Raw genomic sequence first — 57,671 nt, forward strand, 5'->3', positions numbered from 1 at the left:
GTCAACTTCTATACCATTATGGAATACCCGATGACCTCCTGCGGCTGCTTTGAGTGTATCCTCTCCATGGTGCCCGAGTGCAACGGCTTCATGGTAGTTAACCGTGAACACGGCGGCATGACCCCGTCCGGCATGACCTTCTCCACCCTGGCCGGCACCATCGGCGGCGGCGCCCAGATGCCCGGCTTCATGGGTATCGGTAAATCATATCTGGCCTCGCCCAAGTTCGTACCCGCCGACGGCGGCCTGGGCAGACTGGTATGGATGCCCAAGGCGCTGAAAGAAGAGCTGCGCGCTTCACTGGAAGAGGCTGCTGAAAACGCCGGCCTGGGCAAAGACTTCGTCGATAAGATTGCTGACGAAACTGTCGGTACCAGCGGCGAGGAAATTATGTCCTTCCTGGAAGAGAAGGGACATCCCGCTTTGACTATGGATCCGTTAATGTAGTTTTTTAAAATCAAAAATTAAATCTTGGCATACATTAGCCTCCCCCTGGTTGGTACTCCCCAAAACCCCGACCAGGGAAATTTTTTGTTTAAAACTTGCTTAGCCTGCTGACAGGATTTGCAAAATTTAAATCGAATTTTGAAATTAATTATATTGAAAGGAGTAATACCGATGAAAGTCCTAATTGTTGCCTGTGGTAATTATTCATCACAGGGTTATGGCTGTCCCGGGGAATGGAAGTGCTTAACAGCAGCCGCCAAAAAAGACGGAGAATTTGCTCAATACGAGGATAATGTACAGGTAATTGGTTTTTTAGAATGCGAATGCAACGGGCGCCAGCTTATTCCTAACATTGGCTGCGTGAAAAAGAATTCGGATTTCGACGCCATTCACTTCTCCACCTGTATGGCCAAACCTTGGCCAAACTGCCCTTATATGGATATAGACGAATTAGCCGGTAAAGTTGAGGAAAAATTCGGCGTAAAAGTAATTAAAGGAACCCATAATTACGGTTAAAATTCAAATCAACCAACTTTTATCTTCATATGCCTCAAAAAAGCAGAGCTATAAGCTCTGCTTTTTCTTCTTGATCAATGCGCACGGAGGGAACCACCGGAGCGCCAGATACAAATAACTTAAAAACTTTTTTCAAAATAGAATAGAACAACATAAAAACGATATGATAAAGACTTTATACAGTGGGTAAGCTATCGGCGAGGTGATACGTATGAATTATTTAACCACGTCATTATGGTTTATACTGGCGTCAGCATTGCAAGCTATAACGATTTGGCTGGCCCTGAGGGCAGGACTGACTACCTTCAACCCGAGCTTTAATTATACCGGCCTGTTTGGCTTTTTAGTTATCGGCCAAATCGCCGGATACCTGCTGATTAGCTTTTTCGGTGGCAGGGCTCAGATATCCGGAATCACCTACGGAGCAATCTACGGCTTTTTTCTCTGGGTAGTAATCGCCCTCTTGCTGGCCCCGGCTTTAAATCTGTTTACTTCCCCCCTGCAAATTGGGCTGAACGCAATCATAGTAACTTTATTATCATTCCTAATATATGGGGCCGTAGCCGGCTACGCCTCCGAACACACTGTTAAGCATTTAAGAGATTAAACATTGATGAGGGTGGAATAATTTCCACCTTGATTGGCACAACGCTTTCTAATTTATTGATTAATCGGCAGGAAATATATAAGACAATAGAGAATATGTTCGCAAATAGAAGATAGACAGAAAACTAAGCCAGGAAAGAGGAGATTTTTTAATGCCCAATATTATGATTGTAACTTGCGCTAAAATTCGCGATATTCATTGCATAGCCTGTTTGAAATGCTTTAAAGCCGCTAATTTAAAAGAAGGGCAATTTGCAAATTATGACAAAGTCAATATCGTAGGTATGAGTTCTTGCGGAGATTGCCCGGGACTCGTAATGCCCAAAGTAGGGCTTGTAATGGAAATGGCTGATTACCTGGAGTGTGATGTGGATGTCATCCATTTTGGTACCTGTATGGTAAAAGCAGTCAAAACAGCAGCCTGCCCGATTGACCTGGAAAAAGTCAAGGAAATGCTAACCAATAAGTATGGAGTGCCTGTGGTTATAGGAACTCACGACTATTAAACCCTATATGAGCTATTAACCAGTTTCACTTATTGATTTGACACTAAACCTAACCCCGCATGGATATGTCAATTTAGCATGCTAAAACAAATAAAACAGACCCCATAAGCGCCGGCGCCGGCGCTTATGGGGTCTGTTTTATTTTATGTTTAATCGAAATAACTATTCAGCATCTATAACTTCTTAGAACTCAGGAGTCAGCATGAGAGAACCGGGCTCGCGGTATTCTGACTCCTGAATTCTGAACAGTAACTAATTGATATTATTTATCACATCAATGGCATATTCAACATCTTCTCTGCTTACATCACGATGAGTTACCAACCTGATCAACGTGGGCCCGAAAGTTATGGCCAACACGCCCCGCTGCTCCAGCACAGACACAAATTCCTCGGAGGTCATGCCCGTCCCGGATACGTCCGCCACGATGATGTTGGTTTGCACCTTATTCAAATCCACCTGCACCCCCGGTATACCGGCCAGGCTTTGGGCCAACATTTTAGCGTGAACATGATCCTCAGCCAGCCTGTTTACCGAGCCAAGTGCTACCAGACCGGCCGCTGCGAGAATACCTGCCTGCCGCATGCCGCCGCCAAGGGCTTTGCGGTATTTGCGCGCCCTGTCGATAAAATCACGGCTCCCGGCCAACATAGAGCCTACCGGCGCACCCAATCCCTTGGACAAACAAAACATTATTGAATCGCACCAGCGGGAAAACTCACCGGGCTGTCGGCCAAGAGCTACGGCGGCGTTGAAAATCCTGGCGCCATCCACGTGGACAGACAGCCTGTATTGTTTGGCCAGCTCGTATATTTCCTGCATTTGTTCCGGCGCCATAATTGTGCCGCTACCCCGGTTATGCGTGTTTTCCAGGCAGATTAAAGAAGTTTCGGGATAATGTATATTGTCCCTGTCTCTAACGGCCGCCTTGATCAGTTTAGGGGCATCCGGTCCATGCAAACCGGTAACCGGTCGCAGCTGGACCGCCGATAAAATGGCGGGGGCTCCCACCTCGTAATAAAAAATATGTGCTTGATCGTCAACGATAACTTCATTGCCTCTGGCGGTATGAGATAAAACAGCCACCTGATTGCCCATAGTGCCGGAAGCGACAAAAAGGGCCGCCTCTTTGCCAATCATAGCTGCTGCTGTTGCTTCCAGCCGTTTAACAGTCGGATCTTCACCAAGTACGTCATCACCTACTTCAGCATGGGCCATTGCCTCTCGCATTTCCATCGTTGGTTTGGTCACCGTATCACTTCTTAAGTCAACAGTCTTCATTTTTACCTCCACTTTAGCCAAGTAATCTGGTGTTATCTTCTGCGAAAACCACTGAAAATCCTTTCCTGAGCGATTTGCGCTATGACCTTTAATATTTCCTTAAAATAGTTGAAGGTTATCGGCCACTGAATGTACAATATAATAAATAAAAGATACAACTAACGGGGAGGGGTAATTGTATGGACCTGCATCACGCGGAACCGGTCCAGGAGGAGTTCAAAATGGATTACTCCGAGTGGAGTTACATCAATATTATTCCGGCAATTCTTTTTTTCGGTTTTATCGCAGGCGTAATAACTATATTTGTTTAGAACAATTAAAACTTAATTAAACACGAAAAAAGGCCTTGGAGGCCTTTTTTCTTTTTGGAGTCAGGCTTGACTTAACCCTTATCTGAAATAATCGATCTTATGATATGCTCCGAAGACCACTCTTTACCTGATATTAAGGTCAGCGGCGCAGTCTTGGGAAAAATCTTTTTATTTATCTCGGCCACACCCATACCTTTCTCTTTTAATAGGAAAACCTCACCTACTAAATTTTCAAGGTATTCCGTTTTCTTTTTAATCATTTCCCTGCCGTTATCAACCACTCCGGCATGGGCGCAATAAACAGCTCGGAAATCATAGTTTAAAATTTTTTTAAGAGAATCCATAATGCGGTAGATATTCTCACATTTCATAACAATTTTTGTTTTCGGAGTTACAAAAAGATCACCGGTAAAAAAAACACCCTCCCCGGGATCGTAGATGGCAATATGATCAAAGGAATGCCCCGGCACTTCTATAATCTGAAAAGTCCTTGTCAACCCCTCAATCTCACTTCCAACCGGCCTTGGTGAAAACTTTGACCTTGATCCCCAAAAAATACGCCGGTAAAAAGGAATTTTAGCGTTTACTCGGCATAAGGAAATTGCTGAAGGATGGCTGTATATCTCTACGCCGTTTTTTTCCAAAAACGGCGCGTTACCGCTATGATCCTCGTGAAAATGCGTTAGTACGACCCGTTCCGGGCGGTGGGAATTAAAAAAATTTAAATAATCTTTTCTAAATTTACTTGGCCCGGTGTCAACGGCCAAACCATCAACCAGATATACAAATGTCTTTAAAGTTGTGCCCAAAAGGCTGATAGTGCATCCGGCACACAATACCCCGTTGTGCTTATTTAATTTCAAGCCACTCAATGGAAAAATCCCCCATTCAATTACACCTGCCCGCCGCAGCTTGTATCCGGCGTTCCGTAAATCCGCCGGATCACCTTGTCAAAGCTGTCTATTTTTCATGCTCTGCCGGCACCGTTAGTGGCATGGATATCTATAGCGAATAATAAAGCTATAAAAAATATTCGATTAAATTTTGATATAACCTTTATTTGGTACCTTTTGATTTTATATCTTTTTTTTAATACAGTGCAGGAAAAAAGGTATATATCATAGAAAATAGGAATATTCCTATTTAAGGAGATGAGATTAATTGAACGCCAGCCATGAAATTTTTCAGATTTTAAAAGACAGCGGCTACAAATTAACCCGTCAGCGCCGAGTTATTATTGATGCTCTGGCAAAACACAACCGGCCGGTTACCGCTCAGGAAATTTATCTTCAGGTAAGAAAGAATTTACCTTCAATCAGCCAGGATACACTGTATAGAAATTTGGAGGTACTAGCTTTCGTCAGGGTGGTTAACAGGATCAGGGTTCGCGGAGGCGACCGGTTTGAGCTGGCGGAACAGCATCACCATCATTTTATTTGCTTAAAGTGCGGCGAGGTCAAATGTTTAAAGGGCTGCCCCATCGGGCCACAGCAGTTGTCCGAGGCCAACAAAAACAACCTGGAAGTTCTTTATCACAATTTCGAGCTGTCTGGCTACTGCGAAAAGTGCAGACACAGAAAGGAAGGATAATATTGAAAAAGAAGCTGGCAACATTAATTTTAGTGTTATTAACGATTTTTGTTTTCTCAGGTTGTTCCAACAACGGAAGCAAATCAACTGAAGATACTTCCAAAGTCCGGGTGGTGGCTACCATTTTCCCTGTTGCGGATATAATTAACAATATCGGTGGAGATAAGGTTGAAGTATCCACACTCCTGCCGGCGGGAAGCAGTCCTCATACCTTTGAGGCAACGCCTGAGCAATTAAAACAAATTTCCGGCACCCAGCTGTTTGTTAAAGTAGGCGCAGACTTGGATACATTTGCCGACAAATTGGCGGAAGCCGGCAAACCGGAATTGATGACATTAACATTGGCAGATAAGGTAGATTTATTGGCGGAAAGCCCACTGGAGGAAATTGAGGATAAAGCGGGAACCGGCGCAGATACCCATAGTCATCACCATCATGATATGAACCCCCATTTTTGGCTTAACCCGGTCCTGGTAAAAGATTGCCTGGCTCCTGAAATTGCCGACGCTTTAGCCATCTTGTCACCGGAAGACAAGGATTATTTCCAGGCCAACCTGACAGAATACTGCAATAAAATTGATCAGTTAGATCAGGAAATAGACCAAAAAACTTCTGTTCTAAAAAACAGGTCGTTTATCGCATTTCATTCCTCATGGTGTTACTTTGCCGACAGGTATAATCTGGAGGATATAACCGTGGAGGAATTCCCGGGTAAAGAGCCTTCTGCCAAATGGATTGCCGGTATCATTGATTTGGCCAAGTCTAAACAGGCCAAGGCAGTTCTAATTGAGCCTCAGTTTAGCCCCAAGGCGGCCCAGGTTTTGGCCGACGAAATAGGGATTCCGGTAATCAAGGTAGACCCTTTGGGAGCCGAAAATATTACCGGTTTCAACAGCTACCTGAGCATAATGCGCTCTAATACAGATAATTTGGTAAAAGCTCTGCAGTAGTAATTTAGGTATTCAGGGGTCAGAATTCGACAATACTTCAAAACATAACTTATTCTTTTGACTCCTGACTTCTAAGTAAATCGAGGTGTTACATATGCCAACAGACCCCGTAGTTGAATTTGAACACGTAGATGCTTTTTTACAAAACCGGTGTGTACTGGAAGATATTACTTTTACTATTAAAGAAGGAGACTTTATAGGGGTAATAGGACCAAACGGCGCCGGCAAAACAACGTTGTTACGCCTCATTCTCGGGCTCTTGCAGCCAACCCGGGGGCAGATTAAATTATTTGGCGCTGACCCTGCCGCACTAAAAAGACCCAACCGCAAAGTCGGTTATTTACCGCAAAAATCCGGTTTTGACCGGCGCTTTCCATTATCGGTAAAAGATGTTGTGTTATTGGGCTTTTTCGGGGAAACGGGCCTTTTTAAAAGCCCTGGTCAGCTGGAAAAAAGCCGGGCGGAAGAGGTCATGCAAAGATTAGGCATTGCTGAACATAAAGATCGTCCGGTGGGAGAAGTTTCGGGCGGGCAGCAGCAGCTTGCTTTCCTCGCCGCGGCCCTGGTATCCAAACCTAAATTATTAATCTTAGACGAACCAACAAATGGCCTGGACCCCGCTGCCCAAAACAGATTCTACGGTCTGGTCAGAGAAATGCAGGCATACCTTTCTTTAACGGTAATTACCGTTTCCCATGACCTGGCAACAATATCCGCCAATGCCGACAATATCATCTGCATCAACCGGACCATGCACATGCACGGCAGTTCCGCTGAAGTAATGAAGCACCTGTCAGGAAACCACTTATATCGTTGCGAATTTGACCTTTTATCCGGATCGTCCAATGGTTGGAGGGAACAGTCCTAATGAATATGCTTGCCTATGATTTTATGCAGCGCGCAATTATTGCCGGAATCTTGGTTGGAGTTATCTGTTCATTTGTTGCTTTTTTCGTTGTTTTGAAAAGACTGTCCTTTGCTGGCGTGGGTATTTCACATTCGGCCCTAGGGGGAGTTGCCCTGGGGGTATTTTTAGGGTTTAACCCGATTCTGGCGGGAGGCATTTTCGCTACCATTGTTGCATGGCTGATAGGTTTTGTAAGCCGGCGGGGTGAAATCGAAGAGGATGTCACCATTGGCATCTTCTTTTCGGCCGCCATGGCTTTCGGCATAACCGTTATGGGAATGGCCAGCGGCTATTATGCCGATCTTTTCAGTTTTTTGTTCGGCAACATTCTGGCTGTAAGCAATCAGGATTTAGTGGTTCTGGCCTCAGTGGGCGGGATAGTGCTGCTGTCCCTCGGCTTATGTTTCAAAGGGCTTTTATTTATCTGCTTTGACGAGGAACTGGCACAGGTTAACGGAGTCCCGGTTAAGGCACTTTATTACCTGTTGCTCACTTGCATTGCCGTCACAGTAGTTATAGCGGTAAAGGTAGTAGGGATTATACTGGCATCAGCATTACTGGTAATTCCAGCAGCAATGGCACAGGAATTGACTAGAAATTTCAGATGGATGCTGGCGCTTTCTATTATAGCCGGATTGATCTCTTCGCTGGGAGGGCTATGCCTGTCATATTACTACGACCTCCCTTCCGGTTCGACTATTGTGCTGACGGCCAGTTTACTTTTCCTTTTGGCCTTTGCCTTATCACCTCGCAGAATGCACCTGCATAAAATCAGCAGATTATTGAAAAGAAAAGAATTAAAAAGCCAAAGCACAGGAACAGGAGGAGGGACAAGGGAACAGGTTCGTTGTCCCTGACCCGGGATATCAAACCTGTCCGCCCCCGTTCCTCTCGAAGATAGAGTCTAAACTGGGGTGCATTTATTTGAACCCTGGTAGCGCCGTCCTTTTCCATGGTAAATAATGTCTTAGCTCGGCATTGCGTCATTACGTTAGCGCTCCCCCCTTACTAACAAGTAAATACCATTATGGTGTTTTAGCCAAGCTAAAACACCCGTGTTGGCATATAGTACTGACACCAAAAACCCGGCTAAATGCCGGGTTAATTAGTCCTCTGGAGCGTCATACATGTTTTCTAAGTCCGCCGTTTTAACTTCACGCATTTCTTTAGCATCCAGCGTCCTTAGTTCGCCAGATTTTACCGACCGTAGTTTTTCCGCTGTAGTAGTGCGAAAATAGTCAGCCTTAACCATAGCCCTATCCCCTTTAAATTTATTTATAATTATTTTTCTTTGTTGTTGCTTAATTTATTCTACCAATAAAACTAATCTATGATGCGACTTCTTATAGGTGTGCACCTTCTTATTGCCGCTACATGAATATTTCGCCACGTTTATTTTTTTGGGAGTATTTTTTAAATTCTTTTTTGAAAAGAATTATTTATTTTGCAATAGGTATAAAAGAGGTTATCCATAAATCAATAAGAGCAAGCCTAATGTATTTAACACATTGGGCTTGCTCTTGTACGCTATTGCGAATTTAATCACCACTTGCTATGGTTTTAAACCATATATCCATAGAAGCATCTTCAGAAGCATCATCCGATGAGGTATCCGAATACAGTTCTATCATGAAGGGCTCAGTTTTTATTTTATTTTTTAAAAGCCATGTATCGTACATATACTTAACCGCTTTATCAAGAGCATCTGTCGTCAGAAGATGAAAATCCTCCGCTTCAAAAGTACAAACCACATAGCTTCCATTAGGCATTTCAAAATATTCAAATTCATTTTGAGTATTACTGCCGTTTGTCTCTGCACCAACAAAATATCGAAGATAACCTTCTCTTTCACTTGGCCTACCGACACCTATTTCATTTCCATCTTGCTTTATATTGTCAATGTCACTTTTTCTGATGTGAAAGTTATGCCATAATTCCGCCAGGAAGTCTATACTTGGGTTATCAGGAAACTTAGCATCAATAGATAACCCAGCAAAATGGCGAGTTGAAAGTAACTTTCGGCGATTTACTTCTAAAACAATTCCATTCGCTACAAGTGGAACGTTTTCATCTACCAAGCGATACCGCATAGATAAGTCAGGCTTGATAAAATGTGTTAAAGGTCTTGGCTGTTTGCGGTAAGCATTGGGTGTCAAACCATATGCGTCCTTAAAAGATCGTGTAAAGGTTTCAGGATTTTCAAATCCCAACGCCAAGCTCACGTCAATTATACGGTCACCCCCACTGGCTAATAATGAAGCTGCATTTGCCAATCTACGTAGTTTGACATATTCCATTACAGGCTTTCCAACTAACCGCCGAAATAATCTTTGATAATAAAAGGGTGATAAACATGCCATCTGTGATAGCTTTTGAATTTGAATATCACTTGACAGGTTTTTTTCAATATAGTCTAAAGTTTGTTGTACCGGTTCCCACGATTCCATAGTATGTACACCTCCTACTTCCCCTATCATAACAGGATATTCAAAAAATTTTCTTGATTTACAATGCCTAATTTGTATGCCTTCAGGTTACCATATAACAGCTCTTTAACCCGTCCGTCTGCGCCGACGCTCCGTAACGTAAAAATGGCCTCTGATAAAGGCCATAGAGCAGAACAGAACGATAGCTATGTTCTGCGGCTGTGACAAATTTTCCGTGCTTGACGGGCCACTTGGAAATGAAGTGGAGAACATCATCAAAGCAATCGATCCCGATAACAATAAGGTGTATTAAAATAAAAAATCCGGGCAAACAGGAAAGCCCGGATAATCTGCCCGAAAAGGCAGCCATTCGTTAGAAAAGCAGATTTCCCTCGCCTTCTTCGTAAAGATATTTGCGGGACACATCCGTTATTCTAGCCGCATTTTCCACCGCCCGGGCTACAGCCGGGCAGACATCTTCGTTGAATATAGACGGGATAATATACTCCGCCGACATCTGATCGGGTTTTACAATCCCTGCCAAGGCTTGCGCTGCGGCAAGACACATATTATCGTTGATCATCCGGGCATGACAATCGAGCGCACCTCGAAAGACCCCGGGGAAAGCCAAGGCATTATTTATCTGGTTGGGGTAATCCGACCTTCCGGTGGCAATTACCCCACATAGGTCATGAACTTCCTCCGGTTCAACCTCCGGGTCGGGGTTGGCCAGGGCAAATACAATTGGATTTGACGCCATCCGCATAATATCAGCACGGTTTAATAAGTTGGCACTCGAGACCCCGATAAAAACATCGGCGCTGGAGACAGCTTCTTTTAAGCTGCTCTTTTGAAGGCTCCGGTTGGTATGCTCCGCCAACCACCTCTTGGATGCTTCTTGGGGCAGATTATCTCTTGAAATAGTACCTCTCCTGTCGCACACGATGATATCCTGCGCACCGGCATCCATTAAAATTTTGGTGATCGCAACACCGGCCGCCCCCGCTCCGCTGATTACTATTTTAACACTTTCCAACTGTTTTCCAACAACCTTTAGGGAGTTTATCAACCCCGCCAGCGTTACAATGGCAGTACCATGCTGATCATCGTGAAAAACCGGTATGTCCAGCCTGCTTGTTAATTGTTTTTCAATCTCAAAACAGCCCGGGGCGGCTATATCTTCAAGGTTTATGGCTCCAAAAGTGGGTGAACAGGCCAGAACGAAATCGATAATCTTTTCAGGTTCATGAACGTTCACGCATAAAGGGATTGCATCTATTCCTGCAAATTTTTTAAATAATACAGCTTTACCCTCCATTACCGGAAGGGCGGCTTCCGGACCAACATTGCCCAGGCCAAGGACAGCCGAGCCATCGGTTATCACTGCCACTGTATTACCTTTCATGGTCAGGCGGTAGGCTTTTTCAGCATCTCCGGCTATGGCCGTGGAAACCCTGGCCACTCCCGGCGTATAAATAAGTGATAAATCTTCCCGGCTCAGTATTTCCCTTTTAGCCCTGATCTCCATCTTTCCGCCAAGATGCCTTTGAAACACCCGGTCAATAACATGTAATACCTGGACACCCGGCAGCCTGTCAAGGGCTTCGACTACCCCGATAAGGCCGGCACGATTATTAACGGAAACCATTAGTTCTCTGACCAGGTAATTTGCAGATGCCGAAACCAGGTCTATCGCCCCCAGATTACCACCCTCCCGGGCAATAACCTCAAGCACCCCGGCAAGCGTACCAGGCTGGTTTGCGAGTTGTAACCTAATGGTTATATTTAGTGACATAACCAATGTAACCGCCTCCTAAAAAACGCGCGTTTAATCAATTCCCTTAGCGCGCGCGTTTTAATACTTTATTCCTTAGCCCTTGCCATATACATGGCAAGGTATACTATCCTAAAGTGTAATACAATTTACAAGGTTAAAATATTATCTCTCCAAGCCGGATAGCCCATTCTAATGCGGTACCATATAAATTTTCATGTAATTAGCTCTTTTTCATCCGCCTAACTGCCGCAATGTGTCTGCAGGCAAAACCGGGATTAACCCGCGAGCGGAATCGAAAAGTGCAGCATTCACAGGTATTTTCAGTTGCTTTTAATTCCCAGCGGCAGTCATAGTCGGTTACCAGTGCCTCATTTTCATTTATAAAATACACTACCAGTTCATCAACAAAATATGGCTCGCCAATTTTAACTGTCATTTTAACCATCCTTTTTAAAATCATTATTTCATAGATAATATTCAACATAATCAACCGACATCCTGTTGACCATAGATGTTAAGCATTTATAATTATTATAAGGGTATGCTATATAAGCATCGTTTGCCAGGGGGGGATATTACATGCTGCAATCTCCGAAATTGCTAAACCCTGCCCAGGTTTGTAATGCTCTGGACATTACACCAGGCAACGTCAAAAGGTTAACCATGGGAGGATACCTGGAAGTAAAGGGACAGTTACAGTTTAAAAATGGGTTAATGAATCTTTTTAACAGTGAACAGGTTGAGATCTTGATTCCTAAGATGCCTAGAATTAAACAATCCTGGGAGAGATCTGACAATAACCGCTATGGAGCCAACCGCCTTGCCAGTACAAGACAGCAAGAGCATAAATCTTTCCAATATATGATGAAGCTGAAAGAAAATTACTTTAATGAAATTGAACACTTTCCGACAACCGAAAAAGAACTGCTGGAAGCCTGTTTTTACCTTTATCACCTTAACCATTATGCCAAAGCTGGAAATCCCTATTTATATGATCTAAAGGAACTGGTGCTGCGTTCTTTTGTCCGCAGCCACCTTAATAAGAATAACCTGCTAAAGGTACATTTTATTGAGGGGGACAATAAAATGCTGCTCTGTCCCAACTGCAAGGCCAAAGCGGAGGACCGGAACCTTAGCTATGTTGAGTATCTGGAGAAAACGGGGGGCTGTCCGGCCTGCGCCAGGGAGTATAAATACTATAGCCTATACGAATTTATTATTGCTTACCGTGATTATCTTTTTTGTTTTCACACTCCTTATAAAACAGCTAAAAGGTGGTTTGACCGCACCCACCTGCCCCCTCATAAAAACAGCCCCCGGCGTGAAGGGGCGTATGCCTTTGGCAGAGCCATATATAATGCGGAGGCACGGGCTGTTGAGCTGCTTGAGGTTGTGCAAAAATTGCAGGACTTCCTTGCCGCATATGGCATTAAACCGTTAATTGAAACTAAAAGGTTGAACGCAGCAAGGGTCTAATCTGTGATTAGACCCTTGGCCTTTTCATAGCTGATCGGGCCGGATTCTGCGTAGATAACCTGACCCTGCGGGTTTAAAATGATAGTTGTGGGGATCCCGCGGATGCCATATACCATGGCCACATCGGCCCGGGTATCCAGATAAACCGGGATGGAATAACCATGTTTCCTTAGATATGCTGTAACATCATCTACAGACTTTTCCTGTGCGGCTATATTAATAAAAATGAATTTAACATTTTTGTTGGCATACTCAAGATACAGTTTATTTAACTCGGGCATCTCTTCCTGACAGGGAGGGCACCAGGTGTTCCAAAAATTAATAAAAATATATTGGTCCTTAATCTCTGATAATGCCACCGGCTCACTGTCTTTACTGATTAAGAAAAAGTCAGGGGGCACCTTGTCCGGCTGGACTGTCTTTTGCTCCCCGGGTGCGGTTAACGAGACTTCACCCGCAAGCTTGCCCTCCCCAACCTCTGGTTCCGACTCCGGTCCCGGCTTAGCCAGCCACATGCCGACAGCCACGATAACTACTACCACGAAGGCCGTAAGAATTTTAGGTTTCATGCTGCCATTCTCCTATCCTGAAAAATTTTTCACGTTACTTGTATCTGGCGCTCCGGCGGTTGTCCCCTGATCGCCGGTGCCGCGTTAGCGGCATTATTAATTAGTAAAACAATAACATCAGCTTATCCCATTGACCGGTTATCAACAATATGCCCATTGCTATTAAAAGCCCGCCGCTGATTGCGTTAATGAAAGGCAAAATCCGCGTTAAATTAGACAGCCCTTTGTGAATATAGCCAATACCCAGCGCCGCTGCCATAAATGGAATTGCCAGACCAAGAGAATAAAAGGTCAACAGCAAAATTCCCCGACCCAATGTCTGAGTGCTGCCTGCCAGCAGCAGTATCGAAGCCAAAACCGGCCCAACGCAAGGAGTCCAACCGGCGGCAAAAGACATTCCAAAAGCAAAAGCCCCGGTCCAGCCCGTAAGCCCTTGTCCCAAACGCCATCCGGATTGGCGGTAAAACAGTTTTACAGGTATTATTTCACTTATATGAAGACCAAAAACTATTAGTATTACACCAGCAACGCGAGATAAAATCAACTGATTTTTAACCAGCCATTGTCCTATACCGCTGGCTGCCGCTCCCATTGCTATAAACAAAATGCTAAACCCCAAAATAAAACCTACACTATTTCGAACCGCGGCATTACGGGACAGGGTTTCAGTATTACCGGCGCCGGAACCGGTTATAAATGAAAGATAGCCCGGCAAAAGAGGTAAAACACATGGCGAAAGAAAAGACAGCAGACCGAATAAAAAAGCTGCACCCGCATTGATAACAAATGAATTATCCATCTTATCACGACCCCGATATTTTTTTAAATTATTATAATTTAAAATTAATTATATGTTTGAAATTTTACCTCATTTTGTGTTAGAATTTTTTTAACATTTTTTACTTTTTCAATGAATGACCATTCACTCAACTATCAAAGGAGGTTTTACATGGATTACATTGAACATTTTTGGCACAATTATTATCCTGAAGGAGTACCCAAACAAGTTGCTATCCCCGGCGTACCTTTATATCACTTTCTTGAACAAGCCAGCGCCAAACACCCTTCCAGCCTGGCGACCATCTTTATGGGCAATAAACTTACATTTGCCCAGCTTAAGGATAAAGTTGACCGTTTTGCCGCAGGGCTGCACAGCCTGGGTATAAAAAAAGGTGACCGCGTTGCCATCATGCTGCCGAACTGTCCTCAAACAATAATTTCATATTACGCTGTAATCAGGCTGGGCGCTATCGCTGTGATGACAAATCCCCTTTACATGGAAAGAGAATTATCGCATCAGCTTAAGGATTCCGGCGCGGAAACAATTATTTTTCTTGACGCGTTATCTGCCAAGGTTTTGAATGTGCTGCCCCAAACCCCGGTAAAAAATATGATTGTTACCGGAATCCAGGATTTCTTACCCCTACCCCTTAATTTGCTTTATCCCATGAAAGCAAAAAAGCAGGGCATGAGCCTGGAAGTTCCTCAAAACCAAGGAATTATCAAATTCAAAGAGCTGCTGCAAAAAAACGCCCCTTTCACCCAAACTGTTGCCATAAACCCCGCAACGGATCTGGCACTGCTCCAATACACCGGGGGCACAACCGGACTGTCCAAGGGCGCCATGTTAACTCATGAAAACCTGGTGGCCAACGTTGTGCAGGTCCGGTCCTGGCTGCCTGACTGCCAGGAAGGTGGAGAAAGAATATTTGGAGCACTTCCATTCTTTCATGTTTTTGGGATGACGGTAATAATGAATTTTGCTGTCTTGACTTGTTCCACAATGATACTGGTTCCCCGCTTTGAAATTGACACCGTGCTCAAGCAAATCAGCAAATATAAGCCAACCTTGTTTCCCGGCGCTCCAACCATGTATGTCGCTGTTATATCCCACCCCGATATTAAAAAATACGACATTTCCTCCATCAAGGCCTGCATCAGCGGGGCAGCTCCACTGCCGGTTGAAGTACAGGATAAATTTGAAAGCCTTACCGGCGGGAAGCTAGTTGAAGGTTACGGTCTGACTGAGAGCTCTCCGGTTACACATAGCAACCCTATATACGGGGAGAGAGTCTTTGGCTCTATCGGCCAGCCGCTGCCAAACACCAATGTTAAAATAATGGATCTGGAAACGGGCACAACAGAAGTACCGCTGGGTGAAGTGGGTGAGCTTTGCATCCAGGGCCCGCAGGTAATGAAAGGCTACTGGAATATGCCTGACGAAACAAATCAAACGCTGCGTAATGGCTGGCTATTTACAGGCGACATGGCGCGCATGGATGAAAAAGGCTTCACCTACATAGTTGATCGCAAAAAAGATATGGTTATAGCCGGCGGCTACAATATTTACCCCAGGGAAGTTGAAGAAGTACTATATGAGCACCCCAAAGTTAAGGAAGCTGTAGTAGCCGGCGTCCCTGACCCATACCGGGGTGAAACCCTCAAAGCTTATATAGTTCTTAAACAAGACCAGCAGGCAACAGAGGATGAACTAATTCAATTCTGCAATAAAAACCTGGCCAAATACAAAGTACCCAAGAAAATAGAATTCCGGCCGGAATTGCCCAAAACTATGGTAGGCAAAATATTGCGCCGGATTCTGGTGGAGGAAGAGAAGGCCAAGATGAGCAAGAATTAACAATGTTGATTGTTCAAATGCCTAGCGTGATAAACCGCAAAACAGATAAAAGAAGCGGCCTACACAGCCGCTTTTTGCTTGCTAATAAAGAAGACTATACTAACACACCCCGGCAACAACCATGTTCTTTCCTTCCGATTTAGCTTTATACAAAGCATTGTCGGCAGATCTTACCAGGTCACCCAGTACCGCATAACTTCCAACAGTGGCGACACCAATAGATACCGTAACCTTTCTTTTAAAATTATCGCAATTCTCTATCGCCCGGCAAATTTTATTGCCTGTTTCAACACCCTCATCAATCATAGCCCCGGGCATGATCACCGCCATCTCCTCGCCTCCATAGCGGCAGCATACGCCTTTATCCCCGACTACGGATTTAACCAACAGGGAGATGTTTTTTAGAACTATATCCCCTTCCGGGTGACCAAAAGTATCATTGTAACTTTTAAAGTCATCCACATCCAGCATCAGCAGCGTAAGTTTTTGGATCGTGCCCCTGATATTATAAAGCTCTCTCTCAATTCTTTCATAAAAATATCTGTGATTATACAGGCCGGTTAAAGCGTCTGTAATAGAAAGGCTTACCAGTTTACTGTTCAAGATTACGTTTTCTAAAGTTAAACCAATTTGCATCGCATAAAGCTCCATAATCATCAGCAAAGTGTCTTCATCAGGAATATCACTCTTGCCATAGGCGCATAAAACACCATATGGATTGCCATTGCTCTCATAAAGCGTACACACCTGCAAATCAGTTGTGACGCAATCATAACAACCCTCCGGGCAAAACCCCTCTGTGTGCATATCTTTAACCAGCAGCACTCTGTCCTTTAAGGCCGTATTAAAAGCCCTAACAACAGAATCGCATAAGACAGGTACATTATTGATGTCCTTATTCTTAACGATTAAAGTTTTATAATTATGATCTTCCAACTTAAACAAACCGCACTTGGGAATACCAGTTATTTGCTCAAATCCATTGACAATACTGTTGTAAATTGTATCAAGGTTTTGTTCACCGGCAATTTGAGCAGTAATCCAGTTTAAATTTGTCAACTTTTCGTTGATTTTTTCCAGTAGATTAATTCGCTCGTCAATCGAATGCTTGCCTGACAAAACGCTCCCCCATTTAAGTAAAATACTAAATGTAAATTTCTTCTTTTTCCTCTTAAAACCTGCCGTTAAAAAATTTTTTGTCATTATATTAAAAATTTAACATTTGGCGATGAAAAATTACCATTGCCTGCCCCAGGGAAATCCCACCGTCACCCGGCGGTACTTTGCTATGTATAAAAACATTGAATTCCTCATCTTTCAATACCCGGGTCGCAGCGGTTAACAGGTAATTGTTATGCCAGCAGCCCCCGCTGAGAACAACCCGGTTGTTGCTGTTTTTTGTCCTTACCTTTAACGCACAATCTAAAATCATTTTGACCAATGTATCATGAAATTTTTTCACAATTACTGTTTTAGAAACTTTTTCTAAGTAATCATTTACCATCGCCCTGACCAGCGGTGTTATACCAATCACATCGTCCGTTATCTCATAAGCATAGGGTTCAAGTTGATTAAAAGCCTTGGGGGCCAGTTCCCCTATTTCTATGGCCGCCTGCCCTTCATAAGAATTTTCCAAGCATATGTTTAAAATAGCCGACGCGGCGTCAAAAAGGCGGCCGCAGCTTGATGCCAGCGGTGAATTGATTTTGCGGTCAACCATCTTTTGAATGATTTCCAGTTGATCAGATTTTCCCGGAAATAGCGTTGCCGCCATTTCGAAGCCTTCCTGTCCCAGCAGGCTGATCAAGTATGCTGAGGCGGCTAACCAGGGGCTGCGCACGGCTTTATCACCCCCCGGCAGTGGCAGGTATTCCAGGTGAAACTCCCTGGAAAAATCAACATACCCACCGGTAATCATCTCAAATCCCCAAATATGGCCGTCAGTGCCATAACCGGTACCATCCAGAATTATGCCTATTACATCTCCGTCCAATCCGTTTTCCGCCATGCACGAAGCCATATGCGCATGATGATGCTGAATACCGGTCGCACCGGGGAATAAGCTACGCGCTATGGCGGAGCTATAAAAACCGGGGTGCAGATCATAACCGGCAAGGGCGGGCCTGGCTCCGATCAATTCACAAAATTTGTGCAGGCTCTGCTTATAGTGATCCAAGCCTTCAACAGTATCAATTGAACCAAAGTGCTGGCTCACATACGCCTTGCCTTTCCTCAATAAGCAAAAGGTGTTTTTCATGTCGCCGCCGGTACCGATATAATCTATTACGTCCGCATTTAGAGCTTCACTGCTTAGTTCAATGGGCTGCGGCACATAACCCCTGGCCCGCCTGAAAAACTGAACGTCACCACAGGTAAAACGCACTACGGAATCATCACAGCGGTGCACTATATCCCGGTTATGGAGCAGGAAAAAATCAGCAATGCCTTTTAATTCGTTCATCGCCCGTTCATTATCGGCTACCAGAGGCAAACCGGTCAAATTGCCGCTGGTCATCACCAGCACATTAAGATCTTGCTTAAATAATAGCAGGTGCAGCGGAGTATAGGGCAGCATCACCCCAAGGCTGTTTAAAGACGGGGCCAGTTCGTCGGGCAGGCGGAAAGGATTCTTTTTGGCCAGTACAACTATGGGGGCAGACGGGGAATTTAACAGCGACTCTTCTTCCGGGGAGACAATACAGTATTCGCGGACAATATCCAGGTCCCGGCACATTACCGCCAGTGGTTTGGCCGGGCGTCCCTTGCGCAACCGCAGGATACGGATTGGTAGCGGGTCCATGCCGTTGCAGGCCAGGTGAAAGCCACCCAGGCTTTTAATTGCTATGATCTGCCCTCCGGACAGCAGGCGGCGGGCATTGGCAATCCAATCACCCTCGATTCTCCTGCCCGCACGGTCTACCAGCCAAACCTTGGGACCGCACTCCGGACAGGCCACCGGCTGGGCGTGAAACCTCCTGTCGCCGGGATCTTCATATTCTCCGGTACAATGGCCGCACATGGCGAACTCAGCCATGGAGGTCCAGGGGCGATCATAAGGAAGCTTTTTTAAAATAGTGAACCTGGGGCCGCAGTTAGTGCAGTTGGTGAAAGGATATTGATAATGCCGGTCTGCCGGATCGAAAATTTCGCTGCGACACTGGCGGCAGGTGGCCGCATCAGGCGGCACGACGGAGTCACCCGTAACCCGTCCCCCGGTGCGTTCGATGCGGAATTCCCGAAAACCCTGCAACGGCATTTCATTTACCAGGCATTTTGAAATACTGGCCAGAACCGGAGGCCTGGCACAAATCTCATTGCTAAACTTATCCACTGACTCCCTTGGGCCTTCCACCAAAATCAGCACACCATAGCCGGAGTTTTGAACTGTTCCATTAAGGCCAAGGGACCGGGCCAGCCCGAATATGAACGGCCGAAAGCCCACACCCTGAACCACCCCGGTTACCAATATTTTTTTCCCGATCAGCTCTTTAGCCAAAACTCCCTTTCACCACTTTTCAACAAATTCTGGGCAACGGTGCACCGGCCAGCAGGTCCAAGAATTTTGTGCCCCCCAGGGCCGTTTGCAGATAAACACTGCCCCGTCCCGCCCGGACCTCTCCAATAATCACGGCGTCTCTGCCATATATTGATTCATGCAGAAGCTCCAATGCCTTGTCGGCTTCCCCGGCAGTCACTACGGCCAGGAATTTTCCCTCATTAGCCAGGTAAAAAGGGTCAAGACCCAGCATTTCAGCCGCCCCCCTGACCTCCCGGTCCACAGGTACTGCTGTTTCCTTGATCAACATGTCCATGCCACACGACTCAGCTATTTCTTTGGCGGCGGAGGCCAACCCGCCTCTGGTCAGGTCTCGCATCAGCTTAACCCCCGGGCAACCGCTCAGAAGATGAAAAATCGTATGGTTTAACGGAGCGCAATCACTTTTAAGCGCACCTTCAAGACCAAGAGCTTCCCGGGCAGTCAGCACCGTCAGGCCATGATTACCCATACTGCCGTTGACAATCACCACATCGCCCGGCTCAGGCCTGTGATAACCCAGATCCAGCCCGTCCGGTACAATTCCGACGCCCGATGTGGTTATAAAAATTTTGTCCGCGTGGCCCCGGGGAACTACCTTGGTGTCCCCGGCCACAATAGCCACACCGGCCTCAACGCAGGCTTCGGCCATGGCCGCGGCTATCTTTTCCAGATCAGTCAATAACAGTCCTTCTTCAATAATAAACGAGGCGTTGAGATAAACCGGGCGGGCTCCGCTGACAGCAAGATCGTTTACCGTACCGCAGACCGCCAGCTTCCCGATATCACCACCGGGAAAAAATACAGGGTCCACCACAAAGGCATCAATGGTAGTTGCCACTTTTTCTCCCTTAAGCCGGAATACGGCGGCATCCGAGAGCTGTCCCAGCAGTGGGTTGTTAAAGTATTTCAAAAAAATATCCCGCACCATTTCCCTGGATAATAACCCGCCATCGCCATGGGCCAGCAGTACGCGAGAATTGTTTATCCCACAGGTCATTTTGCCACCTCCCCGCGCTCGTAACGATAGTAAGCTGCGCAGGCCCCCTCCGAAGAAACCATGCATGGCCCCACAGGCAACGTTGGAGTGCACCTGCAGCCGAATAACCCGCAATCGGTAGGAACGATTAAACCGCGCAGCAGTTCCCCACAGCGGCAGCCCGGCGGCTCATCGCAAATCGAAGCTGCCAACCCGAATTTATTGCGTGCATCATACGAAGACAGTTCCTCTTTGATCATTAGCCCACTGTCCTTAATTATGCCTAATCCCCTCCAGGCCGCAGCGCCGGTATAAAAACACTCTTCCAGCACCCGGCGGGCCTCCCCGTTGCCTTCCTGTTTAACCACCCAGCGGTAGTTATTACTGGTTGCGGAGTCTGCCGACAAAATTTTGTTCAGCAGGGCATTTACCGAATCAATGATATCGACCAGGGTGAACCCTGTTACAATGGCAGGTATGCCATAATCTTCACCTATAAACCTAAAGGATTCCGAACCCGTAACAGCGCATACATGACCCGGCAGGATCAAGCCATCCACATTTATGCCGCCGCTGTCCAGCAGTGACCTTAGCGCCGGGGGCATTATTTTATGAACGGAATAAACGGTAAAGTTATTAAGGCCGGTATCCCTGGCCTGTTTGATGCTGAGCGCAACAAGGGGAGCAGTGGTTTCAAAACCGACACCGAGAAATACCACTTCGGCAGCAGGGTTGTTTTTAGCCAATTCCAGTGCGTCAGCAGGAGAATAGACAATTTTTATCCGGGCGCCGGCGGCTCTTTCCCTCTCCAGGGAGGAGTCCCGGCCGGGAACCCTGAGCATATCACCAAAAGTGGCCACGGTAACGCCAGGTATTCGGGAAAGGCCGATCATTGTCTCAATATCACCCGCTGCGGTAACGCAAACCGGACAGCCCGGGCCACTGCGCAGCTCTACCAGTCCCTGGAATAAGCTCCTTAACCCGGAGCGTGAAATAGCCGTGGTGTGAGTGCCGCAAACTTCCATCAATACAGCCGGCCGCCCCAGCCGGTCCGCCGCACGGACCGCTTTTTCCCTGACCAGCTTCAGCATCCTTTGACCAAGTTCCGGGTCATTCAGTCTTTCCAGCACTTTCAAAGCGTAAGAGCTCCTCCCATAATTTTATCCTTTCCTCAGCTTCGGCCAGATCCAGTTTTTCCACCGCGTAGCCTGCATGGACCATTACATACTCCCCCACGGGCACATCTCCCACCAAGTGCAGGCCAATCTTCCGCCTGATGCCGCCCGCTTCAATGATCGCCCACTGTTTCTCCGGCACTTCAACCACAAGGCACGGTATTCCCAAGCACATCCGCTGCACCTCCGCTACTGTCTTATTGGGCCCCTGCTAAAGATTCCAGCCAGGAACACCATTCATCCAAACCATGGCCGCTCCTGGCCGAAGTGATAAAAATTTTTAATTGGTCGTTTATTTCTTTTAACTCAGCAAGACAAGTGTCCAGGTCAAAATCGGTATATGGCAGCAGGTCTTCTTTATTGATAACCGCAACCCCGGCCTCTCTAAAAACAGACGGGTACTTGGACGGCTTGTCAATACCCTCGGTCACACTTAAAACCGCAATCTTCATCTGTTCCCCCAGGTCAAAAGCAGCCGGGCACACCAGGTTGCCGACGTTTTCAATGAACAGCACATCCAATTCCGCCAGCGGCATTTCCAGCAGCGCCCGGTAAACCATGTCGGCGGTAAGGTGACACAGTCCCTCGGTGTTAATCTGCACTGCAGCGGCACCGGCTTTTTCAATTCGCGCGGCGTCACGCTCAGTATATAGGTCTCCCACCACGACCCCGATTTTTAGCCGGTCAGCCAGCATCACGGCGGTTTTTTCCATTAGTGTTGTTTTACCGGACCCGGGCGAACTGATCAGGTTAATTGCCACTACCTTGCTTTGCCTGAACAATTTCCGGTTCACCACAGCCTGGTCGCTATTGGCCAGCAACAGGTCTCTGCCTACAATAATTTTCAAAACAGCCAGCTCCTTAGTCCCTAATCTCCCTCATAATAATCGACGTATAATTCTCTGCCGCTAACGGTTGAGGCGCCACCGGCGCCGCAATCAGGGCATTTCCAATTAATTTCATCAGGTTGATATTCACTGCCGCATTCCCCGCACTTCAGTACGAGGGGCGTTTTATCAATTTCCAGCACAGCGCCCTCGCAAATTGTGTCTTTGGTCAGCACCTGGAAAGCAAAATCAAGGGCTTCCGGCAGGGCGCCATATGACTCTCCCACCACTATTCTAACGGTATTCACTTTGGCAATGTCATTTTCGGCAGCGCTATGTTTAACTGTTTCAATAAGTGCCTGAATTAAAGATAGCTCATGCACCGGCCAAAACCTCCGCGTAAAACATAGTAGTCAGAAGTCAGGAGTCAGAATTCAGTAGTAGTAATACCCCTCCTGACTTTTATCTCTTAAATAGATGCTGAAGATAGTTGCCCTTTTTTGTTGCTTTTATTCATTATAAACCATCCTATTGAAGTTTGATTTTCTCCCCATGGCTAAAGCCAGGGGATTCTAGGGACTAACCCCAAGGCAGTACAATCACCTCTAAGCAGCCGCTTACGCCGCTGCCTTACTTTTATTTACCACTGGTTTTTTACGGGGTGTAGCTAAAACCCGCACCCGGTGGGGATTTAATAAGATACCCTTGTCCAAAGCCGAGAAATCGACGTCCAGACGGTACTTACGGATAATATTAGCTGCTCCGTTTATGTCTGCATGTACGATATAGCCTTCTTTTGTCCGGTACAGACTTCGTTTGATTCGTCTACCGCTAAATTGCGGTTTATTTTCCCTTTGTGGATCGTACACTGGAAGGCTATCTTTATCGAGAAAACTTGCTTTACTGGTGTAGCTCTCTTCCACTTCCGCGTAGAGAATACCGTACTTTTCACAAAGGTTTTTCAGGATACGCCGGAGCTTCCAGAACGGGATCTGGACAAAGTTCTGGTTGTTGACGTGACCAATGCTAACTCCCTGCTTTTGTTCCTTATTCACACCGACTACGACGGTGCCGACTTCCCGGGTGATGCAAAAATCTACTATGTGCCTTGCTACTTTGCGCAAGTAGTCGGTGATGAGGTTTTCCCGACGCACGGCGAGAGTGGCTTGCTTTTTGGTTTCGCCTTTGATGTTGTGCAGGTCTTTGATGGATTGCAGGCGCGCCCGTTCTTTGTTGTACCACTGGTTAGCTGCTTTTAGCTGCCTGCCGTCGATTAGGAAGGTGTGTCCGGTGGTGGAAGCGCAGGCAGCCAGGGTATCTACACCCGGATCTATTCCCAATATACGTTTCTTGTCCTGGGTTGACATAATTACCGGCTTAGTGTGATAAATAATCTCCACTTCAAAGAAGCGGGCGTTATGAGCCGGGTTAATGCGTACCTCGCGGACGCTGGTGGCGTTAATGCGGCTTGGGAATGGGATATAGGTTTTAGTTACCTGGTTCTCTTTTCTGAAAGCGTTGGATAGTGGCAACTGCAGGTAGTTATCTTTAATAGTGATGGCATTTGTGGATAACACCAGCTGAAAGTAGCCGTCTTTCTTTAGGTAGTGTGGGATGCGTATTTTATCTATCGGGTATTTGCCTTGCTTTGCTAGCCTATTTAGAGAAAGAAAGCTTTTAAACGATTGGGTGGCTATCCGGATTATCTGCTGGGAGACGCCGGCTTGTAGCATTTTGAAGTTCTCGTTCGCTTTGCACTGGGCGCAGTTCTTGGGGTAGCTCAGTAGTTTTCCAGCTGCAAAGTAGTGCTGCCGGATGTTGTACAGGGCCACGTTGTACAGGTTCTTGGCGTACCGGCAGAGGCTTTGCAGCTGGTTATACTCTTCTTTGGTTAATCCTTTAATTCTGTTCTTTTGTGTTGCAAACAGTTTGGTTCACCTCCCTTTTGTAGGTATATTATACCATACAGAACCTATGTTTGGGTATGGTATATTTGCCTTTTTATCGACTAGCAACTTTTCAGGGCATTGAGCTCTGAAAGTTGCTGCGCCTTATATCCCCATGGCTGAAGCCAGGGACTTTACGGCGCGCTTCGGTAAAGCATAGTGTTGCCACATGACAACACCATGCTCCCAGCCGTTTAACAATCAATTTTCCAACACAGCCCTCACTCTTTGCACCAGCTCCGGTATAGCCGCTTCCACCGCAGGGGTGCAGTGCGTGCTGAAATTCACCACATCCTGCACTTCAACGGCAAAAATTATAATTTCCGATGGCATTTCACGGCCAAATAAACGGTAGCCCAAATCCAGGGCCGCGCCCAGATGCATATTGTGAGTGCCGGAGAATTCCAGATCAGCCATCAATTCCCGCGTGTTTAACTCCAGTATTGTGCCCGGTTTCGCGCCCGCACAAACACCGTCAATAATTAATGCCCTGTCATATCCCAAAACCGCATCAATAACATCAAACCCCGTGGTGGTAAGCACACGGGTGTCTACAAAGCCGCTTAACTGTTCCGCCACCTTAATTCCCACAGCATCGTCCGTTAGTACGGGATTGCCGATGCCTATCAGTATAGTTTTCATGCACCTGTCACTCTTAAAAGTTATTCATTGATTGATAAATTTTTCCCCGAGCATCATAAATATTGATCTGCAGTGGCGATCTGCCGGGCAGTGCATGGGTGGCGCAGGCCAGACAAAGATCGTAGGGTCGATAGGCCATCTCCACCATATTCAGTATGCCCTCATCCACCTTGCCGTCTTTGATGAAATGACTGGCGGCCCTGCGTATCGCCACATTTATGGGACCCTTATTATGGGTGGTGGCCACGATCAGGTTGCAGTCCTCCACAATACCCCGGCTGTCGGTTTGATAATGATGGATCAGCACTCCCCGTACAGCTTCGATAATGCCGACACCCTCCCCGACAGCTTCACCCAGCGGGGTACGGATGTCCGGTGCGATAATACTCTCGTCTTCGGCCAGCTGCCGCACTTTTTCTGCGGCATTTAACAGTTCCACCGCTCTGGCCCAGTGATAAACCATGATATTGTGCACCGGCCCCGGAGGCAATGCCTCTTTCATTTTTTCATAAGCTTCCTGGGCCAGGGGCGTATCAAAGCCACTGCCTGCATTATATCTGGCCAGCGGCCCTACGCAGTACAGGGAAGTGTTGTCGCCGTCGGCAACCCCCTGCCAGCCGCCTTTTTTCAAATACGGCATTTTTAAATAGCTCCAGGGCAGTACCCTTTCAGCTATATAATCCAGATATTCTTTTCCCTGAAAACGCCCTATTTCCCGGCCGGCCGGGTCAACTATTTTCTGGGTGCCGTCATAATATTGTACTTTATCCTGGTCATCCACAGTGCCGATATAATTGCAAACCACCTTATACATGTCACCCAAAACGAGTTCCATATACGCCTGGTTTTTAAGCACCACATCTTCAAACACCTGCAGGGTCATTTGTCCCAGTTCCACCAGATCCTCGGACAGCTTCAAAATTTCCTGCCGCTCTTCTTCCGTTATTCTCTTGGACCAACCGCCGGGTAGCGCGGCCACGGCATGAATCGGCCGGCCTCCCAGCATTTCCACTATCTTGACGGCGCTGCTGCGCTTTTTGAGCACGGCACGGCCGGTCTCCACCCCTACCGTTTCAATCAAACCAATTAAGTTACGCACAGCGGGGCTGGCCGTGGGGCCGGGTACGAAATCCGGAAAACCCAGCGCGTATAAGATTGCGCAGTGATCTTCCACATAGTGGGCGTTTAAAAACAGTTCTCTTATTTTTCTGGCAGTTGGCGTGGGCTCAACACCGTAAACAGCGTCGGCAGCCTTTACCGAAGCAGTGTAGTGCACCCCCCGGCAAACACCACAGATAGTGGAGACAGTGCGGGGAACCTCCTCAATGGGCATGCCTCGCAGGAAGCGCTCGTAGCCCCTCAGCTCGACAGTCTGAAAAAAAGCATTATCCACGTTGCCTTCATCATTCAGGAAGATACTTATTTTACCGTGTCCCTCAAGCCTTGTCATCGGATTTATTTCAATTCGCTTCAATTTATTCCACCCCTTATTTCAGCTTTCCGCCCAGAATGGACGAAGGCAAAGAATAACGGTAAAAAAGTTTGGCCGGACAATCAATCCGATCAACCAGTTTTTCATCGGCCATAGATGCGGCAATGGCGCTTACAGCCCGCAAGCCGAAGTCCTTTACTCCCGGAATGGGCCCGCCGCAGCCGCGGCAGGGTATATTGACTTTGGGGCACTGGGCATTACAGTCACCCTGGGTTACCGGCCCCAGACAAATGTAGCCCTCCTGAAGCAGGCACTTATCCGGCTCGGGCACACCGTCCGTCACCCTCCGGATGTCTTGGATCAATTCCCTTTCCTTGCCCTGCAGGGCGGGATTGCGCTCACAAACATCACATACCGCCTTGCCCCCGGTCAACCAGGAGCCCCGGGGCGGCAGCTTTCCTTCCAGCACCGCCGTCAGCGCGCCACCGATAAAGGAATGGTGCGGCGGGCACCCCCCGGTAAGGTAATCCACATCCACCACTGCGGCAACAGGACGCACGTTTTCATAAAAATCAGGCAGGGTCAGCTCATATTTGCCATCTACCACGCAGCTTGTCTGCGGAACAATACCCTCCGGATTATCCGTACTAAAGGTGTCAAAGTAAGCGGTATCAAATATTTCTTTTTTGGTGTGCATATTGCCCATCCCCGGAATGCCCCCCATGGAGGCGCAAATACCCAGGGCAACCAGTGTTTTGCATTTGCGGCGCATCACCTTAACCATGTGTTCCTGCTCGCTGAGCCTGACCATACCGGCAATCAGTCCCAGATCAATACTGCCGTCAGGCATGGCCTCCAGGTCCTTATATTTAACATCCGCCACCGTGGGCGCCCAGAATACTATTTCCAATTGAGGCAGCACATCCAAAAGAGTTTCGGAAAGGTCCACCACTGCCATATCACAGCCGGCACAGCCGCCGGCCAGAAGATAAGCTAATTTTACCTTTTCAGGCATTTCCATTCCTCCCCCTGGGGTTTGGGCCCAATTTCCGGATGACGGCGTCAAAATCATTCATCACCTGGGCAAAACGTTTGCCCTCGGACCCGGAAATCCACTCCAGCCTGACCCTCTCAGGCTCAACCCCCATATCCACCAGCAATCTGTGCAATAAATTAAAGCGCCGCAGTGCTTTATGGTTACCTTCTTTATAATGGCAGTCACCGGGGTGACACCCTCCCACCAGTACTCCGTCGGCGCCTTTACTTAAAGCCTCCACGATATATTCCGCCTCAAGGGAACCACTGCAGGGCACCCGGATGATGTTAATGCTGCTGGGGTATTTATACCTGAGGCTGCCGGCCAGGTCGGCGCCCTGGTAGGTACACCAGTTGCAAGCAAAGACGATAATATTGGGCTTCCAATCAGACATTGCCATCCCCCCGGATCTTATTTATTACCGCGCTAACATTGCTTTTGGCCAGACCGGTCACCTTTTCCGGCTCCGCGCCCAGGCAAAGGGCCAGCAGCTGCATATAATGCAGCACCGGTATGGTAAAAGTAATCCTTCTGTCTTTATTCAGCGGCACCTGGGCAGTATCTATTTGAATCAAACAGGAACTGCAGCCGGTAACGATTAAATCCGGATCAGCCTCCTCCTTGATGGATTTAAGCTTTACGGCAAGGAGATTGAAGGCTTTTTCCATGTCAGCGCTCCTCATGCCCCCCATGCCGCAGCAGTCTGTAAGGCGGCTATAGTCAACCACCTCGGCGCCCAGGGTCCGGCACATATCCCCGAGTATATGGGGATGAAAGCTGTCTTCTTCACGGTCCGGATAGATTGCACTGGGCCAAAGGCTGTGGCAGCCGGGCTGCAGGGCAATTTTCAGCCCTTCCAAACTATATTTGAGGGATTGTTTAATTTTTTCCACCCCTATATTTTGATAAAGATAGCCCACCGACTGGTAGACATCGGCGGTACCCCGGTAATTCCTGCCCAGACCCTTTAATATGCCGTTAACTTTTTCTTTCAGGAACGGATCATTTTGCAGTTTGTGCCTGACTTCCCCCAATGAGCCGTAGCAGCTGCCGCAAACCGTAACAATATCCAACTCCTTTTCCTCCGCCAAAGACAGGTTCCGGGCGCTTACGGCACTCCAGCCCGCCATATCCACCGATGGCATGGTTCCCCAGGAAGGACAGCAGGACTGGCCTTCCAGATCATCCAGTTCCACTCCCAGCAGAGGATAGGAAAGACGCACCGCTTGCTCTAAATCAGGACGGTTAAAAGCTGTATTGCAGCCGATAAAAAATCCTACTTTCATCCACTACACCTCACTAGCATCAGCCATTTCATTGCCATCCATGGGAATTAATCCGATTTCCCACAGGTCGGTCTGGTGCAATATGGCCTTTATTTCTTTAAGTGCTTCGGGAGAAGCCAATACGGTGGGGGGTTTTTCCGGCAGGCCCACCTTTTGCCTGGTCTGTCCTGAATCTTTTAGATATACGGCGTGCCCCACGTCATAAAGAGATTTCAGACCTTCGATAGATAAGGCCGGCACGGCGAATTCCCGCACCGCCACCCGGCGCATGGCCAGAATTATCTCGAAGGGCCTGACGTCCCTGGGACAAATTTCAGTACAGCGGTTGCAAGACTGACAGGCCCAAATGGATGAGTCTTCCAGGAGTATTTCCCTGGCCCCCAAAAAGATAGCCTGAATCAATTTCTTGTTAAAGATAGGAAAGCCGGCCAGGGCCATGGGACATACCGCAGCGCACTTGCCGCACTGAATGCAATCAAGCAGCGCCTCGCCGCCCATTGCTTTAATTTCCGCTACAAATCCGGGCTCACCGGCAGACAGATCATATACTAGCTCAGCGGACTCATTAATCAATTGACTCACCTCCCGACGCACTGGTTAAAGCATCGATCTGGGCCAATATCTGACTGGCTGTAAATCCCTGCAGAGTAATGGCCAGAGAAGGACATGCCGCAGCGCAGACACCGCAGCCGGCGCAAAGAGCTATATCAATGCGGGCCCGCACCTTGCCGCCGGTGTCCTCCCGGCTGATGGCCGAATACGGGCAAAGCGGTACACAAATGCCGCACCCGCTGCATTTATCCTGGTCGACGGAAGAACTAAAGGGCTCCACCGCCACCTTGCCAGCGGTCAAAGGCACGGCCGCCGCGGAAGAGGCCGCCCTGGACTGGGAAACCGATTCCGGAATATCTTTGGGCCCCTGGGCGCAGCCGGCAATGTAAATACCCTTTACCGATGTCTCCACAGGGTATAGCTTGGTGTGCAATTCCTTCAGGAATCCTTCCGAACCGCAGGTAATACCCAGTCTTCTGCCCAAATCCTCCATGCCGGCAGAGGGCTCCACAGCTGTGGCCAAAGCCACCATATCGGCGTCCAGAGTTACCGGGATGTCCATATCCACGTCATAAGCCCTGACCCTCAGGCGGTCACCGGGCAACTGATCCACTGCCCCCACCCGGCCCCGGATAATTTTAATTCCCAGTTCTCTGCAATAATTATAGTATTCTTCAAAATCCTTACCCGGAGTTCTGACATCAATAAAGAAAATATATACTTCGGTATCCGGATATTTTTCCTTGATCAAACGGGCTTCTTTGAGCATATACATGCAGCAGACTTTGGAACAATAGACATGATGGTTTTTGTCCCGGCTGCCGACGCAGGATATGAAAGCCACAGTTTGGGGCTTTTGGCCGTCCGAGGGACGGTGAAATTCTCCATCCGTGGGTCCGGTAGCCGAAAGAATCCGCTCCAGCTGCATGCAGGTAATGACATTGGGGGATTCCGGGGAATATTCTTTAAAGGGCTCTTTGGGCATGGCCTGATAACCGGCGGCAACAATAATGGTACCTACTTTGATGTTGATAAATTCACCCTCCGGATCATAAGCCAGGGTACGGTCACAGGCCCCGGTTTTACAAGCTTTTTCACAGGGCGCCAGCATAACTTCCCCGGTTTTGGCATTCACCCGGTGCTCTTTGCCCAACTGCGAGCCGGCGCAGTTCAGGCAATGCTCCGGGTCCAGCACCGCTCTTTTGGGCACCGCCTGGGGAAAAGCTATATATATGGCCTTACGATTGTCCAAACCTTCATTAAACTCATTGGGGGCTTTGCCCAGGCAGGCAGTGACACAATCACCGCAGCCGGTACACTTGTCCCAGTCAATGTATTTTTGCTTTTTTCTTACGGTGACCTTAAAATTGCCGATGGAGCCGTTAACGGCCTCCACCTCAGAATAAGGCAGCAGCTTAATATAAGGGTGGTTGGCCACCTGCACCATTATTGGGGTAAGGATACAGGCGGAGCAGTCATTGGTGGGAAAAGTTTTATCCAGCTTGGCCATATTTCCCCCCACCGACGGATTGCGGTCCAGCAGCCAAACCTTGTAACCCATGCCGGCCAGGTCCAGCGCGGCAAACATGCCGCTTACACCGGCTCCCACCACCAATGCGGATTCCTCCACCTCTACATATCGCTGTTCCAGCGGCTGCAGCAAAGCAGCCTTGGCCACCGCACTGGCAATCAGCTTTTGGGCCTTTTGGGTGGCCCCTTCTTGGTCCCCCCAGTGCGCCCAGCTATCCTGGTCCCGGATGTTGGCCATCTCCAAAAGATACGGATTTAAACCGGCATCCTCCAGAGTTTTCCGAAAAATAGGCTCATGAGTCCGGGGTGTGCAAGCGGCCACCACCACCCGGTCAATAATTCCCGCCTCAATGTCTTTGCGGATTAATTCCTGACCGGGGTCTGAGCACATAAAAAGATATTCCCTGGCCACAGCAACACCCGGTAATGTCGCGGCAAAGCCAACCACTTTGGCAACGTCTACCGACCCGGCTATGTTTTCACCGCAATGACAGACATAAACACCTGTTTTTGACACCATCTTTCCTCCTTATCCTCAAAAGGCATAGTCGATGATATTGGTCTGTTAAATCCATATTCACGGACCATCATTGGGACGATCCATATAAATTACCTCCTTCCCGTGCTGCAACAACTGGTAATGGCAAATCATGTTACATACTGGTATTTTCTGAATTTTATGATTTTTTACTTTAGTCACGCAAAAATAATGCCAGCCTGAAAGACTGGCATTAGTGGCATTACCATTCCAAATTTTATACACAGCGCAAGGCAAGCTCGCTGTATAGCGAATATTTAATCATTCCAAATTATATACACGTCCAAATTTTAGACAGTTGGTCCGTGATACTCTTATTAATGAATGTTATATTCTTTTAATTTCAGATAAAAAGTAGCCCTGGGCATACCGAGCATACTGGCTGCGTCTACCTTATTGTTGTTTGTTTCTTTCAGAGCCTTGATAATAAGATCCTTTTCCAGGTTCCTTACCGCCTTTTTCATAGGAGTCAGCCGAACGATTTTACGGCCCCCGTTTAATTGCCGGATATAATCAGGAAGGTGCTGAACCTGAATGATATTCCCGTCAGCGGTGTAAAACGCCCGCTCAATGACATTCTTCAACTCCCTCACATTGCCGGGCCATTCATAGGCGGCAAAAAGAGCGAGCGCCTCACTTGCAATCAGTTTCACCGGAGACTTGTTCTCTGCAGCCAATTCCCTCAAAAAATGATCTGCCAGCGGGGGAATATCCTCCTTCCGGTGCAACAGCGCGGGAACTGTAACCGATATTACATTAAGCCGGTAAAACAGATCGCTCCTGAATTTACCTTCACCAATAAGCCTGTTCAGGTCCTGATTGGTAGCCGCTATAATCCTGGCGGACAGCCTGATGGCGGTGGTTCCGCCCACCCGCTCAAATGCCCTTTCCTGGAGCACCCGCAGGAGCTTGGCCTGTGTACTTAGGGGCAGTTCGGCTATCTCATCCAGCAGCAGGGAACCCCCCCGGGCCTGATCCAGTTTACCCGGCTTACCGCCTTTGCGGGCGCCGGTAAAGGCCCCTTCTTCATATCCGAAAAGCTCCGATTCGATCAGTTGCTCCGGCAGAGCGGCGCAGTTAATGGCGATAAACGGCTTCTCGCTACGCGGGCTCACCATGTGCACGGCACGGGCCAGAACCTCCTTGCCCACGCCGCTTTCACCAAGTATTAACAGAGTAGCGTCATTCTGCCCCAATTTGATAGCTGTCTGCCGCAAGCCCTGAATGTAGGGGCTGTCCCCCACAAGATAGTCCTTTATTTCGTCACTCATTTTCAAACGTTTTTTGTAATACTCCAGTTCACCCCGGGATTGTTCCAATAAATACGGAAGGCACATCTCTATCTCCGCCAGCCCCTGGCAAACCGCAACGGCTTTGTCCCGGCAGGAATTATATCCGCACGCCCCGCAATTCAACTCATCTTCCGGCTTATTTTTATTGGTATATCTTAAAACCCTGACAATATCCTCTTCGCTGGGGGACAGCAGAGGTTGATATTTATTGGAAAAGGAACGATCCAGTTGTAGTTTGGGGAGTCGCCCGAGGTTCTCTTTTTTTCTGGACCGGGAATACTGGTAAACCTGGTACTGTCTGTTAAAAACATCCAGATCACTGGCTATTTCGGGTCCGTCTATACACCCGCCTTTACAAAACAGCATGTCTATGAGACGGTGTTTAATATATCCCTCCTGCAGTTTTTGCAGAAACTGGACACATTCTTCCTTTCCTTCCACCACCGCGACCTCGTCTTCCCGGTAGATGTTCCCCCTGGGGTCGACATTCTTAACCAGCCCGCCGGTCAGCGGAAAAGTGGAGGGTAAATAGCTTTTTTCAAAGGATGGCGCGGGGACAACATCTTTTGTCTCCCACATGTCTTTTAACAGCTCTTTTAATTCCTTGAAGGTCAATACGGCATCTATGATACCCTCCGGGGAATTCAGCACTTCCTCCTTCTTGGCTATACAGGGTCCAATAAAAATCAGCCGGCAGTTTTTATTGCGGTGACGGAGAAGCTTGGCGGTGGCCATCAATGCGGAATCAATCGGAATCAGATACTGTATCAGATCCGGGAAATGTTTTTCGATCAGATTCACCACTGCCGCGCAATGAGAACCGATAGCCGGCTCTTTCCTGCCGGCCAGATATTCTCTGTACCTGGGCATGGTCAACTCTACCCCTATGGTTAGCTCATGAACTTCATTAAAGCCCGCCTCCTGCAGCAAGTTAAAAAAATCACCGGGATCAAGAGGGTAGATTGAGGCTGGAAAGGACGGGGCCAGGAGGGCGATAGCTCCGCCTTCCTTTAAGTAATCCTCTACTTGCGGAACAAAAGTAACCACTTCTTTGGCATTTTGCGAGCACGCCTTGATGCAGCTGCCGCAGCTGATGCACCGCTCCGGAACAACCATCGACTGCCCTACCTTAACTTTTATGGCCTTGACCGGGCATTGGCGCACACATGAATAGCAGGCTTTACACCTGTCTTTAATGGTAGAAACAACCGACACCTTACCCACCTCCAAAAATAAAAAGACGTCACCATGCAGTGAACATCGCTTCCCCATTATGAAACATAGCACTAAATTTTATATTCCGAAAATTTGTGAAATATTTTTCAGGTTCCCCTTTTTTCTTTGGGCGGCACACCTATAATTGAAATTCTAAGATAATGTTAAATTATATCATAATAGTTGATTAATTAAAATTATTCTACGCTGAAGTTAAAAATAACTTCGTTTTCCGGTTATATACATTACTGAAAAAAAGAATGCCGCTGCATTCTTTAAAAGATATCCTTGATATTGTATTACTATTTGCCATTATTTCAGCTATCTGGATTCCAGGGCTTCGCGAAGTGCAATGAAGGCTTTGAGTATATCGGCCGAGGCACGCATCAAATCCTCAACGTTCTGCGAAGTACAATCATGGGCCAGTTTTTGGCCGAACTCGTGTACCTTTTCATGCGGACCGTCGATATCCTTCAAGTTGCACGGATCGGTTAACCGATCCGTGCAACTTTGTGCTATTTTTCCAGCGCCGGCTGCGCACTATTACCCTGATTCTGCAGCATTTTATTCTTGTAATTCCAGGCCAGCACCGCTTCAGCAAAGGCTACCATTTTTTTGGTCATTCCACCGCCCACTTTACCATTTTGCCTGCTGGGCAGTTCCCCCTTGTCAATATTGGCGTAGTCCGGCAGGCCAAGCTCCGCGGCCATTTCATTTTTAAACTCCTCCAACGCGGGGTATACATACTGCTGTAATTCCCTGGGCACCAGGCCCGTGGACGAGGTGGCCTTCATTAAATCCGGAAGCGTGTAACTGCCTGACAAAACTATTTCATTGTTCTCACTCAAGCTGCATTGACACCTCCCGTAATAATCCAATTAAAAAATTTTAGTTTAACCAATATTTAATGCTAGTATTCCTTGTTTGAAAATAAATATGCCAGTTAAATTGATCTAAAATTTAAATTTCTAAACTGGTGATTGTGAACACAGCCTGAATAATTTCTGCGTTGTTTTTTTCTGCATCAGCCAATACCTGGTAAGCTTTTTGTGCATTTTGATTGAATTTTTTATACCGGTCCCTTTCCAGGTTCCAAATGTCCTTAATAACGCCTCCGTGCCCGGCGCTTACCGGAATAATAAGTTTACCCAGCTTGCTGGCGATTTGATATTCTTTCATCAGCATTTCTCCGCCAACCTGAGGATTGCAGTTGCCGGTAAAAATACAGCACCCGCTCCTTTTGATCATATCTTCTTTATACTTTAATAGCAGGTCCGGAGAATTACCTATACAAGGAACAAGGTTAAACCTGGCAAAAAATTCGATACTTTTACCACTCTTGTATAACTGCTCCATTGCCCCTGCAAGTACATGGGTATCGATTATGGAATCAAAGCCGCAGGTTAAATTGTAACCTTCAACAATGGTATACTTGCCAAGCCGGCGTAAAAAATGATAAAAATTTCGCCCGCATGCTGTATTATCTCCACCAAGTCCTGTAACATAAATATTTTTTTTATAATATTCTTTTTCGATACTGCCCAATATATCAGCTATGCCACCGTAGTCATCAACCGCCACGGTTTGAATATTATACCGTTTCAGATCATCCACAAACAGTTCAAATTTATTCTTTTCATACTGATAATCGTCATCACCCGGCTGCGGGCGGCGCATAATGGTAAAGTGCTCCCTTGAATTTTCCCTGAATATTGCTCTGATCCTGCCGAAAACCTTCTGCAAATTGGGATCATTAAAGCTGAATCCCAAAAACAAAAAGGTATGTTCCACCAATGCACAGTAAAAAGCACTGGACATAGCGGAGCGCCTGGTATCATAAAACTCATAATCATCCCTGGTCAAAACTATACCATTCAACTGGGATACATCTCCGTGCATTTTATATATGGTTACCGGAGCATTAACATTGGAATAAGCCAGGGCATCATCATCCCTTACTACATTGACGCTAATGCCCTCCTGCCGAAAAGTTTCTTCAATAACCAGGTCATAATTTGTAGTCCAGATGTTTGATAGCGGCAGTCTGGTTATTATCCTGTGGCTTTCCGTTCCCGTTACATCTTTACCGAAATGATTTAATATTTCCTGCGTTAAACCTCCACGGTTTCCCTTGCGCAAAACATACATTTGAGCCAGCCCGATCAGGTCATGCTCTTTGTCAACATTGAGGCCAAGTTCTTTGGCCGGTTCCCTTAGCAATTCCTTCCAATCAAAAAAGCCAACCGGCTTGGACAGACCGGCCCCCAAAAATAGCGCGGCCCTGCCACAGCGAAGAACTTCTACGTATTTTTTGATCATTTGCTCCCGGTCAATCATCCATAATTAACCCTTCCGTTTAAGCATAGTAAACCGGCTAAGCATGTTAAAGCAACCTAATACATCATAAGAAACGCAACAATTATTATTCCCAGACATGGTTTTTTGAAATCATTAGACTCAATTTTTAAAACGGGGATTAAAAATAGCAGCCGGATTTTTTTCTCAGCTGCTATTTATCACCTGCCTTATTGTTTTACTAAGCTGTAATCAGGTTCTATTGGTACTGAGGTATCCATATTGCCATTTAAAATACTTTCCTGCTTATCCCCTTCCAACAAGAACTGCACTTTCTCAATGCCCGGAAGCTGGCAAAGGGAATCAACCACTGCATAAATAGTGATGGTTTCTCCTGCCGAACCGCCCCAGTGATTATCACGAAACTCTTTGGAAAAATCAATATAGGCAATACCGTCGGTCACCTTGGCAGAAAGAAGTTTTGTTCCGTTTGGAATCACCTGACCCAGGTTTGTATTTGCCGGGCCTTTAATTAATTCATGAACAATAACACTTTCCATTGCTTCATCTTTTTCTTTTGCGGCTTCCCTCTCCTCGGGAACGAGATTCATCGCTTGATCATCGCTGAAGTAAAGAGTAACTTTTTGAACTTCACTGCTATTAGGATTACCCTGTTCGCTCTCCCGGCTCACCTCGGGACTTTGTGCGTCCGAAGAATTAGCAGGCTTTTTGCCACAAGCGGAGACAGATAAAATGAGCAACACCGCAAGCAGGGCTATGATCCCTTTGGGCCAAAATCTGTTTGCTTTAATAATTTCAAACATCTCCTTTCACCAAATCTCTTACCGGAAAATTTGTGGTTTGAAAGCCGGTGTTCCGTAAATGTTCATTGCGAGGGGCAAAGCGGCGTGAATTTTCGCGCCAGCGTTCAGCCCATGCTTTTCCGTCTGACTAAAAAAGCGATAGCTGCCAATATCACTGCCGGTAAACCCCACAATAAAGGTATAATAACAGCATTGTTTTGTTCTGCCAACCCCGCCAGATTAAACACTAAAGCAGCCAGGGTAAAAACATTAACGGCTAACGCCTTACTTGCACTTAGATAAGCGCCGGCACTTAGTATTGATAAATAATATAGTAAAAGGAAAAAGTAATTGAGGTAGATTTGAGAATGATAATTTATCAAGGCTATCAATATAACATCGCCATAAAAAGCAGTATAATAAAAACGGCTATTTTGCACAAAAGGGAATTCCCTGAGCCTGACTAATATCACATAAACAACCATCAGCCCCAGGAGGGTACCATACCTTTGTGCGTCTGCGTTTTCAAACCTTAAACCGAAAAAGAGAAGCAGAACCAACACTATATTTCTGGCAAACACCAGAAAATTGAATAGCTTTGGACTCAAATTATACCCCCCGCAAACCAACCATTAAATCCATTTTAACAGAGATTAGCCTGACAGTATATATGTTTTCCGTTCAGCCGGTCATGCTGCTCTGAATTTATGCTAATACCAGTACAAAAGAGAAACCCCGTAAACCGGGGTGGGAATAAAAAGTCAAATATTTTCATTTTTTTAACCGCCCAGAGTAATATCCTGGGTTTCATACCACTGCAGTGCTTCATAAAAGTGGTTCTTTTTAAAATCAGGCCATAAATCATCTATAATATAAAAGTCGGAATATATGGATTGCACAGGTAAAAAGCCGCTTAGCCTTCTTCTGCCTCCCCAGCGGACAATCAGATCTATTCTTGATATATCCGATGAGGCAATATGTTCATTAATATTGCGAGTCTTTTTAAAGCTATTTTTCTCAACGGCATTAATAAAATTGCTTAAGTCCCATTTCCACCCGTAATTAACCAAAAAATTAATTTTAATCAAATCTCTTCCAAAGGTCTTCCTTTGTTTAAATTCCAGCAATTCTTTTGGAAAAAGCGGAGAAGAGTAATCACCGACAACCAGCAGGGACGCATCCCGGTTGGCCAGCATTTTTACGGCATCCACGCAAGCTTGTTGAAATGCTTTCTTTTGAACAGCCGGCCTTTTTGTATTGTCCTGAGTGAACCCATAAAAGGTAAGCTCCGGTATACCCAGTTCCACACACATTTCATACAGCATCATACCCGGGTCCAGCCCTTTTTGATAACCGTCCTGTTTGGCCAAACCGTTGTTAACGGCCCACCTTCTATTTCCGTCCGGAATTACTCCGATATGCTTCGGTAACCTTCCAAATTTTGGGCATGTCATATTGCTCCTCCCAAAGCGCAAGTTATGCAATTAATAGCATGCCCATTTTGACGTAAACTATCCACATCGACTAATATTTCCTATAACTCACGATACTTTTAACTGGCCGGAGTTTATTCTTTTAGCGCCCGTTCCAGTATGCGGTACATCCGGTCCACCATAGCGCGCGGGTCTACAGCCAGACCGGCCGCCGCCAGGGCATTGTCGTAAATTTGTTCCGCTGCCAGCTTGGCAAACTCCTCATCTTTCTGCCTGAGTGACTCCAAGCCTTTTATTATTTCATGCCGCGGGTTGATCTCCAGAGCTTTGCCGCCCATTGAGCCAAAATCCTTGTTTACCGCCTGCATTACCCTTTGCATACTGCTGGTCATATAGCCATTAAGATTTATGAGAAGGGCCGGACTGTCGACCAGCCGCTTAGACTCCTTAACTTCTTCCACCCTGTCACCCAAAGTTTGCTTCAACCAGGCTGTCAAGTTGCGCAGCTCCAATCCTTCAAGGTCTTGTTTTTCATCATTAACAGCTTCCTCAGCCAATTCAGGCAGTTCCAGGTCGGCCTGGTCGGCTGAAACCAGTTTTTTACCTTTGTATTCGGCAAGGTTGGTTAATACAAAATCATCCACCGGCTCGTGGGTATAAATTACTTCTATATCCCTGACCCCAAAAGCCTCCAGGTATGGCCCGGCCTCAATCAGTTCACGGCTGGGGCCGTTGATGTAATAGATATTCTTTTGATTTTCCGGGGTCCTTTCCACGTAATCATCCAAAGATATATATTTTCCCGGCTCAGATTTTGATGATTCAAACCTCAGAAGAGGAGCAATATCCTTACTGTAAGTGTAGTCCGAAGCCGCTCCTTCCTTTAGAAAAACCCCAAATTTACGCCAAAATTCATAAAACTTCTCTGTGTTTTCCCTGGCCTGTTCACCCAAAAATTTCAAAAACCGCCCTGTAATAATTTTGCGCAGCTTGGCTATCAATGTGCTGTCCTGCATGGTCTCCCTGGAGATATTGATAGGGATGTCCTCACTGTCGACTACGCCCTTTAAGAAGCGAAGCCATTCAGGCAAAAGGCCTTCAGCCTTCTGCTGAATCAATACTTTTCTGCAATATAAGGAAACCCCCGGCTCTATTTTACCGAAGCCAAAACGTTCCACATTCTCACCGGGTACAAATAACAGCGCGTTAATGGCAATGGGAGCATCGGCAGTAAAATGCAGCTTAAATAAGGCGTCGTCATACGCATTGGAAATAAATTTATAAAACTCAGCGTATTCCTCTTCTTTAATTTCGCTTTTACTCCTGGTCCAAATTGCCTGCACCGCATTTACCTTTTCCTCATCCAGCATAATGGCAAAGGGGACAAAATTGGAATAGCGCTGAACTATTTTTTTAACAGTTTCTTTTTCGGCAAATTCATAGGCGTTCTCCTTTAACACAAGGATTATAGTCGTTCCCCGCTTCAATCCTTCAGCTTGATTAATTGTAAAACTGCCCACACCGTCCGAAACCCACTCGTACCCTTCGGATCCGGGCAGATAAGACCGGGTAAGCACCCTGACTTTTTTAGCCACCATAAAGGCCGAATAAAAACCTACACCAAACTGTCCGATCAGGTTAAGGTCTTTTTTATCCGCATCTACCAATTGATGAAAAAAAGACTTTGACCCTGAGTGAGCAATAGTACCCAGGTTTCTCACCAGTTCATCCCTGGTCATGCCGATTCCGGTATCGGCAATAGTTAATATTTTATCCTTCTCATTGGGTTCAATGGTTATTTCGTAAGGTAAATCGGGGTCAAGCATGTCCTTTTCGGTGATGCTTTGATACCTTATTTTTTCCAGAGCATCGGCAGCATTAGAAATCAATTCCCGCAAGAATATCTCACGGTCGGTGTAAAGAGAGTTGATCACTATGTCCAGCAACTGTTTTACTTCTGCCTGAAATTCCAACGTTTCATGCCCGTTAACCACGTTATCCTTCTCCATATTTCCAACCTCCTAGAACCAAACTAAGCTCAAATTTGTTAGCACTCTTTTTAGATGAGTGCTAACTTAAAAGTACAACGAAAAATCATTTTAAATCAACCGCGACTAGATTTAAAGTCAGTTAATTATTCCCCCATTATCCGAATTATCTCCATCTCTCTTAAATTTATATACTAAAAGTACTTTCAAGATTTGTTTTTCACCCCGGGTGTGCTGTCCAGCCAATGCAGAACAGCGGCTGTAGTAACACCGTAGATAATAGCGCCTATAAAGTGCGAAATTTGTGTATTTGGCCCTGTCTGATCTAAATGAGGAACTTTGAATAATACCGGAATAGCGAAAATTATAAAACTAGCGATAAATCCGTACAACGCGCCTTTGATTAGGTACCCCCTTGAAGTAATTTTTATAAGTATAAAAGAAAAGATTATTCCTAAAAAACCGGCCCATAATACCTGTGTGATTAATGACACTATAGTTTCATATATGTTTTCAGGGGGTTCGCCATAGATCATCATAGCTGCCCAGTCAAGGTAACGAAATGAGCCAATCTGCAAAAAATGATAAGAGATCAAGTCCCACACATCCATAATTATACCGCCTATGATCCCGGCTATCGCTCCCCTAAAAGTTCTGTCCATAGCGCACCTCAACATTTTAATATCTATTAACTTGCTCAATTTATCTTTTTTTATAACTTTTCCTTGAAAATGTCTTTTAAAGCAACCTATGGAAAAGAGCTCCCCATTTAATTATTGTGTAAATTTATCCATAACTTATATAGGCAACAATTTTTTAAATTTAGACTTCGCAGTGAAATCATGCTTCAATATTGACACATCGATTAATTAATTGTAATATTAATATATTACAAATTCTATATGTGGGTGATAGGGATGATCAATATGTCAGGAATAAGCAAAAAGGCCAATTTCATCTGTTCCAGAAATACCATAGACGGCGTTTATCCACCTCTGATACTTGCTCTGCAGGCCCGCAGAGCCGGGGCAGACACCATGATCTTCTTTACCTTTGACGGCATAGATGTGATAAGAAAAAACGGAGCAAAAAAAATAAAATATTATCCCAACGGAATGCTTGGCGCAATTCCAGGCGTTCCCGGCGTATCGGCAAGAATGATTACCAAGCTGGCCGAAGACCGGGCCGGAGTGCCCAATATTGAAACCTTGCTGGAAATGTGCCAGTTGGAAGGGGTAAAGTTTCATGCCTGTTTAATGACTTTGCAGATCATGGACATCAAAAACGAAGAGTTAATTGAGGGTGTTGTAGTTTCAGACGCCGCGAGCTATATTAAAACAGCTATGGAATCCAATGTCAACCTTTTCATTTAAAGCTTGGCAGCTATCACATATATTTAATTAAAATTGAAAAATATATAAACATTGCAGGCTTATTGTAATGGCCTGTCTTTTTTTATTTTATTTTCTGACTGTGACAATTTCAAAAATGATTGATTTTTTTAAATATATTTATTAATATAAGTATATAATATTTTTTTATCAATTTTAATAACTACTATTTATCATTTTAGCCCCTTTTTAATAAGAATAGTTTATCGGCAGGTGAGCGCTTATTAAATTACATAAAGTTCAGCAAATTTTAAACGCGGAAATAATTGCCGGAGAAACAATGCTTGACCTGGAAGTTAATTCCGGTTTCGGTTGTGACCTAATCAGCGACTCCCTATGCTTTTCCAGGCCAGAGTGCCTTTTAATTACCGGGCTGACCAATATTCAAATCATTCGAGTGGCAGATATGATCGAAGCCAAGGCCATAATGTTTGTCCGGGGTAAAAAACCGGCAAAAGAAATCATCCAACTGGCTGAAGAAAAAAAGCTGCCGTTACTGGTGACAAACAGATTTCTTTTTGAAAGCTGCGGGCTATTGTACCAGCACGGCCTGCGCAGCTCTTGACAGCGTTGGAGAGTGATAAAATTTGAAACTGGAATTTAAGGTTCAGGGCATGGATTTCACCAGGGGCGGTGAAGCAGCCGCCAAGATAAAAAAAGCCCTGCAGCTTGTCGGCATGGAAATTGAAACTATTAGAAGAGCAGTTATTGTAGCCTATGAGGCCGAGTTGAATATTGTCATTCATGCCAGACACGGCAACCTGGTTGCTCACATCCACCCCAACCGGGTAGAAATTGAAGCCGTTGACGAGGGTCCGGGCATTCCGGATATTCCCCTGGCTTTACAGGAAGGATACTCCACCGCCCCGCCCCACATCAGGGAAATGGGTTTCGGCGCAGGTATGGGCCTGCCCAATATTCAACGCTGCTCAGATGAATTGCATATTGACTCGGAAGTTGATTCAGGCACTACGTTAAAAGCAATTATTATCAATAGAAACCGTGGTGAATGAAATGCTAAAATACTTTCATTCGGTTATGCTGGACCAGGAAAAATGTAAAGGCTGCACCAACTGTATCAAGCACTGCCCCACCGAGGCGATCAGGGTACGCGAAGGGCGGGCCAGAATCATTGAGGAGCGCTGTATTGATTGCGGCGAATGCATTCGTATCTGCCCCAACCGGGCCAAGCTGGCTATCACCGATTCCCTGGAGCGGCTGAAAGACTTCAGCTATACGGTTGCCCTGCCCGCTCCCTCCCTATACGCGCAGTTTGGCCCGGCTGTAATGCCCCATAACATTTTGGCGGCGCTGCTGGACATTGGGTTTAACGACTATTACGAAGTTGCCGTAGGCGCTGAAATTGTCACTAACTGCCTGCGTAATTATTTACAACAGGATAAACCCAGGCCTTTGATCTCTTCGGCCTGTCCCGCAGTTGTGAGGTTGATGCAGGTACGTTTTCCCGGATTGCTTGACCATGTTGTTTTAATCGACACCCCCATGGAGGTATCGGCCCGCATGGCCAGGGAAAAAGTTATCCGGGAACATGGCTGCAAAAGTGAAGAAATAGGCATATTCTTCATCACCCCCTGCCCGGCCAAGGTTACAGCAATAAAACAGCCTTTTGGCAGCCGCTCCTACGTTGACGGGGCTATTTCCATGTCCTCTATTTACGGCGAGATTCTCAGCCGGCTGGAATCACCAGCCACCAATATTGTCCCTGGCGGCTCCCCCGCCATCGGTGTGGGCTGGGGCCGAGCCGGAGGAGAAAACCACGGCATTAAGGACCGTTCCTTGCTGGCAGTAGACGGAATTCACAATGTTATCAATGTCTTTGAGGAAATCGAGCGCGGTGGACTCAGGGACATTGATTATATTGAAGCACAGGCCTGCACCGGAGGCTGCATAGGGGGTCCGCTGGTTCCCCAAAACCAGTTTGTTTCCCGGGTGCGCATGGAAAACCTGGTCAAAAAACTGAGCCAAAATGATTACCACTGCCCGGAAATAGACTGCAACTATGATTTTTGCGAACTGCCGGGGCCAATATTACCCCGCCCCGCGTTAAAGCTTAGCAATGATATTGACCAGGCCATCAGTATGCTCGAACAGGTAGAAAAAATCACTTCCGATTTACCCGGTTTGGATTGCGGTTCCTGCGGCTCTCCCAACTGCCGGGCCTTGGCTGAGGACATCGTACGAGGCTACGCTGAAACTTCTTATTGTGTATTTAAATTAAGGGAAAAACTACAATGCCTGGCCAGGGAAATAGTGGACCTGTCTCACTTGCAACCACCTGCAATGGGGCGGGAAGCGGCAAAAAGCGACAAGGAGGGCGCCAAACGATGAAATTGTGGGACAAAATTATTCAACAACTTGAATTAACCCTACAAGCCGGTCCCCTGTCGAACAACAAAATCCGAGGCGCTTTTTGCGGTGACCTGTTAAGCGACGTCCTGGCCAACGCGTCCCCCGGCGACCTGTGGGTTACCATTCACCACCACCGCAACATTGTGGCGGTAGCATCCCTGGTTAACCTTTCAGCGGTAATAATTTCCAATGACCGAATCCCCGACCCTGATACCGTGGAAGCAGCTATTAAAGAAGGGATACCCGTTTTTACCACTCCTCTTAATAATTTTATAGCCAGTGGAAAATTATTTGTTATTTTATCAGATAATTCGATAATTTAAATGTAACAATAATATGTTATATTTAAGGTTTTTTTTACCCTTAACTCTGCTAAAATCAATCCACAGAAAAAAATTTAGCAAGCATAATAAAAATCAGGAGGTTGGAAAGATGTCACACAGTTGTTCATGTCACGCTCAGTTTGGCCAGGAACAGTTATCAGAGATTGAAAAACTGCTGGAGCCATACAGCGGAGATCCCGGCAGTTTGATCCAGGCGCTGCACAAAGCTCAAAACGTGGCAGGGTATCTGCCCAGGGAAGCACAGGTGCTGGTGGCCGAAAAACTCAATGTTCCATTAACGAAAGTTTATGGAGTGGTTTCCTTCTACTCTTTGTTTACAACTAAACCAAAGGGCAAGCACAAAATACATGTGTGCACCGGAACAGCTTGCTATGTTCGCGGAGCCAGCCAGCTATTAAATAAGCTGGAGGATGAATTACAGATTAAACCCGGTGGTACAACCGGGGACGGACAATTTTCCGTTGACGTGGTGCGCTGTCTGGGCGCTTGCGGGCTTGGCCCGGTGGTAACAGTGGATGAAGACGTTTACGGCCGAGTAAATAACGGGAAACTCGATGATATTTTATCCAAGTACAGCAGGGAGTGACCAAATTGGAGGAGCTTTCCCAGCATTTACTTGATGTGGCAGTTAATTCTCTGGAAGCCGGAGCCACCGAACTAACAATTAATATCAACGAAAATATTCCAGCCAATACATTGCAAATTGAGGTGGCCGATAACGGCCCCGGCATTTCCAGGGCGGATGTGGCCAAAGTTAAAGACCCTTTTTACACTACCAAACATAATAAGCGGGTTGGACTTGGTATACCGCTATTTATGGAGGCAGTTGAGAGATGCTGCGGCTCTTTTGAGATTAAAGCCCAACCACGACAAGGCACAGTTGTTACCGCCACTTTCCCTCATAATCACCTGGACCGGGCCCCACTGGGAGATGTGGCGGGAACCCTTGTTACCCTGCTTGCTGCAAACGATTCAATAGACTTTTTTTATAACCATCTATATAACAACCGGTCATTTTCTTTTAACACCAGGGACTTTCGGGTTTTGCTCAGAGACATACCGATAAAAACCCCGGAAATTATGGTGTGGCTAAAAAATTATTTACACAACAACATTCTGAAATTGAGGAGGGAAAGAAAAGTTGAAGAGTTTAGAAGAACTGGATAAATTACGTGACCGTCTCCGGCAGGAAATGAACATCAGGGACAAGGACCACGATGTCACCATAACCGTAAGCATGGGTACCTGCGGGATTGCCGCCGGCGCCAGGGAAATCGTCAAAGCCCTGTTGGAGGAATTAAAACAGCAAGGACTGAATAATGTGGCGCTTACCCAGACCAGCTGTGTCGGCCTTTGCCAGCATGAACCGCTGTTGGAGGTAGCCAGGGGACCGGAAAAAACCACCTATGTAAATGTTGACCGGGAAAAGGCCAAAGAAATAGTTCGCAGGCACCTGGTGGAAGGCACTATAGTAGAAGATTGGACAGCACCGAAAAAGTAATTTGATAACTAACCGGTCATATCTTGTTAGGCACAAGGAGGAAAAATAATGGAAATGTATAGGTCCCACGTGCTGGTTTGCGCCGGCGCGGGCTGCATCTCTTCGGCCTGCAAATCGGTACAAAGCGCACTCCAGGAACATATTGAAAAAACAGGACTGGAAAATGAAATCAAAGTTGTGGAAACGGGTTGTATGGGACCCTGTGATCTGGGTCCGGTAATTATGATTTTCCCGGACGGTGTATTTTACCGTAAATTAAAGCCCGAAGACGCGGCGGAAATTGTCAATGAACACCTGCTCAAGGGCAAAGTCGTAACCCGGCTGTTGCACCGGCCGGTGGGCAGCGAGGAACGGGTCGCCGACTTTGGCCAATTGGAGTTCTTTAAACGTCAAACCAGAATAGCTTTACGCAATACCGGTATCATCAACCCGGAATCCGTTGAGGAATACATTGCCCGGGACGGTTACCGGGCCCTGGGAAAAGCCCTTTCGCAGACAACTCCCCAGCAGGTTATTGACGCCGTAAAGGAATCCGGCCTGCGGGGCCGAGGCGGGGCCGGTTTTCCCACGGGTTTGAAATGGGAGTTTACCGCCCGTGCCAACGGTGATGCCAAATATGTTGTTTGCAATGCCGATGAGGGCGATCCCGGCGCGTTTATGGACCGCAGCATTTTGGAAGGCGACCCCCATTCGGTATTGGAGGCAATGGCCATTTGCGGCTATGCCATCGGTGCTTCCCGCGGCTACATCTATGTCCGGGCGGAATACCCCCTGGCTGTGGACAGGCTGGAAACAGCCATTAATAAAGCACGTGAATATGGTTTGCTGGGTGATAATATTTTTGGCACCGGGTTTAATTTTAATATTGAAATCAGGGTGGGAGCGGGAGCGTTCGTCTGCGGTGAAGAAACCGCCCTGCTGGCCTCCATCGAAGGGCAGCGCGGCGAACCACGTCCCAAGCCGCCCTTTCCGGCGCAGGAAGGTCTCTGGGGTAAGCCGACCGTCATCAACAACGTTGAAACCTGGGCCAACATACCACCCATTATCTTAAACGGGGTCGCCTGGTTTGCGTCAATCGGAACGGAAAAAAGCAAGGGCACCAAGGTTTTTGCCCTAGCGGGCAAGGTTAATAATACAGGACTGGTTGAAGTTCCCATGGGCACTACGCTCAGGGAGATTATTTTCGACATCGGCGGAGGCATACCTGACGGCAAAAAATTTAAGGCGGTGCAAACCGGAGGGCCTTCAGGCGGCTGCATACCGGAAGAATACCTTGACACACCGGTGGATTATGATTCTTTAAATAAGCTTGGCACCATTATGGGTTCCGGCGGGATGATTATCGTCGACGAGGACACTTGCATGGTTGATCTGGCCAAGTTCTTCCTGGAATTTGTACAGGAGGAGTCCTGCGGCAAGTGCGCCCCCTGCCGGATTGGCACCAAGCGCATGCTGGAAATACTGCAGCGGATAACCTCCGGCAACGGGCGCGAAGGTGATATAGAGCTGCTGGAGGAACTGAGTCAGGGCATTAAAAGCTCAGCTCTTTGCGGCCTTGGACAAACCGCTCCCAATCCCGTGCTGAGCACCCTGCGTTATTTCCGCCATGAATACGAGGCGCATATTAACGATAAAAAGTGTCCGGCCGGTGCTTGCCAGGCACTGCTCACCTATTATATTAATCCGGAAACCTGCCGGGGCTGCGGCCTGTGCGCTAAAGAATGCCCGGCCGGAGCCATCACCGGGGAAAAGAAAAAGCCGCACGTTATCGACCCGGCCAAATGCATTAAGTGCGGTTCCTGCCAACAAAAATGCAAGTTTGATTCGATTATCACCATTTAAATAAAAGGGTCGGGGAATGCCCCCAACTTATCAATGTACCCAATTATATCAGGGTAAAATGGAGGAATTAGTTATGTCACAGGTCAGCTTAACCATTGACGGTATAGAAGTCCAGGCAGTTCCCGGCACTTCGGTGCTGGAAGCCGCCAAAAAAGCGGGTATTAAAATACCAACCCTATGTTATCTGGAAGAGATTAATGAAATCGGCGCCTGCCGCATTTGCCTGGTAGAAGTCCAGGGAGCCAGAACCCTGCAGGCCTCCTGCGTCACTCCGGTGGCCCCGGGCATGGTGGTGCGGACCAACACCCCGGCCGTCCGGCAGGCCCGCAAACTGAACCTGGAACTGATTATGTCCAACCACCCGCAGGAGTGTTTAACCTGCCCCCGCAGCACCAATTGCGAGCTGCAGCAACTGGCCTCGGAATTGGGCATTACCGAGATCAGATTTTCCGGCGCCAACCCTTCCTATGAACCGGACTTCTCCAGCGCCGCCCTGGTGCGCGATCCCCGCAAGTGCATCCTGTGCCGCCGCTGTGTCAGCGTTTGCGAAAAAGTTCAGCAAGTTTGCGCTATTGCCCCACAGGAACGCGGCTTTAATACCATCGTCGCGCCGGCGTTTCTCGAGCCACTGGGCGATACCGCCTGCGTAAACTGCGGCCAGTGCGCCCTGGTCTGCCCAACCGCCGCCATCCACGAAAAGGATCAAACGGCTGAAGTTTGGGCGGCCCTGTCAGATCCCGGCAAACACGTTGTGGTACAAACCGCTCCGGCTGTTCGGGTCAGCATCGGGGAAATGTTCGGCCTGGAGCCGGGCAGCGTGGTCACCGGGCAATTGGTTGCAGCTCTAAGAAAACTGGGCTTTGATAAAGTTTTTGATACCGACTTCACGGCTGATTTAACCATTATGGAAGAAGGCAGCGAACTGCTGCAGCGCATGCAAAACGGCGGACAGCTTCCGCTGATCACCTCCTGCAGCCCCGGCTGGATTAAATTTATTGAACACTTTTATCCCGGATTGCTGCCGCACCTGTCCACCTGCAAGTCGCCCCAGCAAATGTTCGGCGCCCTGGCCAAAACCTATTACGCTGAAAAATCGGGCATCGACCCGGCAGATATATTTGTCGTGTCAATTATGCCCTGCACCGCCAAAAAATTCGAAGCCGGGCGGCAGGAAATGAACGGCAGCGGCTGCCAGGATGTCGATGTGGCACTTACTACCCGGGAATTGGGCAAAATGTTAAAAGAGGCGGGAATAGACTTTAATTCGTTGGCGGAGGAAGATTACGACCACCCCCTGGGCATCTCCACCGGGGCCGGGGTTATCTTCGGCTCCACCGGCGGCGTGATGGAAGCAGCCCTCAGGACAGCCTATGAGCTGGTTACCGGGCAGGCCCTGCCCGCACTGGATTTTGAGGAAGTGCGCGGTTTGGAAGGGATTAAAGAAGCGTCCGTGGATTTAAATGGGACCGTTTTAAACGTTGCGGTAGCCCACGGGCTGGCCAACGCCAGGGAAATGATGGAAAGAGTGCAAAACGGCAAACAGTACCACTTCATTGAAATCATGTGCTGCCCGGGCGGCTGTATCGGCGGGGGCGGACAGCCCATACCCACCACCAGGGAAATCCGTGCCCAAAGAGCAGCCGGCATCTACAGCGCGGATAAAAGTATGGAGCTGCGCAAGTCGCACGAAAACCCGGCAGTCCAAGCGTTATACAAAGAATTTCTGGGTGAGCCGCTGGGTCATCAATCCCATGAGCTGCTGCACACCCACTATACGGCCCGTAAGAAATATTAATTGCCAATCGAAGCGGCGTAGACAATCTCAACTTTAAGTAACCCCCCAACCCCCAATAAAAGGCCTCCGGATTACTCACAAGCGTGATTAACGGAGGCCTTTTAATTTTTTAGCTAAAAGGGTGATGCTGAGATTGTTATACAGGATAATCAATAGGGGTATTGTTTTAAAAGCCTATAGGGTGTCAGTACCACGTCTCCGTGACACTCCCAATTTAATACCGTTGAAATTAATATGAAATGCCGCTATTAAGGAACCAATTAAGTCTGCAATCATATCTAAATTTGTATCAATTAAACCTTGTTGATTATGTATAGGCGGGTTAACCGTTATGTCTACAATGAATTCCAGGAGTTCAAAAATTGTACCAATACCAATACCCAACAGAGTTACGTATAAAAAATTGCTTGTTCTTGAAATAAATGAAATATCCATAAAATTTTTAATGGCTGAGTAAATAAAAAGGGTAACAGTATATGTGCCAAATACATGCAGATAGTTGTCAAAAGCAGCTGACTCTAAATAAAGGTTAAAGTATTTCCCCCCCAAACTATGCGCAATTACAACAAGTGCAAGGCAAATATGTATGTAATTGCCAACATTAAAAGAGTACTTTTTGCCAAGGAAAATATAACCGATAAAAAGAACAGTGACAAAAAGAACTTCACCGGCATTAGTTATTTTTTTGTCGATAGCTAAGGCAGCAATCGTTATAAATTGTATGATGATAAAAATATAATTTGTAAAATTCCTAATTACTGCTTCCATTAATAATTTCCCCCTTAAGCCTTTTGCTAATTTTTATAAGGGACTTTCTTAGCAAAATATATTAATAAGTGTCAAAATTAATTGTAGCGGCCTCATTTATTTCCGCAATTATTTTATCCAAATCAATTGCGTATTTTTCGCATACCTGCTTCAGGGTTAAAAGAGAGTCTCACAACAACTACAAACAGGCGGTCTGTGAGCGCAAATTCCAACAAACCCCCCCCACCCATTACGTGAATAAGGCCAACCCATCCTCTGAGTATACACACCCTTACTGTGAGTATGTCATCAGTTTATTTACCAGAAAAGCTTTATTTAAGCGCTCTACACAGGGCGCTTATTTTGGTTACCAGTATAAATCAGTCTTAGCAATAATGCTTCACCTTTTACTTTGGAGCTATCAGGTAAAATGGATAAAAAATAGCAAGGAGGGTGGAATCAGGTCGCAAACCTTTAAGCCAGCTTACATATCATCTTCCAATGAGCAATAGAAAGTGGCTGATTACGAATGGAAATTAGTACTGCACAAAATCCAAAGGGGGGAATAACTTTATGCTGGATTTGTATGAGAACCTTGCTTCTCAGATAAAATGCCCTACAGATCACCTTGACTTACTCAAATCAATTATCCCTGGTAAACTGGTGCCGATTTTGCTATATTGTAGTACTTGGTCAACGCCCAAAGACATAGCAAAAGAACTCGGGTTACCTTTGGAAAAGATTGAGCTCGACATAAATAAGCTTTTTAAGGACGGAATGATATCCCGTAATAAAAAATATTTTAAAACGAGGAGCTTTTATGGCATCATTAATACCCTTTTGGGAGAAGGAAAACTGGAGCAGTTAGCTAATAGAGATAGGGCAAAAATCGTAGATTTTTATATGCAATCGAGAATACAAATTTATGACAGGTATATAGATCAAGGCCGTTTAAAGGCATCTTCAAGAGTACTAACAACAGGCGAAGCTCTTAAACATCATGAACATTTACATGCTGCCGGCAGCTCCGCAATAGTCACCCAGGATGAGGCATATAATATTTTAAATCGAGCTAATAATTATGCACTGGTTTCATGCTCATGCCGCTTAACCTTCCGGAATTGCCATAAACCAATTAATACATGCATTAATCTAAACGAATCTGCCAATGAATTGCTGGAACGGGGAATAGGTCGGCAAATAACGTTGGAAGAGTGCCAGGAGATTTTAACTATTGCAGACAGAGAAGGGTTGGTCCACATAGCTATCTCCGCTCCCGGCCAATCAGACTATGCTCTTTGTTCTTGCTGCAGCTGCTGCTGTCACGACTTACAAGCTTTACTAAAATACAATCGTTCGAACTGGGTTCAAAAAGCGAATGTGATTGTTCAGGATGACCCTCAAAAATGCATTAATTGTTTTAATTGTGTTGAACGTTGTGTTTTTGGAGCCCGGAAAAACATAAATGAGCAATTAGTTTATAACCCGGAATTATGTTACGGATGTGGGCTTTGTATAACATCTTGCCCTGCTGGCGCTATTACTTTAAAAAAACGCTAACTGTCTAAAAAAATCCTCATGGAATATCCAAAATGAATAACAACTGACACAAGGGCGGGCGGAGAGGTTACTGTGCCATTAACAATTTCCTCCAAACCTCTTTTTGCCAAGCATTTGCAAATATTATTATGTGCATTTTCCGGGGACTCAATTTTCAATTTATATAATTTTTACATTTGTGTTACTATATTAACATACTGTTCATCAAGTTGGTAAGCCCGCTAACCTTTTACTTTAAGGTAAAACGGGCTTTTTCTATAGCGTGCTGCTTAATGCGATATATGAATGTAATATGTATATGTATTGAGATCTTATTTATACTACTCTGATTATTTCCTCAACCTCACTTATTTTTATGCCCCTTTTTTTCAGTTCACCAAAAAATGGCTCGGGTTGAATACATTGTTCAGGAGCAAGCACACCCTTTTGTTTAATCTCCCCCCCGGCAAGCAACTGCGCCCCAATTGAAGCAGGCCATTCTGTGGCATCGCAAAGATCAGCATTTATGACATAGGTATATTTAGCAGTTGAATTATTTTTATCTCCCACCACCTCTATAATTAACGAACCGTAACCCGGTGTAGGTAATGATTTTAATACTCTTTCCACCTGATAACGCGTCTCTTCTGCCTCCATCAGGGTATGAAAGAATTCCATTGCGAAATCCCTTGGAGCTATTAATGTCTCATTAATTTTTATTGGAGTCATGGAAAAAAGTCCAAGTTTAACTATTTGATTTATTGTTTCTTGGACAATCAAAGGATAAAGCGATCCCCTAACTGTGACCGTTTTAACACCTTGTATAAACATTGGCAGGGTTATGTGTTCCGAATGACCAATATAGGGGACTTCCACCAGACCGAAGGGATCAGGGAACCTAACTGATTTTTTGCCCTCTTTTACGGGTGAGATTAATTCATATTTATTATCAATAAAAATCGGGATCTTACCATCCAGTGCGTGAAAAAAATGAAGAGCGACAGCATGTCCACCAGGCCCGGCCCCTGCAATCCATGAAATATTGATTGTATTTACCCGGTCTAATTTCCCAGCTGCATAACTAACACATACATTGCTCAATCCAGGGGTAACCCCCAAGCCAATTATAACTGGTATTCCTGCCTTTTTTGCCTCGTCATGAAACTTAAAGGCCTCTTTGGTTGAATCATAATCGTCATTAATATCAACGTAAGGCACTTTTGCATCAATTGCTGCTTTTATCGTCTTAACACCATAGCTATAAAACGGACCAATAGCACTAACCACAGCATCTGCACCCTTAATTGCTTCAACCAAACTATTATGATCATCGGCATCAACAAATTGTACAGATACTTTTGTTCCACTCGTATTGAATTCATTGGCAAGTATATGAGCGCCATCAATGTTACAATCTGCTATAACAACTTCTGATACACAGCTTTTGATTAGATCCCTTACTATCCCAGAGCCCTCAAAACCAGCTCCACCAAAAACGACAATTCGCATCTAAAAAAACCTCCTCTAAATAATTGTATTTTTCGACAATACTAGCATGTATAGCCTTAAACTGTTGGCTTGTACTTAAAAATTTTTTTTAAGTTAAAAATCTCTCAAACAATAGAAAATTAGAATTTAATTATAAATAATGATGTTTTGTATTTATTTTATTATATACAAATGTTGAATCAAATTGAATCAATGGCATTTTTACAAAAACAGATGAACACTATGTACAATAATCATGTTTATACTATTTAAAACTCCGTATAACTACGGAAATTGAAGTCTTGCTATCTGCATTTCGATGATTAACAAAAGTACGATAGCTTTAAAAAAAAATGATACACGGACATTTTTGCTTCAGTATCTTAGTTATATATGTAATATTTTCTAAACATTCTTATGGTAGCAATTGTCAACCATATGTAGTAATATATAGTAAAATTATATGAACTTGAATTTGGCAAAAGATTATGGAATATATATCATTATGTATTTTTAAAGGGGGAAATACCGATGATAGAAAACCAAGTCAGCCGTTCCGCACTAATGGCCGCCTATATTCGAGCCTATCATTCCCTTCACGACGAACCCAAAATTTTCGATGATTTTTTAGCCCACCTCATAATGCCAGAAGAGAGACAAGAATTTATCGAACAGGGCCTGGTAAATTCTCTCCAATTTATTGATCCTGAACGTACAAAGCTATGTCCGGATAAGTCAACCGCATTGGCGTGGTTGGTACAAACTGTGCTGCCATCATCCATAATGCTAAGCCGCGCACGGTATACGGAAAACAGGCTTAAGCAGGCTGTCAAACAAGGGATACGACAGTATGTGATCCTCGGGGCGGGTATGGATACCTTTGCATTCCGACAGCCGGAGATGTTAGACCAGCTTCACATTTACGAGGTTGACCATCCCGCCACACAAACCTATAAGATCCACCGTCTCGTTGAGTTAGGTTGGGAAGCTCCCACTCAACTGCACTTCGTTCCGGTGGATTTCACGCAGGACAGTCTAGCAGCAGCACTAACGCACTCATCATATAACCCACAGGTTAAAAGCTTCTTTAGCTGGCTGGGTGTTACTTATTACCTGCCCCGCGATGCGGTGTTCGCCACGTTTCGTACTATCGCCGGTATCGCCCCTGCGGGCAGTACAGTCATCTTTGATTATTTGGATACCGATGCATTTATCCCCGAGAAAGCGGCAAAATACATGCAAATATGGTTGGATAGCGTGCGGCGGGCGGGTGAGCCACTAAAATCGGGCTATGACCCATCCATGATCGCTGCGGATCTCGAAGATCAAGGTCTACGCCTCCATGAGAATTTAAGCCCAGCCGAGATCGAAAAACGCTATTTCCATGGACGAATGGATCAATATCATGCGCTGGAGCATGCGAACTTGGCATGTGCAGTGGTCAAATAGAGTTCCGCGTTTTCTACGTTTGCAAGCTGTTTTTGCGATAGCTGAATGTAGCTTACAATACCATTGGCATCACCCCAAAAAAAGAAAAACTCCGTATATTTACGGAGATGTAGTGTCTATTTTCCGCCGGCATGCATGGGACTCGGCAAATATAAAGGCCTGGTGAATCATTAATGATTCGCTAAGTATTTATGCAAAACGCCTTCTCCGCATTAGGCAAACCCAGGCTCTAGGCGGGTTTGGGCGGTTAGATCCAAAATGGCTTGAAACGAGCGAAAGGATTTCGAAGTAGGGCTCCACAGAGTTAATAATATCTTTGGCAGTACGCTGCGGTGGACCCGGGCCATCACGTTGTTCATCAGCGTTGCCAACAATACTTAGCCACAGGCCATCTTTTTCTAAATAGGCAGCGACATTTTCAGCGAAGCTCTTTCGTTCTTCATCCGAATTTAATGAATGAAAACAGCCTCTATCAAACGCAAAGCCAAATGGCCCCCCTTCAATTTTGTTTATAAGAAAGTCAATCACAATAAAGGTACATTTGACATTAGCTTTCGAAGCTTCCTCTATAGCCTTTTGTATTGCAATTTCCGATGTATCAATACCTATCACATCAAAGTTTTTCTGGGATAGCCAGATGGAGTTATTGCCAGTTCCGCATCCTATATCCAGTGCTTTACAGGGTTTTATGTCCATCGTAGTTGCAGTCTGAATAAGGTTAAAATCAGGTTTGCCAATATCCCAAGGAGTATCGCCTGCTTTATATCTTTTCTTGTAACGTTCCTCTATCATCATCTTGTTTAAACCTCCTACACACATAACGTGTTCTTCAGCGGTGCACCACTTGCCGCGAACCCGCTGATTCAGTGTCCGGGCTCAATTTTACTCGGGTTCCATCTTTCAAGGCATCCTGGTGGGAATCGCCTGGACATCCACTGGAACAAATTGTTAGGCCTTTCTTCTATCCACTATTATACTTTGTAACCTAATTATTGCAACATATAAATGTAATATGCGAAAAGGATGGGAGGATTTTCACTAGCTTTGGTAGTGTCGATTAGTAAAACCCCCTGCTATTTTGTTGATTAAGAAATATGAAACAGAGCTGTCGAAACAGCTCATCTGTTAATCATCAGCCAGGGTGTTGAGACCAAACCTTTCGGCTTATTCATAAATGGTATAGGGAGGCCTTAGAAGCTATCAACTCAACTGTTTTTCCAAAGCCAACATCACCGCTTCTAATCAGTTCAATTACCTTTTGCTGAGATCGATCAAGTAACTAGAAGACCTGGAGCCGACAAAATCCATCTACAATCTGGTTCGGTAATGTATAATAGTGTTAACTCGGCAACGAAAGGGGTTTGATTATGGGTCCGGAAGAATACTTTACGGAAGGGAAAAAAGATAATTACCTCCCTGCCAAAGCCGGCAGGATGCCCATCCCCGTAAACCCCGTGGTGTACGCCGCATTACGTGCCATATACGCCGGCGGTCCGGGCTGTCGCTGGAAGTCAGACTCCTACGGGAGGCCCTATTATTCTTACCAGGCGCGGGACGGGCAGATAAATATTTTTTTCGACCCGCCCTACCCCCCATATCAAGGCTATATGCCCTGGTCAAGCAGGGACATGGAAAAAGCCGCAGAGTTACCTAAACTACACCTCAGCCCGCGTTGGCAATACATCTACATGGGAAGCATCAGGGAAGCGGTACGAAATCTGTCCGTTGAAACAGCCGATGTTTTCCTGATCCTAATGGCCGAGATATCCCGTCTGCACGATCCCCGGTACGATACCGCCATGATACGGCTGGAAGACATTGCTGCCTACAGGTCGGTAAAAATCAGACACGGCAGTGCTTCCAACCTTTACCGGGAATTCAGGGATGAGATTTTGAGATTGGCGGATTTGCGGCTTACGATGAGGTGGCGCGACTATAAAAGGGGCGGCAATTTGATCTTCGGCAGGGAACGGGCCGACAAGCTGCTGGATATTGTTGACATTGAGTACAAGCGGGACGACACCCGGTGGACTTCTGTCAGTATCCGCTGCGGTCAAGCGTTGGCCGGCTTTTTAAACCCGGACGGTTTGAGATGGGTGGGGTATTACAGCCGAGCGTTACTTCAATTAAACCCCTACAGGGAAGGAATTGCCAAAAAAATGGGCACCTACTGGATAATGATTGGTGTAACGGCGGGGAAAAGGGGCGAAAAGCCACGGGCAACCCCATCTACCATCCTTGATTTTTGCGGTGAGAAAGTAAACTGGCGCAACCCCGGGCAAACGGTTGACACCTTTATCAAGTCGCACGAACTGCTCCGGGGAATAGGGATTCTGGAAGAAACACCGGTTCTGGAACCGCCCGACAGGAATAAAGGTTATTTTAAAAAATGGCTGCAGACTCCTTTAGCGGTCAAGCTTTCGGATAACCTCTGGAGGATAGAAGGCAAAACCAATAAAAAAGTGTTAACACGCCACCGAACACCTTTAAATTGTCAAGTTCCCGGCAATGCGGAAGAATTGCAGACCACCCCGCACCTGATCCGGCAATTCAGGTCGGTTTTCGGGATCCACCAGGAAGAACTCGCCCGCTCAGTGAATGTTGCCAGGCAGACCCTTTCCAATTATGAACGCTGTCGGCGAAAACTTCCCTACGAGGTAGCCGAACGAATCCTGGCGGTCTGGGAGCGCAAATCCAGACA

57 protein-coding genes and 1 pseudogene (1 of these 58 running past the window's edge) are annotated in these 57,671 nt (G+C 46.3%); 24 read left to right on the plus strand and 34 right to left on the minus strand.

Going from position 1 to position 57,671, the window contains the following annotated elements:
• The 4 genes and pseudogenes from BM056_RS11505 to BM056_RS11520 all read left to right on the plus strand — a co-directional run.
• Positions 1-447: pseudogene (locus BM056_RS11505) on the plus strand (acetyl-CoA decarbonylase/synthase complex subunit alpha/beta); the annotation flags it as partial.
• A gap of 171 nt (positions 448-618) precedes the next feature.
• Positions 619-963, plus strand: a complete 345-nt coding sequence (locus BM056_RS11510; RefSeq protein ID WP_092471566.1) for a CGGC domain-containing protein — start codon at positions 619-621, stop codon at positions 961-963.
• Positions 964-1,174: 211 nt separating this feature from the next.
• Positions 1,175-1,570, plus strand: coding sequence for a hypothetical protein (locus tag BM056_RS11515; protein WP_092471567.1), 396 nt, complete (start codon positions 1,175-1,177; stop codon positions 1,568-1,570).
• 151 nt (positions 1,571-1,721) lie between these two features.
• Complete coding sequence (locus BM056_RS11520) at positions 1,722-2,075, plus strand: CGGC domain-containing protein (RefSeq protein ID WP_092471568.1); 354 nt, start codon at positions 1,722-1,724, stop codon at positions 2,073-2,075.
• Between the two features lie 252 nt (positions 2,076-2,327).
• Here the strand turns inward: BM056_RS11520 and ltaE are convergent, their stop codons facing one another.
• Positions 2,328-3,356 carry a low-specificity L-threonine aldolase gene (gene ltaE, locus BM056_RS11525; protein ID WP_092471569.1) on the minus strand — a complete coding sequence of 343 codons (1,029 nt, stop codon included), beginning with the start codon at positions 3,354-3,356 and terminating at the stop codon, positions 2,328-2,330.
• A 179-nt stretch (positions 3,357-3,535) separates the two neighbouring features.
• Here ltaE and BM056_RS27255 point away from each other — a divergent pair, with 179 nt between their 5' ends.
• A complete protein-coding gene (locus tag BM056_RS27255) occupies positions 3,536-3,667 on the plus strand; it encodes a hypothetical protein (protein ID WP_274377541.1) in 132 nt (43 codons plus the stop codon).
• Between the two features lie 71 nt (positions 3,668-3,738).
• Here the strand turns inward: BM056_RS27255 and BM056_RS11530 are convergent, their stop codons facing one another.
• Positions 3,739-4,530: an MBL fold metallo-hydrolase gene (locus BM056_RS11530; protein WP_165613487.1), complete on the minus strand. Its 792-nt coding sequence runs from the start codon at positions 4,528-4,530 to the stop codon at positions 3,739-3,741.
• Between the two features lie 298 nt (positions 4,531-4,828).
• On the opposite strand from BM056_RS11530, the gene BM056_RS11535 reads away from it, so the two are divergent.
• The 4 genes from BM056_RS11535 to BM056_RS11550 all read left to right on the plus strand — a co-directional run bounded on the left by BM056_RS11535 (position 4,829) and on the right by BM056_RS11550 (position 7,971).
• Complete coding sequence (locus BM056_RS11535) at positions 4,829-5,257, plus strand: Fur family transcriptional regulator (RefSeq protein WP_092471571.1); 429 nt, start codon at positions 4,829-4,831, stop codon at positions 5,255-5,257.
• A 2-nt stretch (positions 5,258-5,259) separates the two neighbouring features.
• Entirely contained in the window at positions 5,260-6,207 is a 948-nt protein-coding gene (locus tag BM056_RS11540; RefSeq protein WP_165613488.1) for a metal ABC transporter substrate-binding protein, read from the plus strand.
• Between the two features lie 94 nt (positions 6,208-6,301).
• Entirely contained in the window at positions 6,302-7,075 is a 774-nt protein-coding gene (locus BM056_RS11545; RefSeq protein WP_092471573.1) for a metal ABC transporter ATP-binding protein, read from the plus strand.
• Positions 7,075-7,971: a metal ABC transporter permease gene (locus tag BM056_RS11550; protein ID WP_092471574.1), complete on the plus strand. Its 897-nt coding sequence runs from the start codon at positions 7,075-7,077 to the stop codon at positions 7,969-7,971. The genes BM056_RS11545 and BM056_RS11550 overlap by 1 nt, the downstream gene beginning before the upstream one ends.
• 248 nt (positions 7,972-8,219) lie before the next feature.
• On the opposite strand, the gene BM056_RS26220 is transcribed toward BM056_RS11550, so the two are convergent.
• The 4 genes from BM056_RS26220 to BM056_RS11570 form a co-directional block, all read right to left on the minus strand.
• The gene (locus tag BM056_RS26220; protein ID WP_165613489.1) at positions 8,220-8,366 is read right to left on the minus strand and encodes a hypothetical protein; all 147 of its coding nucleotides are present in this window, start codon (positions 8,364-8,366) and stop codon (positions 8,220-8,222) included.
• A gap of 286 nt (positions 8,367-8,652) precedes the next feature.
• Entirely contained in the window at positions 8,653-9,561 is a 909-nt protein-coding gene (locus BM056_RS11555) for an AraC family transcriptional regulator (RefSeq protein WP_092471575.1), read from the minus strand.
• A gap of 352 nt (positions 9,562-9,913) precedes the next feature.
• Complete coding sequence (locus BM056_RS11565; protein WP_165613490.1) at positions 9,914-11,335, minus strand: NAD-dependent malic enzyme; 1,422 nt, start codon at positions 11,333-11,335, stop codon at positions 9,914-9,916.
• Between the two features lie 202 nt (positions 11,336-11,537).
• The gene (locus BM056_RS11570) at positions 11,538-11,801 is read right to left on the minus strand and encodes an SWIM zinc finger family protein (RefSeq protein ID WP_238456431.1); all 264 of its coding nucleotides are present in this window, start codon (positions 11,799-11,801) and stop codon (positions 11,538-11,540) included.
• Positions 11,802-11,896: 95 nt separating this feature from the next.
• On the opposite strand from BM056_RS11570, the gene BM056_RS11575 reads away from it, so the two are divergent.
• Positions 11,897-12,793 carry a hypothetical protein gene (locus BM056_RS11575; protein WP_092471578.1) on the plus strand — a complete coding sequence of 299 codons (897 nt, stop codon included), beginning with the start codon at positions 11,897-11,899 and terminating at the stop codon, positions 12,791-12,793.
• On the opposite strand, the gene BM056_RS11580 is transcribed toward BM056_RS11575, so the two are convergent.
• Positions 12,790-13,362 (minus strand): TlpA family protein disulfide reductase, encoded by a 573-nt coding sequence (locus BM056_RS11580; RefSeq protein ID WP_092471579.1) that lies wholly within the window; start codon positions 13,360-13,362, stop codon positions 12,790-12,792. The genes BM056_RS11575 and BM056_RS11580 overlap by 4 nt on opposite strands.
• 100 nt (positions 13,363-13,462) lie before the next feature.
• Positions 13,463-14,161, minus strand: coding sequence for a cytochrome c biogenesis CcdA family protein (locus BM056_RS11585; RefSeq protein WP_092471580.1), 699 nt, complete (start codon positions 14,159-14,161; stop codon positions 13,463-13,465).
• Between the two features lie 150 nt (positions 14,162-14,311).
• Here BM056_RS11585 and BM056_RS11590 point away from each other — a divergent pair, with 150 nt between their 5' ends.
• Positions 14,312-16,000 (plus strand): long-chain-fatty-acid--CoA ligase, encoded by a 1,689-nt coding sequence (locus tag BM056_RS11590; protein WP_092471581.1) that lies wholly within the window; start codon positions 14,312-14,314, stop codon positions 15,998-16,000.
• A 99-nt stretch (positions 16,001-16,099) separates the two neighbouring features.
• Here BM056_RS11590 and BM056_RS11595 read toward each other — a convergent pair whose 3' ends face one another.
• The 23 genes from BM056_RS11595 to BM056_RS11705 form a co-directional block, all read right to left on the minus strand.
• Positions 16,100-17,119, minus strand: a complete 1,020-nt coding sequence (locus BM056_RS11595; RefSeq protein ID WP_165613491.1) for a sensor domain-containing diguanylate cyclase — start codon at positions 17,117-17,119, stop codon at positions 16,100-16,102.
• 88 nt (positions 17,120-17,207) lie between these two features.
• Positions 17,208-19,496 carry a carbamoyltransferase HypF gene (hypF, locus tag BM056_RS11600; RefSeq protein ID WP_092471583.1) on the minus strand — a complete coding sequence of 763 codons (2,289 nt, stop codon included), beginning with the start codon at positions 19,494-19,496 and terminating at the stop codon, positions 17,208-17,210.
• A 19-nt stretch (positions 19,497-19,515) separates the two neighbouring features.
• Entirely contained in the window at positions 19,516-20,535 is a 1,020-nt protein-coding gene (gene hypE, locus BM056_RS11605) for a hydrogenase expression/formation protein HypE (protein WP_092471584.1), read from the minus strand.
• A complete protein-coding gene (gene hypD / locus BM056_RS11610; protein WP_238456442.1) occupies positions 20,532-21,644 on the minus strand; it encodes a hydrogenase formation protein HypD in 1,113 nt (370 codons plus the stop codon). Before hypD ends, hypE begins: the two co-directional genes overlap by 4 nt.
• Complete coding sequence (locus BM056_RS11615) at positions 21,625-21,864, minus strand: HypC/HybG/HupF family hydrogenase formation chaperone (protein ID WP_092471586.1); 240 nt, start codon at positions 21,862-21,864, stop codon at positions 21,625-21,627. The genes hypD and BM056_RS11615 overlap by 20 nt, the downstream gene beginning before the upstream one ends.
• 22 nt (positions 21,865-21,886) lie before the next feature.
• Positions 21,887-22,537, minus strand: a complete 651-nt coding sequence (gene hypB, locus BM056_RS11620; RefSeq protein ID WP_092471587.1) for a hydrogenase nickel incorporation protein HypB — start codon at positions 22,535-22,537, stop codon at positions 21,887-21,889.
• A gap of 20 nt (positions 22,538-22,557) precedes the next feature.
• Complete coding sequence (gene hypA, locus BM056_RS11625) at positions 22,558-22,899, minus strand: hydrogenase maturation nickel metallochaperone HypA (protein WP_092471588.1); 342 nt, start codon at positions 22,897-22,899, stop codon at positions 22,558-22,560.
• Positions 22,900-23,133: 234 nt separating this feature from the next.
• On the minus strand, positions 23,134-24,444 hold the full coding sequence (locus BM056_RS11630) for an RNA-guided endonuclease InsQ/TnpB family protein (RefSeq protein WP_092471589.1): 1,311 nt from the start codon (positions 24,442-24,444) through the stop codon (positions 23,134-23,136).
• A gap of 219 nt (positions 24,445-24,663) precedes the next feature.
• On the minus strand, positions 24,664-25,104 hold the full coding sequence (locus tag BM056_RS11635) for a hydrogenase maturation protease (RefSeq protein WP_092471590.1): 441 nt from the start codon (positions 25,102-25,104) through the stop codon (positions 24,664-24,666).
• Between the two features lie 13 nt (positions 25,105-25,117).
• On the minus strand, positions 25,118-26,578 hold the full coding sequence (locus BM056_RS11640; protein ID WP_092471591.1) for a Ni/Fe hydrogenase subunit alpha: 1,461 nt from the start codon (positions 26,576-26,578) through the stop codon (positions 25,118-25,120).
• Positions 26,579-26,591: 13 nt separating this feature from the next.
• Positions 26,592-27,551: an NADH-quinone oxidoreductase subunit B family protein gene (locus BM056_RS11645; RefSeq protein WP_092471592.1), complete on the minus strand. Its 960-nt coding sequence runs from the start codon at positions 27,549-27,551 to the stop codon at positions 26,592-26,594.
• Positions 27,544-27,966: a hydrogenase iron-sulfur subunit gene (locus BM056_RS11650; protein WP_092471593.1), complete on the minus strand. Its 423-nt coding sequence runs from the start codon at positions 27,964-27,966 to the stop codon at positions 27,544-27,546. The genes BM056_RS11645 and BM056_RS11650 overlap by 8 nt, the downstream gene beginning before the upstream one ends.
• Positions 27,959-28,858, minus strand: a complete 900-nt coding sequence (locus BM056_RS11655) for a CoB--CoM heterodisulfide reductase iron-sulfur subunit B family protein (protein WP_092471594.1) — start codon at positions 28,856-28,858, stop codon at positions 27,959-27,961. Before BM056_RS11655 ends, BM056_RS11650 begins: the two co-directional genes overlap by 8 nt.
• A 3-nt stretch (positions 28,859-28,861) precedes the next feature.
• On the minus strand, positions 28,862-29,431 hold the full coding sequence (locus BM056_RS11660) for a 4Fe-4S dicluster domain-containing protein (protein WP_238456432.1): 570 nt from the start codon (positions 29,429-29,431) through the stop codon (positions 28,862-28,864).
• The gene (locus BM056_RS11665; protein WP_092471595.1) at positions 29,424-31,457 is read right to left on the minus strand and encodes a CoB--CoM heterodisulfide reductase iron-sulfur subunit A family protein; all 2,034 of its coding nucleotides are present in this window, start codon (positions 31,455-31,457) and stop codon (positions 29,424-29,426) included. The genes BM056_RS11660 and BM056_RS11665 overlap by 8 nt, the downstream gene beginning before the upstream one ends.
• 338 nt (positions 31,458-31,795) lie before the next feature.
• On the minus strand, positions 31,796-34,042 hold the full coding sequence (locus tag BM056_RS11670; RefSeq protein WP_238456433.1) for a sigma 54-interacting transcriptional regulator: 2,247 nt from the start codon (positions 34,040-34,042) through the stop codon (positions 31,796-31,798).
• A 458-nt stretch (positions 34,043-34,500) separates the two neighbouring features.
• On the minus strand, positions 34,501-34,779 hold the full coding sequence (locus tag BM056_RS11675) for an alpha/beta-type small acid-soluble spore protein (RefSeq protein ID WP_092471759.1): 279 nt from the start codon (positions 34,777-34,779) through the stop codon (positions 34,501-34,503).
• Between the two features lie 166 nt (positions 34,780-34,945).
• A complete protein-coding gene (locus BM056_RS11680; protein ID WP_165613492.1) occupies positions 34,946-36,304 on the minus strand; it encodes an SIR2 family protein in 1,359 nt (452 codons plus the stop codon).
• A gap of 206 nt (positions 36,305-36,510) precedes the next feature.
• On the minus strand, positions 36,511-37,104 hold the full coding sequence (locus BM056_RS11685; RefSeq protein ID WP_092471598.1) for a GerMN domain-containing protein: 594 nt from the start codon (positions 37,102-37,104) through the stop codon (positions 36,511-36,513).
• Positions 37,105-37,208: 104 nt separating this feature from the next.
• Complete coding sequence (locus BM056_RS11690) at positions 37,209-37,691, minus strand: hypothetical protein (RefSeq protein ID WP_092471599.1); 483 nt, start codon at positions 37,689-37,691, stop codon at positions 37,209-37,211.
• Between the two features lie 171 nt (positions 37,692-37,862).
• The gene (gene uppS / locus BM056_RS11695) at positions 37,863-38,537 is read right to left on the minus strand and encodes a polyprenyl diphosphate synthase (protein ID WP_092471600.1); all 675 of its coding nucleotides are present in this window, start codon (positions 38,535-38,537) and stop codon (positions 37,863-37,865) included.
• Positions 38,538-38,650: 113 nt separating this feature from the next.
• A complete protein-coding gene (htpG, locus tag BM056_RS11700; RefSeq protein ID WP_092471601.1) occupies positions 38,651-40,525 on the minus strand; it encodes a molecular chaperone HtpG in 1,875 nt (624 codons plus the stop codon).
• Positions 40,526-40,710: 185 nt separating this feature from the next.
• Positions 40,711-41,115, minus strand: a complete 405-nt coding sequence (locus tag BM056_RS11705; protein ID WP_238456434.1) for a hypothetical protein — start codon at positions 41,113-41,115, stop codon at positions 40,711-40,713.
• A gap of 315 nt (positions 41,116-41,430) precedes the next feature.
• Here BM056_RS11705 and BM056_RS11710 point away from each other — a divergent pair, with 315 nt between their 5' ends.
• The 10 genes from BM056_RS11710 to BM056_RS11755 all read left to right on the plus strand — a co-directional run bounded on the left by BM056_RS11710 (position 41,431) and on the right by BM056_RS11755 (position 49,747).
• The gene (locus tag BM056_RS11710) at positions 41,431-41,877 is read left to right on the plus strand and encodes a DsrE/DsrF/DrsH-like family protein (protein ID WP_092471603.1); all 447 of its coding nucleotides are present in this window, start codon (positions 41,431-41,433) and stop codon (positions 41,875-41,877) included.
• Positions 41,878-42,142: 265 nt separating this feature from the next.
• The gene (locus BM056_RS11715; protein WP_274377544.1) at positions 42,143-42,460 is read left to right on the plus strand and encodes a DRTGG domain-containing protein; all 318 of its coding nucleotides are present in this window, start codon (positions 42,143-42,145) and stop codon (positions 42,458-42,460) included.
• 22 nt (positions 42,461-42,482) lie between these two features.
• Positions 42,483-42,908, plus strand: coding sequence for an ATP-binding protein (locus BM056_RS11720; RefSeq protein ID WP_092471605.1), 426 nt, complete (start codon positions 42,483-42,485; stop codon positions 42,906-42,908).
• Between the two features lie 25 nt (positions 42,909-42,933).
• Positions 42,934-44,244, plus strand: coding sequence for a [Fe-Fe] hydrogenase large subunit C-terminal domain-containing protein (locus BM056_RS11725; protein ID WP_238456436.1), 1,311 nt, complete (start codon positions 42,934-42,936; stop codon positions 44,242-44,244).
• Positions 44,241-44,588, plus strand: a complete 348-nt coding sequence (locus tag BM056_RS11730; protein WP_092471607.1) for a hypothetical protein — start codon at positions 44,241-44,243, stop codon at positions 44,586-44,588. The genes BM056_RS11725 and BM056_RS11730 overlap by 4 nt, the downstream gene beginning before the upstream one ends.
• A gap of 109 nt (positions 44,589-44,697) precedes the next feature.
• Positions 44,698-45,195 (plus strand): NADH-quinone oxidoreductase subunit NuoE family protein, encoded by a 498-nt coding sequence (locus tag BM056_RS11735; RefSeq protein WP_092471608.1) that lies wholly within the window; start codon positions 44,698-44,700, stop codon positions 45,193-45,195.
• A gap of 5 nt (positions 45,196-45,200) precedes the next feature.
• Positions 45,201-45,776 (plus strand): ATP-binding protein, encoded by a 576-nt coding sequence (locus tag BM056_RS11740; RefSeq protein WP_165613493.1) that lies wholly within the window; start codon positions 45,201-45,203, stop codon positions 45,774-45,776.
• A complete protein-coding gene (locus BM056_RS11745) occupies positions 45,751-46,110 on the plus strand; it encodes a (2Fe-2S) ferredoxin domain-containing protein (protein WP_092471610.1) in 360 nt (119 codons plus the stop codon). The genes BM056_RS11740 and BM056_RS11745 overlap by 26 nt, the downstream gene beginning before the upstream one ends.
• A 48-nt stretch (positions 46,111-46,158) precedes the next feature.
• The gene (gene nuoF / locus BM056_RS11750) at positions 46,159-47,952 is read left to right on the plus strand and encodes an NADH-quinone oxidoreductase subunit NuoF (RefSeq protein ID WP_092471611.1); all 1,794 of its coding nucleotides are present in this window, start codon (positions 46,159-46,161) and stop codon (positions 47,950-47,952) included.
• 73 nt (positions 47,953-48,025) lie between these two features.
• The gene (locus BM056_RS11755) at positions 48,026-49,747 is read left to right on the plus strand and encodes an NADH-dependent [FeFe] hydrogenase, group A6 (RefSeq protein WP_092471612.1); all 1,722 of its coding nucleotides are present in this window, start codon (positions 48,026-48,028) and stop codon (positions 49,745-49,747) included.
• A 174-nt stretch (positions 49,748-49,921) separates the two neighbouring features.
• Here BM056_RS11755 and BM056_RS11760 read toward each other — a convergent pair whose 3' ends face one another.
• Complete coding sequence (locus BM056_RS11760) at positions 49,922-50,515, minus strand: DUF2238 domain-containing protein (protein WP_092471613.1); 594 nt, start codon at positions 50,513-50,515, stop codon at positions 49,922-49,924.
• A gap of 552 nt (positions 50,516-51,067) precedes the next feature.
• Between BM056_RS11760 and BM056_RS11770 the strand changes: the two genes are divergently transcribed.
• Positions 51,068-52,054 (plus strand): ATP-binding protein, encoded by a 987-nt coding sequence (locus tag BM056_RS11770; protein WP_092471615.1) that lies wholly within the window; start codon positions 51,068-51,070, stop codon positions 52,052-52,054.
• A 315-nt stretch (positions 52,055-52,369) separates the two neighbouring features.
• On the opposite strand, the gene BM056_RS11775 is transcribed toward BM056_RS11770, so the two are convergent.
• A complete protein-coding gene (locus BM056_RS11775; RefSeq protein ID WP_092471616.1) occupies positions 52,370-53,542 on the minus strand; it encodes a saccharopine dehydrogenase family protein in 1,173 nt (390 codons plus the stop codon).
• A 510-nt stretch (positions 53,543-54,052) separates the two neighbouring features.
• Here BM056_RS11775 and BM056_RS11780 point away from each other — a divergent pair.
• A complete protein-coding gene (locus BM056_RS11780; RefSeq protein ID WP_092471617.1) occupies positions 54,053-54,970 on the plus strand; it encodes a class I SAM-dependent methyltransferase in 918 nt (305 codons plus the stop codon).
• Between the two features lie 189 nt (positions 54,971-55,159).
• Here BM056_RS11780 and BM056_RS11785 read toward each other — a convergent pair whose 3' ends face one another.
• Complete coding sequence (locus tag BM056_RS11785) at positions 55,160-55,762, minus strand: class I SAM-dependent methyltransferase (RefSeq protein WP_092471760.1); 603 nt, start codon at positions 55,760-55,762, stop codon at positions 55,160-55,162.
• Between the two features lie 575 nt (positions 55,763-56,337).
• Here BM056_RS11785 and BM056_RS11790 point away from each other — a divergent pair.
• Positions 56,338-57,671, plus strand: partial view of a helix-turn-helix transcriptional regulator gene (locus BM056_RS11790; protein WP_092471618.1) — the 5' portion only. The gene runs 49 nt beyond the window's last position; 1,334 of the gene's 1,383 nt are visible here — the first part of the coding sequence; its start codon is at positions 56,338-56,340; its stop codon lies beyond the right edge, outside the window.

The organism is Desulfotruncus arcticus DSM 17038, from assembly GCF_900113335.1.
GTDB classification, from domain to species: domain Bacteria; phylum Bacillota; class Desulfotomaculia; order Desulfotomaculales; family Desulfallaceae; genus Desulfotruncus; species Desulfotruncus arcticus.

Excerpts from the sequence above, each read along its gene's own strand:
- BM056_RS11675 (WP_092471759.1), bottom strand. The coding sequence starts at position 34,779 with ATGAAGGCCACCTCGTCCACGGGCCTGGTGCCCAGGGAATTACAGCAG.
- BM056_RS11580 (WP_092471579.1), bottom strand. The coding sequence starts at position 13,362 with ATGAAACCTAAAATTCTTACGGCCTTCGTGGTAGTAGTTATCGTGGCT.
- nuoF (WP_092471611.1), top strand. The coding sequence starts at position 46,159 with ATGGAAATGTATAGGTCCCACGTGCTGGTTTGCGCCGGCGCGGGCTGC.
- BM056_RS11735 (WP_092471608.1), top strand. The coding sequence starts at position 44,698 with ATGTCACACAGTTGTTCATGTCACGCTCAGTTTGGCCAGGAACAGTTA.
- BM056_RS11710 (WP_092471603.1), top strand. The coding sequence starts at position 41,431 with ATGTCAGGAATAAGCAAAAAGGCCAATTTCATCTGTTCCAGAAATACC.
- uppS (WP_092471600.1), bottom strand. The coding sequence starts at position 38,537 with ATGACATGCCCAAAATTTGGAAGGTTACCGAAGCATATCGGAGTAATT.
- BM056_RS11590 (WP_092471581.1), top strand. The coding sequence starts at position 14,312 with ATGGATTACATTGAACATTTTTGGCACAATTATTATCCTGAAGGAGTA.
- BM056_RS11545 (WP_092471573.1), top strand. The coding sequence starts at position 6,302 with ATGCCAACAGACCCCGTAGTTGAATTTGAACACGTAGATGCTTTTTTA.
- BM056_RS11645 (WP_092471592.1), bottom strand. The coding sequence starts at position 27,551 with ATGCCTGAAAAGGTAAAATTAGCTTATCTTCTGGCCGGCGGCTGTGCC.
- BM056_RS11670 (WP_238456433.1), bottom strand. The coding sequence starts at position 34,042 with ATGGGGAAGCGATGTTCACTGCATGGTGACGTCTTTTTATTTTTGGAG.
- BM056_RS11775 (WP_092471616.1), bottom strand. The coding sequence starts at position 53,542 with ATGCGAATTGTCGTTTTTGGTGGAGCTGGTTTTGAGGGCTCTGGGATA.
- BM056_RS11555 (WP_092471575.1), bottom strand. The coding sequence starts at position 9,561 with ATGGAATCGTGGGAACCGGTACAACAAACTTTAGACTATATTGAAAAA.
- BM056_RS11650 (WP_092471593.1), bottom strand. The coding sequence starts at position 27,966 with ATGTCTGATTGGAAGCCCAATATTATCGTCTTTGCTTGCAACTGGTGT.
- BM056_RS11635 (WP_092471590.1), bottom strand. The coding sequence starts at position 25,104 with ATGAAAACTATACTGATAGGCATCGGCAATCCCGTACTAACGGACGAT.
- BM056_RS11755 (WP_092471612.1), top strand. The coding sequence starts at position 48,026 with ATGTCACAGGTCAGCTTAACCATTGACGGTATAGAAGTCCAGGCAGTT.
- BM056_RS11510 (WP_092471566.1), top strand. The coding sequence starts at position 619 with ATGAAAGTCCTAATTGTTGCCTGTGGTAATTATTCATCACAGGGTTAT.
- hypE (WP_092471584.1), bottom strand. The coding sequence starts at position 20,535 with ATGACCTGTGGGATAAACAATTCTCGCGTACTGCTGGCCCATGGCGAT.
- BM056_RS11570 (WP_238456431.1), bottom strand. The coding sequence starts at position 11,801 with ATGTTGAATATTATCTATGAAATAATGATTTTAAAAAGGATGGTTAAA.
- BM056_RS27255 (WP_274377541.1), top strand. The coding sequence starts at position 3,536 with ATGGACCTGCATCACGCGGAACCGGTCCAGGAGGAGTTCAAAATGGAT.
- BM056_RS11785 (WP_092471760.1), bottom strand. The coding sequence starts at position 55,762 with ATGATAGAGGAACGTTACAAGAAAAGATATAAAGCAGGCGATACTCCT.
- BM056_RS11585 (WP_092471580.1), bottom strand. The coding sequence starts at position 14,161 with ATGGATAATTCATTTGTTATCAATGCGGGTGCAGCTTTTTTATTCGGT.
- BM056_RS11655 (WP_092471594.1), bottom strand. The coding sequence starts at position 28,858 with ATGAAAGTAGGATTTTTTATCGGCTGCAATACAGCTTTTAACCGTCCT.
- BM056_RS11760 (WP_092471613.1), bottom strand. The coding sequence starts at position 50,515 with ATGGAAGCAGTAATTAGGAATTTTACAAATTATATTTTTATCATCATA.
- BM056_RS26220 (WP_165613489.1), bottom strand. The coding sequence starts at position 8,366 with ATGGTTAAGGCTGACTATTTTCGCACTACTACAGCGGAAAAACTACGG.
- BM056_RS11730 (WP_092471607.1), top strand. The coding sequence starts at position 44,241 with ATGAAATTGTGGGACAAAATTATTCAACAACTTGAATTAACCCTACAA.
- BM056_RS11520 (WP_092471568.1), top strand. The coding sequence starts at position 1,722 with ATGCCCAATATTATGATTGTAACTTGCGCTAAAATTCGCGATATTCAT.
- BM056_RS11515 (WP_092471567.1), top strand. The coding sequence starts at position 1,175 with ATGAATTATTTAACCACGTCATTATGGTTTATACTGGCGTCAGCATTG.
- BM056_RS11680 (WP_165613492.1), bottom strand. The coding sequence starts at position 36,304 with ATGATCAAAAAATACGTAGAAGTTCTTCGCTGTGGCAGGGCCGCGCTA.
- BM056_RS11770 (WP_092471615.1), top strand. The coding sequence starts at position 51,068 with ATGCTGGATTTGTATGAGAACCTTGCTTCTCAGATAAAATGCCCTACA.
- ltaE (WP_092471569.1), bottom strand. The coding sequence starts at position 3,356 with ATGAAGACTGTTGACTTAAGAAGTGATACGGTGACCAAACCAACGATG.
- BM056_RS11550 (WP_092471574.1), top strand. The coding sequence starts at position 7,075 with ATGAATATGCTTGCCTATGATTTTATGCAGCGCGCAATTATTGCCGGA.
- htpG (WP_092471601.1), bottom strand. The coding sequence starts at position 40,525 with ATGGAGAAGGATAACGTGGTTAACGGGCATGAAACGTTGGAATTTCAG.
- BM056_RS11615 (WP_092471586.1), bottom strand. The coding sequence starts at position 21,864 with ATGTGCTTGGGAATACCGTGCCTTGTGGTTGAAGTGCCGGAGAAACAG.
- BM056_RS11705 (WP_238456434.1), bottom strand. The coding sequence starts at position 41,115 with ATGGATGTGTGGGACTTGATCTCTTATCATTTTTTGCAGATTGGCTCA.
- BM056_RS11780 (WP_092471617.1), top strand. The coding sequence starts at position 54,053 with ATGATAGAAAACCAAGTCAGCCGTTCCGCACTAATGGCCGCCTATATT.
- BM056_RS11725 (WP_238456436.1), top strand. The coding sequence starts at position 42,934 with ATGCTGGACCAGGAAAAATGTAAAGGCTGCACCAACTGTATCAAGCAC.
- BM056_RS11565 (WP_165613490.1), bottom strand. The coding sequence starts at position 11,335 with ATGTCACTAAATATAACCATTAGGTTACAACTCGCAAACCAGCCTGGT.
- BM056_RS11685 (WP_092471598.1), bottom strand. The coding sequence starts at position 37,104 with ATGTTTGAAATTATTAAAGCAAACAGATTTTGGCCCAAAGGGATCATA.
- BM056_RS11575 (WP_092471578.1), top strand. The coding sequence starts at position 11,897 with ATGCTGCAATCTCCGAAATTGCTAAACCCTGCCCAGGTTTGTAATGCT.